Annotated in this window: 45 protein-coding genes and 3 pseudogenes (2 of these 48 only partly in view); 18 read left to right on the top strand and 30 right to left on the bottom strand. The window is 67.9% G+C overall.

Features of this window, described 5'->3' with window-relative positions; genetic code table 11:
• Both AB8808_RS01990 and AB8808_RS01985 read right to left on the bottom strand, forming a co-directional pair.
• Positions 1–1,039: the 5' portion of a peptidase MATCAP family protein gene (locus AB8808_RS01990; protein WP_369926306.1), read on the bottom strand. 242 nt of this gene lie to the left of the window's left edge; the window shows 1,039 of its 1,281 coding nt (coding positions 1–1,039); its start codon is at positions 1,037–1,039; its stop codon lies off the left edge, out of view.
• Between the two features lie 11 nt (positions 1,040–1,050).
• Positions 1,051–1,797, bottom strand: a complete 747-nt coding sequence (locus AB8808_RS01985; RefSeq protein WP_369926304.1) for an FAD-binding oxidoreductase — start codon at positions 1,795–1,797, stop codon at positions 1,051–1,053.
• Positions 1,798–1,879: 82 nt separating this feature from the next.
• Here AB8808_RS01985 and AB8808_RS01980 point away from each other — a divergent pair, with 82 nt between their 5' ends.
• The 8 genes from AB8808_RS01980 (at position 1,880) to dbpA (ending at position 10,205) form a co-directional block, all read left to right on the top strand.
• On the top strand, positions 1,880–2,812 hold the full coding sequence (locus tag AB8808_RS01980; RefSeq protein WP_369926302.1) for an ABC transporter ATP-binding protein: 933 nt from the start codon (positions 1,880–1,882) through the stop codon (positions 2,810–2,812).
• Entirely contained in the window at positions 2,809–3,582 is a 774-nt protein-coding gene (locus AB8808_RS01975; RefSeq protein ID WP_369926300.1) for an ABC transporter permease, read from the top strand. The genes AB8808_RS01980 and AB8808_RS01975 overlap by 4 nt, the downstream gene beginning before the upstream one ends.
• Positions 3,583–3,585: 3 nt before the next feature.
• On the top strand, positions 3,586–4,305 hold the full coding sequence (locus AB8808_RS01970) for a pseudouridine synthase (protein ID WP_369926298.1): 720 nt from the start codon (positions 3,586–3,588) through the stop codon (positions 4,303–4,305).
• 134 nt (positions 4,306–4,439) lie between these two features.
• Positions 4,440–5,573: a hypothetical protein gene (locus AB8808_RS01965; protein WP_369926296.1), complete on the top strand. Its 1,134-nt coding sequence runs from the start codon at positions 4,440–4,442 to the stop codon at positions 5,571–5,573.
• Entirely contained in the window at positions 5,570–6,586 is a 1,017-nt protein-coding gene (locus AB8808_RS01960) for a hypothetical protein (protein ID WP_369926295.1), read from the top strand. Before AB8808_RS01965 ends, AB8808_RS01960 begins: the two co-directional genes overlap by 4 nt.
• A gap of 10 nt (positions 6,587–6,596) precedes the next feature.
• Entirely contained in the window at positions 6,597–7,703 is a 1,107-nt protein-coding gene (locus tag AB8808_RS01955) for a hypothetical protein (protein ID WP_369926294.1), read from the top strand.
• A gap of 10 nt (positions 7,704–7,713) precedes the next feature.
• Complete coding sequence (locus AB8808_RS01950; protein ID WP_369926292.1) at positions 7,714–8,787, top strand: hypothetical protein; 1,074 nt, start codon at positions 7,714–7,716, stop codon at positions 8,785–8,787.
• Between the two features lie 41 nt (positions 8,788–8,828).
• On the top strand, positions 8,829–10,205 hold the full coding sequence (gene dbpA / locus AB8808_RS01945) for an ATP-dependent RNA helicase DbpA (protein ID WP_369926290.1): 1,377 nt from the start codon (positions 8,829–8,831) through the stop codon (positions 10,203–10,205).
• Between the two features lie 15 nt (positions 10,206–10,220).
• On the opposite strand, the gene AB8808_RS01940 is transcribed toward dbpA, so the two are convergent.
• The 20 genes and pseudogenes from AB8808_RS01940 to AB8808_RS01845 form a co-directional block, all read right to left on the bottom strand.
• Positions 10,221–11,066, bottom strand: coding sequence for a hypothetical protein (locus tag AB8808_RS01940; protein ID WP_369926289.1), 846 nt, complete (start codon positions 11,064–11,066; stop codon positions 10,221–10,223).
• A complete protein-coding gene (locus AB8808_RS01935; protein WP_369926288.1) occupies positions 11,063–12,262 on the bottom strand; it encodes a hypothetical protein in 1,200 nt (399 codons plus the stop codon). Before AB8808_RS01935 ends, AB8808_RS01940 begins: the two co-directional genes overlap by 4 nt.
• 106 nt (positions 12,263–12,368) lie before the next feature.
• Positions 12,369–14,879, bottom strand: coding sequence for an ATP-dependent helicase HrpB (gene hrpB / locus AB8808_RS01930; RefSeq protein ID WP_369926286.1), 2,511 nt, complete (start codon positions 14,877–14,879; stop codon positions 12,369–12,371).
• Between the two features lie 43 nt (positions 14,880–14,922).
• Positions 14,923–17,106 carry a type II secretion system secretin GspD gene (gene gspD / locus AB8808_RS01925; RefSeq protein WP_369926285.1) on the bottom strand — a complete coding sequence of 728 codons (2,184 nt, stop codon included), beginning with the start codon at positions 17,104–17,106 and terminating at the stop codon, positions 14,923–14,925.
• Between the two features lie 39 nt (positions 17,107–17,145).
• Positions 17,146–17,928, bottom strand: a complete 783-nt coding sequence (locus AB8808_RS01920) for a type II secretion system protein, XpsN-like (protein ID WP_369926283.1) — start codon at positions 17,926–17,928, stop codon at positions 17,146–17,148.
• Positions 17,925–18,527, bottom strand: a complete 603-nt coding sequence (gspM, locus tag AB8808_RS01915; RefSeq protein WP_369926281.1) for a type II secretion system protein GspM — start codon at positions 18,525–18,527, stop codon at positions 17,925–17,927. Before gspM ends, AB8808_RS01920 begins: the two co-directional genes overlap by 4 nt.
• Positions 18,517–19,764 (bottom strand): PilN domain-containing protein, encoded by a 1,248-nt coding sequence (locus AB8808_RS01910; RefSeq protein ID WP_369926279.1) that lies wholly within the window; start codon positions 19,762–19,764, stop codon positions 18,517–18,519. The genes gspM and AB8808_RS01910 overlap by 11 nt, the downstream gene beginning before the upstream one ends.
• Positions 19,761–20,612 (bottom strand): type II secretion system minor pseudopilin, encoded by an 852-nt coding sequence (locus AB8808_RS01905; RefSeq protein WP_369926277.1) that lies wholly within the window; start codon positions 20,610–20,612, stop codon positions 19,761–19,763. The genes AB8808_RS01910 and AB8808_RS01905 overlap by 4 nt, the downstream gene beginning before the upstream one ends.
• Positions 20,612–21,277: a prepilin-type N-terminal cleavage/methylation domain-containing protein gene (locus tag AB8808_RS01900; RefSeq protein ID WP_369926275.1), complete on the bottom strand. Its 666-nt coding sequence runs from the start codon at positions 21,275–21,277 to the stop codon at positions 20,612–20,614. Before AB8808_RS01900 ends, AB8808_RS01905 begins: the two co-directional genes overlap by 1 nt.
• Complete coding sequence (locus AB8808_RS01895; protein WP_369926273.1) at positions 21,274–21,696, bottom strand: prepilin-type N-terminal cleavage/methylation domain-containing protein; 423 nt, start codon at positions 21,694–21,696, stop codon at positions 21,274–21,276. Before AB8808_RS01895 ends, AB8808_RS01900 begins: the two co-directional genes overlap by 4 nt.
• Positions 21,693–22,133 (bottom strand): GspH/FimT family pseudopilin, encoded by a 441-nt coding sequence (locus AB8808_RS01890; protein WP_369926271.1) that lies wholly within the window; start codon positions 22,131–22,133, stop codon positions 21,693–21,695. The genes AB8808_RS01895 and AB8808_RS01890 overlap by 4 nt, the downstream gene beginning before the upstream one ends.
• 24 nt (positions 22,134–22,157) lie before the next feature.
• On the bottom strand, positions 22,158–22,526 hold the full coding sequence (locus AB8808_RS01885) for a type II secretion system protein GspG (RefSeq protein ID WP_506193283.1): 369 nt from the start codon (positions 22,524–22,526) through the stop codon (positions 22,158–22,160).
• A gap of 84 nt (positions 22,527–22,610) precedes the next feature.
• Positions 22,611–23,828, bottom strand: a complete 1,218-nt coding sequence (gspF, locus tag AB8808_RS01880) for a type II secretion system inner membrane protein GspF (protein WP_369926267.1) — start codon at positions 23,826–23,828, stop codon at positions 22,611–22,613.
• A 10-nt stretch (positions 23,829–23,838) separates the two neighbouring features.
• Entirely contained in the window at positions 23,839–25,536 is a 1,698-nt protein-coding gene (gspE, locus tag AB8808_RS01875; protein WP_369931314.1) for a type II secretion system ATPase GspE, read from the bottom strand.
• 227 nt (positions 25,537–25,763) lie between these two features.
• Positions 25,764–26,987 (bottom strand): annotated as a pseudogene (locus AB8808_RS01870) (YadA-like family protein); the annotation flags it as partial.
• 75 nt (positions 26,988–27,062) lie between these two features.
• Positions 27,063–28,502 (bottom strand): annotated as a pseudogene (locus AB8808_RS01865) (YadA family autotransporter adhesin); the annotation flags it as partial.
• Positions 28,503–28,697: 195 nt separating this feature from the next.
• Positions 28,698–31,058: pseudogene (locus AB8808_RS01860) on the bottom strand (ESPR-type extended signal peptide-containing protein); the annotation flags it as partial.
• A 267-nt stretch (positions 31,059–31,325) separates the two neighbouring features.
• Positions 31,326–33,308 (bottom strand): PA domain-containing protein, encoded by a 1,983-nt coding sequence (locus AB8808_RS01855; protein WP_369926263.1) that lies wholly within the window; start codon positions 33,306–33,308, stop codon positions 31,326–31,328.
• On the bottom strand, positions 33,305–33,748 hold the full coding sequence (locus AB8808_RS01850; RefSeq protein WP_369926261.1) for a post-PEP-CTERM-1 domain-containing protein: 444 nt from the start codon (positions 33,746–33,748) through the stop codon (positions 33,305–33,307). Before AB8808_RS01850 ends, AB8808_RS01855 begins: the two co-directional genes overlap by 4 nt.
• A 123-nt stretch (positions 33,749–33,871) precedes the next feature.
• On the bottom strand, positions 33,872–35,830 hold the full coding sequence (locus AB8808_RS01845) for a S8 family serine peptidase (RefSeq protein WP_369926259.1): 1,959 nt from the start codon (positions 35,828–35,830) through the stop codon (positions 33,872–33,874).
• A gap of 337 nt (positions 35,831–36,167) precedes the next feature.
• Between AB8808_RS01845 and AB8808_RS01840 the strand changes: the two genes are divergently transcribed.
• Positions 36,168–36,953, top strand: a complete 786-nt coding sequence (locus AB8808_RS01840) for a TatD family hydrolase (RefSeq protein WP_369926257.1) — start codon at positions 36,168–36,170, stop codon at positions 36,951–36,953.
• A 6-nt stretch (positions 36,954–36,959) separates the two neighbouring features.
• Here AB8808_RS01840 and AB8808_RS01835 read toward each other — a convergent pair whose 3' ends face one another.
• Entirely contained in the window at positions 36,960–38,618 is a 1,659-nt protein-coding gene (locus tag AB8808_RS01835; RefSeq protein ID WP_369926254.1) for a Na+/H+ antiporter, read from the bottom strand.
• Between the two features lie 27 nt (positions 38,619–38,645).
• Positions 38,646–38,882: a hypothetical protein gene (locus tag AB8808_RS01830; protein ID WP_369926252.1), complete on the bottom strand. Its 237-nt coding sequence runs from the start codon at positions 38,880–38,882 to the stop codon at positions 38,646–38,648.
• 212 nt (positions 38,883–39,094) lie between these two features.
• Between AB8808_RS01830 and AB8808_RS01825 the strand changes: the two genes are divergently transcribed.
• On the top strand, positions 39,095–42,217 hold the full coding sequence (locus AB8808_RS01825; protein WP_369926250.1) for a TonB-dependent receptor: 3,123 nt from the start codon (positions 39,095–39,097) through the stop codon (positions 42,215–42,217).
• A 143-nt stretch (positions 42,218–42,360) separates the two neighbouring features.
• On the opposite strand, the gene AB8808_RS01820 is transcribed toward AB8808_RS01825, so the two are convergent.
• The 3 genes from AB8808_RS01820 to AB8808_RS01810 form a co-directional block, all read right to left on the bottom strand.
• Positions 42,361–43,230 carry an EamA family transporter gene (locus AB8808_RS01820; RefSeq protein ID WP_369926247.1) on the bottom strand — a complete coding sequence of 290 codons (870 nt, stop codon included), beginning with the start codon at positions 43,228–43,230 and terminating at the stop codon, positions 42,361–42,363.
• An 18-nt stretch (positions 43,231–43,248) separates the two neighbouring features.
• Complete coding sequence (locus AB8808_RS01815; RefSeq protein ID WP_369926245.1) at positions 43,249–43,926, bottom strand: hypothetical protein; 678 nt, start codon at positions 43,924–43,926, stop codon at positions 43,249–43,251.
• A 170-nt stretch (positions 43,927–44,096) separates the two neighbouring features.
• A complete protein-coding gene (locus AB8808_RS01810) occupies positions 44,097–44,882 on the bottom strand; it encodes an AMP nucleosidase (RefSeq protein WP_369926243.1) in 786 nt (261 codons plus the stop codon).
• 193 nt (positions 44,883–45,075) lie between these two features.
• Between AB8808_RS01810 and AB8808_RS01805 the strand changes: the two genes are divergently transcribed.
• Together AB8808_RS01805 and AB8808_RS01800 are read left to right on the top strand one after the other, a co-directional pair.
• A complete protein-coding gene (locus tag AB8808_RS01805; RefSeq protein WP_369926241.1) occupies positions 45,076–46,020 on the top strand; it encodes a DegV family protein in 945 nt (314 codons plus the stop codon).
• Between the two features lie 2 nt (positions 46,021–46,022).
• Positions 46,023–46,676 (top strand): DUF4124 domain-containing protein, encoded by a 654-nt coding sequence (locus tag AB8808_RS01800; RefSeq protein WP_369926239.1) that lies wholly within the window; start codon positions 46,023–46,025, stop codon positions 46,674–46,676.
• Between the two features lie 12 nt (positions 46,677–46,688).
• Here the strand turns inward: AB8808_RS01800 and AB8808_RS01795 are convergent, their stop codons facing one another.
• Positions 46,689–47,471 carry an SDR family oxidoreductase gene (locus tag AB8808_RS01795; RefSeq protein ID WP_285404153.1) on the bottom strand — a complete coding sequence of 261 codons (783 nt, stop codon included), beginning with the start codon at positions 47,469–47,471 and terminating at the stop codon, positions 46,689–46,691.
• A gap of 46 nt (positions 47,472–47,517) precedes the next feature.
• Here AB8808_RS01795 and AB8808_RS01790 point away from each other — a divergent pair, with 46 nt between their 5' ends.
• Positions 47,518–48,318 (top strand): ABC transporter ATP-binding protein, encoded by an 801-nt coding sequence (locus AB8808_RS01790; protein ID WP_369926237.1) that lies wholly within the window; start codon positions 47,518–47,520, stop codon positions 48,316–48,318.
• A 49-nt stretch (positions 48,319–48,367) separates the two neighbouring features.
• Positions 48,368–48,583 (top strand): hypothetical protein, encoded by a 216-nt coding sequence (locus AB8808_RS01785; protein WP_369926236.1) that lies wholly within the window; start codon positions 48,368–48,370, stop codon positions 48,581–48,583.
• A 3-nt stretch (positions 48,584–48,586) separates the two neighbouring features.
• Here the strand turns inward: AB8808_RS01785 and sppA are convergent, their stop codons facing one another.
• Together sppA and AB8808_RS01775 are read right to left on the bottom strand one after the other, a co-directional pair.
• Positions 48,587–50,521, bottom strand: coding sequence for a signal peptide peptidase SppA (gene sppA, locus AB8808_RS01780; RefSeq protein ID WP_369926234.1), 1,935 nt, complete (start codon positions 50,519–50,521; stop codon positions 48,587–48,589).
• A 53-nt stretch (positions 50,522–50,574) separates the two neighbouring features.
• On the bottom strand, positions 50,575–51,963 hold the full coding sequence (locus AB8808_RS01775; protein WP_369926231.1) for an MATE family efflux transporter: 1,389 nt from the start codon (positions 51,961–51,963) through the stop codon (positions 50,575–50,577).
• 85 nt (positions 51,964–52,048) lie between these two features.
• On the opposite strand from AB8808_RS01775, the gene AB8808_RS01770 reads away from it, so the two are divergent.
• The 4 genes from AB8808_RS01770 to AB8808_RS01755 all read left to right on the top strand — a co-directional run.
• A complete protein-coding gene (locus tag AB8808_RS01770; protein ID WP_369926229.1) occupies positions 52,049–53,221 on the top strand; it encodes a DUF3667 domain-containing protein in 1,173 nt (390 codons plus the stop codon).
• Positions 53,222–53,591: 370 nt separating this feature from the next.
• Entirely contained in the window at positions 53,592–55,766 is a 2,175-nt protein-coding gene (locus AB8808_RS01765) for a primosomal protein N' (RefSeq protein ID WP_369926227.1), read from the top strand.
• 88 nt (positions 55,767–55,854) lie between these two features.
• The gene (tal, locus tag AB8808_RS01760; protein ID WP_036138153.1) at positions 55,855–56,808 is read left to right on the top strand and encodes a transaldolase; all 954 of its coding nucleotides are present in this window, start codon (positions 55,855–55,857) and stop codon (positions 56,806–56,808) included.
• Between the two features lie 378 nt (positions 56,809–57,186).
• Positions 57,187–57,671 carry the 5' end (the start) of a hypothetical protein gene (locus AB8808_RS01755; protein WP_369926225.1) on the top strand. It continues 4,822 nt past the right edge of the window, so the window shows 485 of its 5,307 coding nt (coding positions 1–485); the start codon lies at positions 57,187–57,189; its stop codon lies off the right edge, out of view.

Genomic DNA, 57,671 nt, shown 5'->3' with positions numbered 1-57,671 from the left:
GGAAGAACGTATGCACCGCCAGCAGGCCCGTCAGGTAGACGTTGTCCTTGGCGAAGGCCGAGCCGCCGCCCAGCGGCACGCCACGGAACACACGCTGCGCGGAGTGGAAACTGTCGGCGACGGTCTGTCCGCACGCCCGGAAGTAGCGGAACACCTCGACGAAGTCGGCCCCGTTCAGGGCCATGTCGATGGCCAGGATGCGCAGGCTGATCCGCTTGAGCCGGGAGATATCGATGGCGCCGGACATCAGCTCGGCGAACACCGCCAGGCCCTCCTGCGTGGCCGTGACACGCGGCGAGGTGCGCGCCAGCGACGCCAGCACGGGCTGCTCGCGGCCGTTGAGCGCCGTGAGTGAATGGACGAAAGCCTCATGGGCCAGCAGCTGGTGGCGGTCGTACTCGGTAAAGCGCACCCCGCCACGCAGGCGGATGCGGGTCGCACCGGCCGCCGCCTTGGCGGTCAGCTCCGGATCGACCTCCACCGAGATCACCCCGGGCGAGAAGAAGGCATCCAGCTGCGCCGCCATGTCGCGGCGAAGCTCGTCGGCGGGGATGCTGCCGGAGGCGTCCTCGGTTTCCAGGTCGGCACCCAGCTCGTCGGCCAGGTCGACGAAGTAGCGGGCCGCGTCCAGGTTGCTGCGGTTGCTGCCGGGGATCGCGTCGCCGGGGCGGCCATACAACGCCACTGACGCGCGGGTGACGCCGTCCGTGCCGGCCGATTCGAGCATCTGCGCGGCGATCCGCCATGATTCGGCGGTGCGGCGCAGGTAATCGGCGATCGGATGGTCCTCGCCGGCTTCCGCCTCGATCGCCTCCAGCTCCGCCCGCGTCTCAACCAACTGCGGCGGGTGGTAGTGAATGTCGGGAATCGAGAGGCGACCCGCGCCGAACTCCGCGATCAGGCGCTCCTCGACCGAGGCCGACCACGACACCGTCGGGAGGATACGGATCGCCCGCACCGCACCCAGGAGGCGCTGGTCGAGCGTCGCGTAGCGTAGCATCTCGGCAGAGAGGTGAGGCGGGACGACGTAGGCATGCATGGTTGACGAGTCTAGCGCGAGGAAATGTATTTCTCGCGGCGGATATGCTGCACCGCCAGGCCGTGGTCCTTCAGCGCGGCGAAGGCGGCGTCCACCATGTTGGGATTGCCGCACAGGTAGGCGATGTCGTCCCCGGCGCTGGGCTCCAGCTCGGCCAGCATGTCCTGGACGTAGCCGGCGCGGTCGTGCGGGCGCGGGTTGGGCCGGGCGCCGCGGGACAGGCACGGGTGGAAGGTGAACCCCTCGTGCGTCCGCGCGAAGGCCTCGAACTCCTCGCCGTAGAGCAGCTCGCCCTCGTTGCGGGCGCCGTAGAGCAGCACGAAACGGCAGCCGCGCGAGGCGATCAGGGCCGCGATCTGCGGCAGCATGGCCCGGTAGGGGGTGACGCCCGTGCCCGTGGCGATGAGAATGTAGCGGGCGTTGGTGTCGCCCTCCATCAGGCAGAATCGGCCATAAGGGCCGCTGGCGTCCACGATCTGGCCGTGCTCCAGCCCGCCCAGCAGCTTGGTGGCCGCGCCGCCCTCGACATAGCTCACCGCGATCTCGATGCGCCCGACCGGGCTGCCGCCGTCACCCACGGTGGCCACGGAATAGCTGCGCTTGGTCGGCTTGCCGTCGTCGTACTGGAAATGGACCTGCAGGAACTGGCCCGGGACGAAAGCCAGGGGCTGGCCGTCCGTCCGCTCGAAGGACAGGTGCCGCACCGCGGGGGCGAGCATGAAGCTGTCGGTCAGACGAAGCTGGAAGGGGTCGGCCATGGAAACTCCCTGTTGACGCCAGGCGACAGAGGGGCCCGGCAAAGCCCGCTATAATAAGCGGCTTGTCATCCCGGCGCAGCCCATGACCACTCCCGCTCTACACGTCCACGACCTCCGCAAGACCTACGCCAACGGTGTGGAAGCCCTCAAGGGCATCTCGCTCACGGTGCAGCCCGGGGATTTCTTCGCCCTGCTGGGGCCGAACGGCGCCGGCAAGTCCACGCTGATCGGCATCCTTTCCTCGCTGGTGAACTCCACCTCGGGCGATGCCGAGGTCTTCGGGGTGTCCATCCACCGGCAGCGCAGCGAGGCCATGCGCCTGATCGGCCTGGTGCCCCAGGAAATCAACTTCAACCAGTTCGAGAAGCCGTTCGATATCTGCGTGAACCAGGCCGGCTTCTACGGCATCGGCCGCGCGGAAGCCGCGGTCCGCGCCGAGAAGTACCTGAAGGAACTGCGCCTGTGGGACAAGGCGCACGAGCAGGCACGCACCCTGTCGGGCGGCATGAAGCGCCGGCTGATGATCGCCCGCGCGATGATGAACGAGCCGAAGCTGCTGATCCTGGACGAGCCCACCGCGGGTGTGGACATCGAGATCCGCCGGTCCATGTGGCAGTTCGTCTCGGCCATCAACGAAGCCGGCACCACCGTAATCCTCACCACGCACTACCTGGAGGAAGCGGAGCAGCTGTGCCGCAACATCGCGATCATCGACCGCGGTCGCATCGTGCAGAACACCTCGATGAAAAGCCTGCTGGCCACCCTCGACGTGGAGACCTTCATGCTCGACGTGGCCAGCATGCCCGCCTCCCTGCCCACGCCACAGGGCGTGGTGCTCCGCGCGCTGGACGCCCACACCATCGAAGCCGAAATGTCCCGCTCCCACGACCTCAACTCGCTGTTCGCCACGCTGTCCGCCCACGGCATCACCGTGACGTCGCTGCGCAACAAGTCCAACCGGCTGGAGGAACTCTTCGTCCGCCTGGTGGAGCATGGCCGGGAGAACGCGGCATGAGCGCCGCCCACAACCTCGTTGCGCTGGGCACCCTGGTTCGTCGTGAAATCATGCGCATCGCGCGCATCTGGACGCAGACGCTGATCCCGCCGGCCATCACGATGACGCTGTACTTCGTCATCTTCGGCAAGCTGATCGGCAGCCGCATCGGCGAGATGCATGGCTTCACCTACATGCAGTACATCGTGCCCGGCCTGGTCATGATGAGCATCATCACCAACAGCTACGGCAACATCTCGTCGTCGTTCTTCGGCGCCAAGTTCGGTCGCTACGTGGAAGAAATGCTGGTGTCGCCGATGCCCAACTGGGTGATCCTGCTCGGCTACGTGATCGGCGCGGTGGTGCGCGGCGTCACCGTGGGTGCGCTGGTGCTTGTGATCGCGCTGTTCTTCACCGACCTGCACGTGTCGCACCCCCTGATCACCTTCCTCTCGGTGGTGCTGGGCGCCACGGTGTTCTCGCTCGCCGGTTTCGTAAACGCCGTGTTCGCCAAGAAGTTCGACGACATTGCCCTGGTGCCGACCTTCATCCTCACGCCGCTGACCTACCTGGGCGGTGTGTTCTATTCGGTCGACCTGCTGTCCGAGCCCTGGCGCTCCCTGTCGATGATCAATCCGATCCTGTACATGGTGAACGCGTTCCGGTTCGGCGTGCTGGGCGTCAGCGACGTGCCGGTGGGCACGGCGTTCGCGGTCATGGCAGTGTTCGTCGCCGGCCTGTCCGCCGTGGCGCTGCGCCTGCTCGGCCGCGGCGTGGGTATGCGTTCGTAAGCCATGCGCGTCAACAAGTACATCAGCGAATCCGGGCGGTGCTCGCGTCGCGAGGCCGACGAAATGCTGGTCGCCGGGCGCGTCACCATCAACGATGCGGTCGTCGGCATGGGAGCCAAGGCCCTCGACGGCGACGTGGTGAAGGTGGACGGCGAGGTAGTGGTCGCACGCACGCTGATCGCCAGCCCGGCGAAAAACCGCGGTGTGTACATCGCGTTGAACAAGCCGGTCGGCATCACCTGCACCACCGACCAGACCGTCGACGGCAACATCGTGGACTTCGTCGACCACCCGCAGCGCATCTTTCCCATCGGCCGCCTCGACAAGGATTCCGAAGGCCTGATCCTGATGACGAACAATGGCGACATCGTCAACGAGATCCTCCGCGCGGAAAACCACCACGAGAAGGAATACCTCGTGGCCGTGAACAAGGCCGTGACCGACGAGTTCGTTCGGGGGATGGCCCGGGGGGTGCGAATCCATGGGCAGATGACCCAGCCATGCAAGGTACGCAAGATCGCGAAGTTCGGCTTCGCCATCGTGCTCACCCAGGGCCTCAACCGGCAGATCCGCCTGATGGCCGCGGAGTTCGGCTACCGCGTCACCCAGTTGCGCCGCGTGCGCATCGTGAACGTCAAGCTCGGCCACCTGAAGCCCGGGCAGTGGCGCAACCTGACCGAGCAGGAGCTGGCGGGCCTGCTGCCCCGGCGCACGCATTTCTAGCAGGCCAGCAGCGGCAATCGGCACGGACCCACATCTGATCGCGGCATCGTCCGACAGGTGAAGATTCGTCCTTGAACGACAATGCCCTAGCCGTAGGACACGGCCAGTAGCATTCCTCAAGGACTCCTCCCGACATGAAGTCACTCATCGGGTCGGCGCTCGTCGCCGCCCTGTACAGCACCGCCGCTGGAGCGGCCTCGCCACCCGCCACCATCGATGCCTACCAGGTGTTCCTGGGTGCCGAGATACGGCACAAGGGCGTGGATCAGGCCCTGGCGGCCGACACGGCCACCTTTGCCGCGCGCTTCCTGGAGAACCCCTCCTCGCCCTACAGCGACCTCGTCGAGTCGCCCCGGTTCACCAATGCGATCTGGTGGCCCGACTACGTCCACCGGGTGAGCGCGGACGGTAACGACGACGCCGTCGGGGCGCTTGCCGCGCTGCAACTCCAGTCCGGCTTCACCAAGGGCCGGCCGGGAAGGGAGGTACACGTCACCCCGGAGGCGCAGCGCGCCTACCGAAGCCGCGAAGCGGCTGCCAATGCGATCAAGGCGGGTATCGACCCCGACATCTTCTGGCAGGCGTTCGACATGAACGGCGCGTCGATCACCGCCGCTGCGGGCTATGCGCTCGCGCTGCAACTGCTGCGCGAGCAAGCCGCCGCCCACGATCCCTCCGACTACGGCCGCAGGGCCATCAAGCCGGACGTGCTCTCGCGCTACCTGCGCCAGACCCATCCGGAACGCCTTCCCGAGTCCGACCTTCGCTACCTCTCAGATCTTCTGCGCGGCGCGATCCAGCGACGTGACGCACCGCTGGAGGGCACCCTGGCCCAACGGTTGCCCGCCGCCTATCGCCTCGCTCGCGCGGCGGCGGCTTATGCCGACAGCAAGGGCTACTACAGCAGTCGGGCGTATTGCGCGGGCGACGCCCCCGCCCCGGGACAACCGACCGGACCGGAGGCGCTGGGATTCAATCGGCCGCTCTGCTTCGTCGCCGCCACCGACCGCGGCGTGCAAGCGTGGTTCCGCCGGCAGCTGCGCATCGAAGCACTGAAGCTGCGCATCCACGAGAACACCCACCACGGCTTCGAGCGCTTCGTCCATCTGCTCAGCACCGTCCTCGTCCTGATGGACATGGTCTCGTTCGTCGAAATCGCCGACGCCCTCGTCGGCGATGAACTGGCGGCCGAAGGGACCATCGACGAGGACACCGCCGAACGGCTCAGCGACCGAGCCAACCGACTCAGCTGCAGGATCACCCGATGACACGCCACTTTCCACACGCTCGCCACTTCATCCTCGCGGCCTGCCTCGCAATCACGCCCTGGCTGGCCTTCGCCGGCACCATCGAAATAGAGAAGGCCGAGGGGTCTACGGTGGTCGACTTGCTCGACACGGAGGGCCGACTGCATGTCGATGCGATGCAGGCCATGCTGACCAGCCAGCGCAGCCAACTTCTCGGCAATGGGCCCACCTCGTTCTTCAAGAGCGTCAGAGGCAGCATGCATGGCGCGACCATCGCACGCGTCGAGTACAGCTACGAAAAAGACGGTGTGCCGTATATCCGTACATATCACGCACGCAGCGGACGCTCCATGGCCGTGATTGCCAACCTTGCCAAAAGGAAGATCAAGGCGGGCGGGTCGTCGGCCACCGAGTCGGGTGGAACGGACACGGCCGGCACCGACCAGGGATTGAGCGATGTCGCGCAAGACTTGCGGGATGTCGCCAGCGATGTCCAGCGAGATGTGAACGAGCACGTGTTCTATCCGCCCGATACACCAACGGACGTGCGGGTCGCCGCAGTGCCTGACGGAAAAACCGATATCGAGGCCGTCGATATCGGCGATGGCAAGTCGCACGCCACGGACGCCGAGGTGAAGATCGTGCGTCGCATCGATGCCGATATCGAAGATGGCATCGTTCCACGCGGCGGCAGGATCACCGGCTACGTCAGCAAGACGGTCTGCGAATCCTGCCGGAACGCCTTCGATATCCTCGGCACCAGCCGCGACATCGACGGTACGGTCTATCAGCTCACCGAGCCCACCCTGAACCCGCCCGGCTCGAGGCAGCGATATGCGACACCCGACGAAACCACGGCCAAGGGGCGCAGCCAAAGTGCATCGATGGAGCTGAAGTCCAGGCGCTCGGCGTACGCCAATACGACCCTCGTCAAGGGCAAGCGCATCGACCCGCGTGCGCAATGGAGCGATGTAAGCGTGATCGAGCGTGCCGAAGCCGCCTCGACAGGCGAACTCGCCGAAGCCTGCGACTGAGGACGCCGACGTGCGAACGTATTGCCTTATTGCCGCCTTGGCCGCGATCTCTCTCACGACGCAGGCCACCGCAGTCGCATCCGTCACCGGAACGGACATCCTGGCGCAGTGGCAACGGATTCGGATCGAGCGCCTTGGGAGCGGCCAGGCGTCGCTTTCACGTAAGGACATCGCCGCGCATCTGCAGGCGGACCCTGGCTCCGCCTACAGCGCGCCGGCCGACCAACCAGCGTTCACGAACGACATCGACTGGCCGGCCGTGCTCGACGCCGTTGCCGATGGCCATATGGATACTACGCAGGCACTCGACGTCCTGCGGCGGGATCTGGGCACGACGCGTGCGCGCCCGCGTATCGACATCACGCCGAATGCGGGTTATCGCGACGACTTCGTTTCCGCCAGCGCCAGCAAGGCCGAGGTCGATCCGGATATCTTCTGGCACATGCTGGACCTCACCGGCTATCACCATTCGACCAAGGCGGCGATCTACGCGGTGGGCATGCAAATCCTGCGTGCGCAGGTGGTTGCCACGCCACCGGAGGCATGGACCGCAAGCGGTGTCGATCCCGGCGTCTTCACCCGTGTGATGCGTGCCCAGCATAGCGGTCAACTGAGCGACTACGACCTGGACTACCTTTCCACGATCGTCCAGTACCGGCTGATCCACCCGCGTGTCAGCGACGCCGCCGGTGCCGAATCACGCGGTTTGCCGGTCGCCTATCGCGTGGCCCGCACCGCCGCCGCCTACCGCGATGCGCAGGGCTACATCGGCCGGGCGCCGTGCCTGCGCGATGCCTCGCCCGATCCGCGTTCCGCCGGCACAGGGGGCGCCGACGACCGCCCCCTGTGCTTCGTCGCCGCCACCGACCGGGCGGTGCATGCCTGGTACGTGGACGAATACCGCAGGCAGACAAGGCAAGTGCCGGAGCCTCGTGAAAGTGGCCTGCAGCGGCTGGCCAGGGTGGCCGGCCTCGTCCTCGCCCTGATCGACCTGGCCGGGGCGATGGAGTTCGTCGAAGCCACGGTGGCGGATGAACTCGCCACGGCAGACGTCATCGGCTCCGCCGACGCCGACGCCATGTCCGAATCCGCGAACCTGCTTGCCTGCCCGCTCTAGGAGGAAACCAATGCCATGCCGCCTTCCCTGTTCGCTCGTGGGTGCCCTCGCGGCCCTCATGGCGAGCCATGCCCACGCCGCGCCCGGGGTGACCGTCGTCGCAATGGGCCTCGACCAGGGCAACATCACCGCACAGCTCGAACACAGCAGCCAATATTTCGTCAACGCGATGCGCAGACTCATCGTGGAAGGCTACCCGGACCAGTACCGTGCCATCCGTTGGGAGAACCTCGAAGAAGCCATGCTGAAAGCAAGGGTCGCCCGCTTCGAGTACCGTTACACCGTGCGAGGCATGGAGCATGTGCGCGTTTACCACGCGATGGACGGCCGACCGCTGAGCATGGTCGCGGAAGACATCTTCTCCGGCGACACGCCTCGCGGATCACCCACGCCGCCCCGCTCGCCCGCCTCGCCGAACAGCCCCCTGGACCGTGACTTCGATGACGACATCGAGGCGGATGCGCCGGGCGAGACCCGGAGCATGGTCGATGCCGATATCGGCGACGATGTGCTCTATGCCGATTTCGACACACTGAACGTACGCTCCCGCATCCTTCCCGTCGCGGGGTCGGCACTCGAAAGCTATGCCGTGCCCGGCATGCAGGGCCCACTGGATGCCGAATTCAAGGCACTTCGCGCCATCGAGCACGACATCCAGGCCCATGTGGTGCCTCGCGGGGGCAGCGTACGTGGCGCGATCGGCGGCGCCACCTGCGGATCGTGCCGCGATGCCATGCGCGACTTTGCACGTACCTATGGCGTCAAGGTCGACGTCACGCAGATGTACGGTTCCATACCCGGCAGCGAGCAAAGGGCATTGATTGCCTCCGGTCGCGCCCGCCTGCAGGGGCGCCTGCTGGTGGATGCGAACAGCGGCGCGCCCCTGCTGGCGCGCGATGTCCTAGGCGGTGCCCGTGCGGCCCAGGTCAGACGCGACCTGGGGGCCGGCTCGATGGGCCGCACCTTCAAGGGCGTGTCCTGGCGGCAGCGGTCCTTCCGTCTCGGCACCCCCCGCCTGCCACGGGTGTCCGAAGGCTCGACCGGGGACGACACGGCGACCGGCCCGGCCGCACCGGACTGCTGAGGCGCAGCGGGCGTTCGGGGGCGATGTGCGATCATGCATGCATGGATACCTTCGCTTCCCTGCCCCTCAAGCCCTCCCTCCTCACCGCCGTGGATGGCCTGGGTTATGCGTCCATGACGCCCATCCAGCGCGACAGCCTGCCGCCGATCCTCGAAGGCCGCGACGTCATCGCCCAGGCACGCACCGGCAGCGGCAAGACCGCCGCTTTCGGCCTGGGCGTGCTGGAGCGACTGGACCCCGACGAGATACGACTCCAGGCGCTGGTGCTTTGCCCCACACGCGAACTGGCCGACCAGGTCAGCAAGGCGCTGCGGCGGCTGGCGGTCAACATTCCCAACGTGAAGCTGCTGACGCTGTGCGGCGGCATGCCGCTCGGACCCCAACTGGCCTCGCTCGAGCACGATCCGCACATCGTCGTCGGCACGCCGGGCCGCGTGCAGGAGCACCTCAAGCGAGGCAGCCTGCACGGCGGCGGTATCCAGTTGCTGGTGCTGGACGAAGCCGACCGCATGCTCGACATGGGCTTCGAGGAAGCGATCGACGACATCGTCAAGCGCATCTCGAAGCACCATCAGACCCTGCTCTTTTCCGCCACGTATCCCGACGACATCCGCACGATGAGCGGTCGCGTGCAACGCAATCCCGTCACCGTCACCGCGGACGAACCGAACGCCGTGCCGACCATCGAGCAGCGCGTGGTCGAGGTCGAGCCCGCGCAGAAGGCCGACGTGCTGGCACGCATCCTCACGCACGAGAAACCCGAAGCCACGCTGGTGTTCTGCAACATGCGCAAGGACACCGAAGGCCTGGCCGCGGAGCTCGATCGTCGCGGGTTCTCCGCCCTGGCGCTGCACGGCGATCTGGAACAGCGCGACCGCGACGAAGTGCTGGTGCGCTTCGCCAACCACAGCTGCTCCATCCTGGTCGCCACGGATGTCGCCGCGCGCGGCCTGGACATCGCGGCCCTGCCGCTGGTGGTGAGTTTCGACGTCGCACACGACGTGGACACGCACACGCATCGCATCGGGCGCACCGGCCGTGCCGGCGCGAACGGCATGGCCATTTCGCTGGCCGGCTCGCGCGAGCTGCCCAAGATCAAGGCCATCGAGGAGCGCCTGGGCACCACGCTACCCCGCCACCCCGCGCGCGCGCAGCCCGAGGGAAAGAAGGTGCTCAACCTGGCGCCCATGAAGACGCTGGTCATCGACGGGGGCCGCAAGGACAAGATGCGCCCCGGGGATATCCTGGGTGCGCTGACGGGCGACGCAGGCCTGAACGCGAAGGACATCGGCAAGATCGACGTGTTCGCGACGCGGGCCTACGTGGCGATAAGTCGCGACCTGGCCAACCGGGCGATGGAGCGCCTTCGCGCCGGCAAGATCAAGGGCCGCACGTTTCGCGTGCGCCCCCTGGGCTGAGCCGCGCCGGGAGGCTCAGCCATCGTCCACTTCGCCGTCGCCCGGCGCGTCGAGACAATCCACGGGCACCCGGTCCGACGGTGAGTCGGCCGCCTGGTTAAGCAGGTTCAGCTGTCCGCCGTGGACAGCCACCTCGATCGAGGTCAGGTACTGGTGCCGCTGGCGGTCGAAGCGCGTGTAGGCCGGACTGCCATGGGCCAGGTAGGACACATGCACGGCAATGCCCTGCCGGTCGGATAGCGCCTGCAACGCTGCCTCGCACGACGGGCACGGTACCTGGCTGCTGTAACCGTTCAACCGCCCGCCGGCCGCCACGAGGCCATCGCGGATGTCGCGCTCGATGCGCCGTGCCACTTTCAGCTCCGCATCGCGCTTACGCGCGTCCTCGTACGTATCGCCGCGCACCGGCGACGACGTGACCTCGCTGCCGCGAGGCGGCGGAGCCGCCCAAGCGATGACATCGGTGCTGTCCAGGAAATAGTTGGCATACGGCCGGGTTGCCGTTGCGCCGGGCAGGCCGGTCTGGGGTTCGTTGTGACCGGAGCGGGCATGGTAGACACGCCGATGCGTGACGCCGTCGACGGCGTATTCGTAGGTGAAGCTGACGAAGGTCGCCGTCTGCCACGGGCGCGAGAAGCCGGCGAACTGGGCGATATCCGGACGACGACCGTCCAGGACGTCCACGTACCACGATCGCGCCGGCTCCGCGTGTGCCACGAACGAGGCAAGCACGCGTGCGCCGACGCTGTGTCGCGGGTCGTCGTGGATGAGGCGTTTGACGATCGGCGCCGCCACCGCCGCGTGGGTGGCAAGCAGGAGGCCGAGGGCAAGGACGTTGAAACGAACGAGACGATGGATCACGGCGTGGATTTCCGGCAGATGAGGAGATTGGCGCGTTCGACGAGTCGATAAAAGGCGATGTCGACATCGCCTGGTACCTCGCTGTCGAGTGCGATCTGGGCTTCGACCACTTCGGCATGGTTGGACCAGTCCAGTGCCTGCTCGGTGTAGGCACCGGCCCAGGCGGGTCGAATGCTCGCAAACTGATCGATCAGCCGCACGGCAGAGGCTGCCGCGTCCCCATACACCTCGGGCAACTGCGCCAGCTGGTGACGGCGCGTGGCGCGGTACCAGCGATACACCGCCCGGTCGGTAGCATCGGAGAAGCAGATGGGACGATCCAGGCGTTCCGGCGTGTCACCCGCCCGGTCGTTTCTCGATCCGTCACGGTTGCAGGCGGCATAACCCGCGTTGGACGCGCGATAGGCCGCGGCGACACGGGCGATGCGCAGCGGCGTCGGCAGTTCACGCTGGCCGCGTGCGGTCTTGCCACCGGCACCGCGAACCGAAAGCTCCGCGCGGAGGATATCGGCAAGATAGGTGAGATCCTCGTCGCGCACGGCATCCAGGGACTGCGCGGAGGTGAAGCGTCGCAGCACCTCTTCGTCCACGCCCAGGGCTTCACGATCCGCCCATGGGGTCGCCTCCACCCAGTCGTGCAGCGTCTGCAAGGCGACGGCCACTTCCGCATTCAGCGCGAACACGTTGTTGCCGCCCAGCACATAGGCCTTCTGGAACCAGGCGATATCCACGCCGGCCTTGTCCAGGTTGGCCGCGATGTCCAGGGTGAGATGGCCCGGCGTCGGCCCGGGATAGTCGGGCAGGACCTGAAACCCGGGCAGTGCCTTGTCGAGCCCGAGATCCCAGGCAATGATCCGGGCGATCCGCCGACTGGCCGGAAAGGCGATCGCCACCGGTGCCCCCGCGTTGTCCGAGGAAAACAGGCGGGGATGCAGGTCGCTGTAGATGGACGCCGGGTCGTGCAGGTATTCGTGGGTCCACTCCGCATCGCTGTGGAACGGAGAGAAATCGCCCAGGTCATACGCGTACATCTGCGACAGGGAACGCTTGGTCCATGCGAGGTACTCGTCGCCGAGCGGGGGTGGCCGATGGAAGCGGGCACCGGTCGGCGTCGCAGCAACGTTGGGGGATACGGCGAGCAAGGCCAGGCCAAGGTACGTCAGCGTACCCAGGGCCGCTGGTCGAATGAGGCGCATCGTGCGGTCTCCGCAGAGGGTGCGTCATTGAGCCCGATCGCGCTACGCATCGGCAGCGGGCGGGCCCAGTCGATCGTGTAGGAAAATCGCACGGCACCTTGCCGTGCTAGGTCCCGCGAGGCTTGGCGCGATGGGTGGCCGTCGCCGTCCACGGATCGTCCGGCCAGGGATGGCGTGGATAGCGGCCTTTCAGTTCCTTCTTCACTTCCGGGTAGGTGCGATCCCAGAAACCGGCCAGGTCCTGGGTCACCTGGATCGGTCGTCCGGCAGGCGACAGCAGGTGGAGCATGACGGCGATGCGTCCGTCCCCGACGCGTGGCGTGTCGGCCAGGCCGAACAGTTCCTGCAGCTTTACCGCCAGCACAGGCGGCGCACCGGGATCGTCGTCGCGTTCACCGTAGTCGAGGCGGCGGGTCATGCCGCTGGGCACTTTGAGGTCTTCGGGCGCATGCGCATCCAGCGCGCGCCGTTGCTCGTAGTCGAGCATCGCGCCGAGCGCTTCCGACAGCTCGGTGGCCTGCAGGGCGTCGAGGCGTCGCTTGCCGGAGAGGTAGGGCGCCAGCCACTGATCGAGCGTGGCCAGCAAGGCGGTGTCGCCGACATCCGGCAGGCCGAATTCCGGACGCCACCGACGCAAGGCGCCGATCCGCGCGCGGAGGCGACGTGCGCCGTCGCTCCAGGGCAATGCCGCCACGCCGCGCGAGCGGATCGCGGCGAGCAAGGCGGGAATGGCATCGTCGCCGCGCATCGGCAACGCCTTGCGTGAGATCGGCAATGCGTCGAAGCGCCGCTCTTCGAAAGCCTCGGCGATCTGCCGCTCGTCATCCCAGCGCAGGATGCGTTCGGTCACGAAGCGGTCGGGGTAGTCACGCTCCAGCAGGTCCGGATCGAACGGTGCCGCCGCAAAGATCAGGCTGTCACGGGCTTCCAGGCGCAGGTCTAGCACGACGATCCACGGTTCCCCGTGCAGTGCACTGTTGTCGTGCAGGCGCGCGCCGCGTCCATTCGCAAGGAGGTAACGCGACGCCTGCACGTCGTCGCGGCGCGCCACGCGATCCGGGAACGCATGCACCAGCAGATCGCCCACCGCATGGGCATCGGGAACACCGCTGGCTGCGGTACGGACATCGAGACGTCGACGCCAACCCGACGCGGCCTTCTCGATCGCGGCGAGCGCGCCGATATCGGCGGACGCGGCACGCGCGCCACGGGCGCCGCCGTCGCGCCACAGATGCAAGGCCGCCACGCGCTGGCGGAAATCGTCGCTACGGCCGTGCTCGCCGCGCAGGGGCGAACGGGCCTCCACGAGCGCCAGCAGATCGGCCGCCAACGCACGGCGCACGACGGGTGCACGCCGTGCCGCCGCGGCCAGCCGCGGCGTGGTACCCAGCGCCAGCATGTCGCGGCCGAGCGGCGTGATGGCCCCGGCGCCATCGAGGGCACCGAGGCGCCGCAGCAGCTCGCGGGCCTGGCTCATCGCACCGGCGGGGGGCGCATCCAGCCAGGGCAGCGCGTCGCTACCCCAACCGGCGAGTTCCAGGGCCAGCCCGGACAGTTCCGTCTGTTCGATCTCCGCCGTGCGCGAAGCCTCGAGACGCCGGCCCTGCGACCACAGGCGATACGCCGTTCCCGCGGCCACGCGCCCGGCACGCCCCGCGCGCTGGTCGGCCGACGCCTGGGAAATGTGCACCGTTTCCAGGCGGGCGAACCCGGATGGCGGATCGAAACGGGGCTCACGGGCCAGGCCGGCATCCACCACCGCGCGTATGCCCGGCAACGTCACGCTGGATTCGGCCACGTTGGTGGCGAGCACCACGCGACGGACGCCCGGCTCCGACGGTGCCAGGGCGAGCTGCTGCTCGGCAAGCGACAGTTCGCCGTGCAGGGCGACCACGTCGAGGGCATCGTCGCGACGCGCGATCAACCCACGCGCCCGTTCGATCTCGCGGCGTCCGGGCAGGAAGGCGAGGACATCGCCGTCGTTCTCGGCAAGCGCCTGCGTGACGACGCGGGCCAGGTGCTGTTCCAGGCTCTCCTGCGCACGGGCGGCCACATGCTCGATCCGCACGGGGAAACTTCGCCCCGGGCTGCTCAGCCGCGGAGCATCGAGCCACTGGGCGATGCGCTCGCCGTCGAGCGTGGCCGACATCACCAGCAACCGGAGATCTGGACGCAGGCTGGACTGGACGTCCAGCGCCAGCGCGGCACCCAGGTCGCCGGCCAGGTGCCGCTCGTGGAACTCGTCGAAAAGGATGCAACCCACGCCCTCCAGCGTGGGATCGTCCTGGATCATCCGACCGAGGATGCCTTCGGTGACCACCTCGATGCGCGTGCGCGGCCCGACGCGTGTTTCGAAGCGGATGCGATAGCCGATGGTGCCACCCACGTCTTCGCCGAGTTGCGCCGCCATGAACGCGGCGGCCGCGCGCGCGGCGATGCGGCGCGGCTCCAGCATCACGATACGCTGGCCGCCGAGCCAGGGCGCGTGCAACAGCGCAAGCGGCACCTGGGTCGTCTTGCCGGCACCGGGTGGCGCTTCGAGCACGAGTCGGTTGCACGTCTGCAGTGAAGCGACGATGTCGGGCAGCCATGGGGTGATGGGGAAGGTGGGCGTCATGCGCCGGCTATGGTACGCAAGCCGGCCCCTCGCTGCCGCTTTCTCAGCCCTCGCCGGCCGCGGCGGCGGCGGTACCCCCTGCGGCCACGCGATCCAGCGGACGCAACGAGCGAAACGACCGGCGATAGTCGTCCAGCACCCGCTTGGCCTCCGTGCTGTTGGCGATGACCCGCGGCGTGATGAGCACCACCAGTTCCGTACGCATGCCGCTCTTGTCCTGGTTGCGGAAGAGCGCACCCAGCAGGGGCACGCGCGACAGACCCGGCACGCCGGTGCGGCTGGCCGTGTCCAGCTCGCGTATCAGGCCGCCCAGCAGCACCGTCTGACCGTTCTGGACGGCCACCTGGGTGGTCAGCTTGCGCTTCATGATCGGCAGGTTGGTCGCCGTGGTATCGGTGCCCGCCCGGCTGACTTCCTGGGCCACGTCGAGATAGACCAGGCCACCCGGGTTGACCCGGGGCCGTACGTCGAGGATCACGCCGGTGTCCTTGTACTCCACCTTGCCGACGGGATTGCCGCTACCGGCGTTCGTCGTCACGTACGTCTGCGTGACCGGGATCTGGTCGCCGACCTGGATACGTGCCTTCTGGTTGTTGACCACGACCAGCGAGGGCGCGGAGAGGATCTTCGTATGTCCGCTGTGCTCCATCGCGCGCAACGCGACCTGCAACTCGCTGCTGACGAACGAGTAGAACAGCGTGTCCGGCCGCCCCGTGGGCAACGCGCCGACACCGCCACCCAGCGCCCATTGCTGCTGGTTGCCCGGCTGCGCCACCGCCCCGCTGCCGCCGGCGAGACCCTCGAGGTACCACTGCACTCCGAAACGGAAGGCGTCGCGCAACTGCACTTCGAGGATGCGTGTTTCGATCTGCACCTGGAGCGGCACCGCATCCAGGCGCTGGATCGCCTTGCGCACCTCGGCCCACTCCGAGGGCCGAGCACGGATCATCAGCTGGTTGTTCGCATCGATCGCGGTGACGCGGATGGCGCTGGCACGGCCTCGCGACGAGGAGGGGCCCGTGGTCGGCCCCTGGAAGAAAGCGGAATCTTCACCGGTATCGATATCGTCGAATTCGCTTCCCGCCTCGCCCGATCCGGAGAGCATCCGCCCGTCGTCGATGCCGCCCAGGCCGTGCGCCGTCACGCCCCCCTGGTCGCCGTTGACTGTCGCGTCGAAGACGTTGCCGATGTAGCGGGCGACGTCGGTCGCCGGCAGGTTGCGCAGGTCGTAGACGAACAGCCTCGGCTCGTTGCCACCACCCCCGTCGATCCGCGCGATCCATTCACCCACCTGGCTCACATGCGCTTCGCGCGCACCGATCACGACGATGCTGCCGGTCCGTTCCACGGGGATGAAACGAAGCAGCCCGGCAACCGGGTTGCCGCTGTCCTTGCCGAACATGGACTCCAGCGCGGGCAGGAGCTCGGTGACGGCGGCGTTCTTCAGGCTGAACACGCCCACGGACATGCCGCCGATCCAGTCGATGTCGAAGGTATCGATGGTGGACTGGTAGTTGGCCAGTTCGTCCGGCGTTCCCGCCAGCACCAGGACATGACGCGCCGGATCGGCGAGCAGGATGGCTTCGGGCAGGACAAACGGCGCGAGCAGTTTGGCCATTTCCGGTGCCGCGACGTGGCGCAGGGGATACATTCGCGCGGCGAGGCCCGCCGCCGGCGCGGCAGCCCCAAGACGGGGGACCAGATGACCGGCGACGGCCTGGGCCGACGGCAGGATGCTGTAGCGGCCGTGCTCACGGACCAGCGCGTTGCCCGTCCACGACAACAGGGTTTCAAGGATCGGCAGGGCCTGGTCGCGAGGAACGGGCTGCGCCGTGGAAAAGGACACCGTGCCGCGCACACCCGGAAGCACGGCGTAGTTGGCCTCCAGCAGATCGCCGAGGATGGCCTTCACCACGGCTTCGACCGGCTGGTCCTCGAAGTTGAACGTGACGGCGCCGCTGCCGCTCGCCGACGGCGACGGCGCCGCGCGTGCCTGGGGTCGGATGAAGCGGCCGCTTCCCGCGTGGATATCGGGCAAGGCTGCTGCGCCGCCAGCGCTGTCCGCGTCGACCGAATCGTTGAGGGGCGATGGCTCGGGCGCTGCCCTCTCGGTGCCCGCCATGGCTTCGCGTTCGAGCTCGGTGGATGCCGGTCGCGACGCATGCGAGGCGCAGCCGGCCATCAGCAGGGCCGACAAGGCGGCCGCGCCGAGTGTGCATGGTTTCATATGTTGCTCCTCCTTCCTTGGGGGCGCGGGACGCGCCCGCTATTGCGAGTCCTGCGCCTGCGGGTGTTGTTGCTGCTGTTCCATGCGGCGCTTCTGTACCGCCTGCTTGAGCGCATCGATGCGGGCCCGTTGCAGGGCTTCGTCGTCCTGGCGCGGCGGGGCCTGCCGCGCACCGGCGTCGACCGGCCGCGGCAGTGCCGGACCCGTCATGCCCGATGCCTGCGGTTGCTCGATGCGCATGGCGCCCGGTGGCAGTGACGGCGAGGGCTGGCCAGGCTGGCCCGGCTGACCTGGCTGACCCGACGGCACGCCGGAACGCTTTCCATCCTTGGCGAGGGCATCGGGCGCGCTGACCTTGAGCGTGAGTTCGCGGTGCTCGCCGCCGTTGTCGAACACGGCGCTGCGCGGCGTGAGCGACGCGAGCGTCCAGTGGCCCTCGGCAAGGGGCGAGCCTTCCTTCACGCGCACGGTGACGTCCTTGCCCTTGTCGCGCAGCAAGGCCATGCGCAGGCCGGGCGTCATGATGATGCCGGTGAGTTCGAGATCGCCGATGTTGCTGGCACTGTTGTCGTCACCCGCCGACGCGACCGGCTTGCGGTCGGCCATGAACAGCGGCCGTTGCCATACCTCGACAAAGCGCGCGAGCGGCACCGGCGTGGGCATCGCGACCGGGCGGGTGGCAGGCAGTGCCTGCGGATCGCCCGGTTCGTCCCAGCGGACGCCCCGCCCCACGCCCAGCGCAAAGACGCTCAGGGTGGCGGCAAGCACCAGGGCCGCACCGGCCAGCAGGGGCGTCAGTCGCCGTTGTCCGGCCGCGTTCATGTGGCCGCCTTCGCCGCGGTGGCGGCATGGATGTAACCCGACACGGTGAACTGGACTTCCATCGGCGCAGCGCCGCCGGCACGCGCCGCCACCGGGTTGCGATAGATGCTGAAATCTTCGATGAAAAGATAGGGCGTGGCGTTCTCGATGTCGTGGATCACGGCCGTCATCGGCTGCATCTGGCAACGCAGGCTGATGTTCACCGTGACCTTGCGGTAGGGGTCGCCGGTTTTTTCCTGGCTGGGCACGGGCATCTTCTGCACCACGTCGCAAGCGCCGTCTTCCTTGTGCGCGGCGGCGACGTCGACGATGCGCTGCATGAGACCCGCCGCCGCAGCGTTGGTGTCGTCGCCCGGCAGGAAGGCATCGCTACGCGTCTGCCCCTGTTCGAGCGAGGCCAGCCGTTTTTCCAGCTGCGGACGCTCGGCGATGGCGGCGGCGTAGCGCCGTTGCGTGTCGCGCAGATCGTCCATCTCATCCGCGATGGCGGCCTGCGGTGCCACGAACCACCAGTGGATGAAAATGAAATAGGCGAGCACGAGCACGACCAGCGCGAGCAGGATGGCGGCGATGCGCGACTCGGCGGGCTTAAGGCGCATGAGGTGCCTCCCTGGCGGTGGACGCGGCGGCGGCGCCACGTGCGCCCCGCTGCGTGGATGTGCCCGTGGTGCCGGTGCGGGCGGGACCCGCGGACGCAGCGGTGCCCGTGGGTGCCACCGCCTTGGGGATGATCGCCTTGGCCTGCATGTAGAAACGCTCCTTGCCCGAGGTGGGATCGGACTGGATCGTGCCCTGGAAGCTGGGGTCGCCGATGGTGCGTGCACCCTTCAGCGCATCGATGAGGCGCGCCGCCTGGGGGCTTTGCCCCTGGAAGCCGAGCTGGCCCGTGGTGTTGAGGGTGAAGCGCTCCAGCCAGGTGTCGTCCGGGAGTCGGCGCGTGAGTTCGTCGAGGACGGGGAGGACGGCCGGCGTTTCGGTTTTTCGACGGGCGAGGAAACCGGACGCACCGGCGCTGTCGGTGAGCTTCTGGCGAAGAGCCTTGACCCGCTGGGCATCGCCCTGCATGGACTCGACTTCGGCGCGCATCGTCTCCAGCGCGAGCGTGCGGTTGTGCAGCCACATCGCCATGGTGGCGATCGCCAGCAGGACGATGGTTGCCAGCAGTATGAGATTGAGGCGCCGGCGGCGATCGACATGGCGCGGTGCCCGTGCGGGCGGCAGCAGGTCCACCCCCGCGAGGTCGTACCCCTCGGCCACATCGACCCGATCGGGCATGACGCCCAGGCCGGCGAGTTCGTCGAGCAGGGGATCGAGCGCGATGCGCGGCGTGGCCGCCAGCTCCGCGATGAAACGGCCCTCGGTACCGGCCGCGCCGATCTCGCGCACGCCGTAGTGGATATCCTCCGCACGGAACGGTGTTTGCCTGTCCAGGTCGAACCCGACCACCTGACGCAGGTTGTCGCGCGCCGCGAGAGGCAGCACGAGCCGGCGGCGCATCACCTGGGCCGCGGGCAGCACCAGGGCCACGCGCCGGTCGGCGGGATCGGCCTCGGCGAGCGCCCCGGCCAGCACGGCGGCGCGGTGCTCCGGCGTGTCGGCGTCGGCGGCCTCGGCCACGGGCGTGGACTCGCCCGCACGGCGCATCTGCCAGCCGTTGCCGTGGCGCTCCACCGCGTACCAGCGCTCGCCACCGGCGAAGGCCTCGCGCCAGCGGACGGGCATGAGGGCGGCCAGTTCGCCACCCCACCAGCGCAGCAGCCCAGGCAGCGCACTGCCCCGCCACGCGCGGCGGAAGCGCTCGAGCTGCAACTGGGAGGCGTCCTGCAAAGCGCTCATTCCTCGTCTCCTTCGCGCCAACGCAATACCGCGTAGGGCTGGTTTCCGGATCTTATCCCACGCAGTCGGATCGTCGATGTAAGGGAACTCCGAGTCCCGTCGTCAAGGATCGCCTGCGCACGTATCGTGTGCGTGACACCGTTGCCGCCCGCGGCCACGGCGCCCGTGGTTTGCCCGCGCGCGGCCAGGGCCGCCGCGGCACCGGCGGTGCCCATGCCCGGTATGGCGGCGAGGGCCAGTGGCGGCGCGTGCTCGGTGTTCGGCCGTTCGCGGCCCGACCAGATCGTCAGCACGGGAGCCACCCGGGCCCACAGCGCCGCATCCATGCCGAGCACCATGCGCCCCTCTTCCACCGTCGCGAAGGGACCGTTGCGTGGGCCGTAGTCGAGTCCCGCCGACTGGTACTGCGGCAGCTTGGCGCCGTTGGGCAGGGCTTCGTCGCCCGCCCGCCGCCAGTCCTGGATGACCGCGGACAGCCGGCTCGCCTTGTCGTCGGGGGCGCCCGCCGCCTTGAACAGGCCGGTCAGCACGTCGTCGGAAGCGGCGTTGAGATCGACCTTGCCGTCTTCGTCGATGATGGTGAGGGTGACCTTGGCATCGTCGAACGTAAACAGATAAGGCCGCCCGTCCGCGACCCACCGCGAATCGATGTCCGGGGACTGCAAGGCCTGGATGGCGCGCACCAGGCCCGCCTCGGCCGCGTAGTGCGCCCGGGTCTGGGCGAACTGGTAGCGCGCCTGCAAGCCCTCGGTGCGGGCGAGCGCGGCGAAGCCGCCCAGCATGATCGCCAGCAGCGTGCAGCCCCATAGCACGATCAGCAGGGCGACGCCGCGTTGCCTGCGCCGCATCACCGGAGCACCGGCCCGCGCCCGCCGCGCGTCAGCGAAAACCCGTTGCGCGACGCCGTGGGGTCGAGACGGATGGGCGCGACCAGGGTCGGGAAGACCACGTTGCCACCCACGTCGAGCGACAACCTGACCAGCAACGGCGTGCGCCGACCGTCGTCCCAGGTGTCCTGCCAGTCGCCCGGCTGGTTCTTGTCGTCCATGCCGCGATAGGAGAAGGTGCCGCGTCGGATGCCGCGCAGCAGCACCTCGGGCTCGCCGAGAGGTTTCGGATCGCCCCCGTTGGGCGGGAGCATGGCCAGCGCCACTTCCAGCCGGTAGCCCTGGGTGCCGTCGCGCACCAGCGCCACCGTTTGCAGCTGCGGCCCCAGGCGCGACAGGTAACCGGGCATCGGCGCAACGAAGCGGAGCGTGCTGGCGTCACCGGAGAACACGATGGGATCGCCGTCGTCGGTTTCGCCGAACGGCACGATCAGCGCCTGGGCGATCTCGCTGCGCAGGTAGCCCTGCGCCGAACGGATCTCGTCCATCCGCTGGATCGCCTGGCCACCGCTGCGCACGATGCGCGACGCGGTGCTGATGCCGGAATACACGCCCAGCAGCACGATGGTGAGCAGCGCGAGCGCGGCCAGCACCTCCATCAGGCTGAAACCCTGCTGCCGCCTCATGGCGGGGTATCCTGGTTGGGGCTGCCCATACGCAGCGTGGCGAAGCGCGCGTGCCGCTCGTTGCCCTGCGGGCCCCACATCACGTCCAGGTCGAGTCGATAAAGCAGGGCCGCCGGGCTGACACCGTCCGCGGCGGGTCGATCGCCCGGTGACTGGTAACGACTGACGTTCATGCGCCAGCGGTAGACATCGTCGATCCGCCCCTCGCTGCTGCCTTCGTGCAGGGGCTCCATGACGAAGGCGCCGTCGAGCAGGCTGCGCGCACGCAACGCCGCCTGCGTTCGCTCGTTCGCGCGCGCGGTCAGGCTCATGGAACTGCCCGCCACCTGCATCAACGCGGCAAACGCGATCGCCAGCACGGCGATCGCGGCGATCACTTCGAGCAGGCTGAAACCGCCCTGGCGGCGCATGCGTGTCATCGGCTGTCCACCACCTGGATGGCGCCGGTGAGCCAGGCCACGTTGACGTGCCACTGGCGATCGCCACGCGTGAGCGTGATACGCCCGCCGGTGGAACTGCCGTCGGGGAAAAAACGAATGCGCCCGGTGGTGGCGTTGGCCTGGTCTTCGCGCGCGCTGGTGATCGCCACGCGCATGTCCCTGGGCAGGTGTACCACGGGCTTGTCCGGGGCATGGTAAGTCGCCGCGGACGTATCGATCTCGAGCGCCAGGCTTTCGCCTTTCACGATCGACTGCGCGCGTGTCCAGCGCAAGGCGGCCGCGAGTTCACCGCTGGCGGCGTTCACCCGTGCGCTGGCCAGGCCTTGCGTGACCGGGATCGACACGGCGGCCGCCGCGATCCCGATCAACAGGATGACGGCCAGCATCTCGAAAAGCGTGAATCCGCGCGCGCGCATGGCCGGTCCGGGAATCGCGCCGGCTTACTGCCAGTTGCCGACATCGGCCGAATAGCCGTCGCCGCCCGCCTTGCCGTCCTGTCCGTAGAAGACCAGGTCGAAGCTGCCGTGCTCACCGGGGTAGCGGTAGCCGAACGGATGGCCCCACGGATCCTTCAGGTCGGACGCCTTGGCATAGGGACCTTGCCAGTTTTGCGCATCGGCCGGTTTGGTGGTGAGGTCGTCCAGCGAGTGCGGCGGGCTGCCGTTGTCCAGCGCGTAGTTCTCGACCTTCTGGCCCAGCGTGGTCAGCTGCGCCTTGCCCGCGCCGTACTTGCCCTTGTCGACGTTCTTGCCGACCTGGGTCACGACGATGGCGCCGATGATGCCGATCAGGACGATCACGGCGAGCATTTCCAGCAGCGTGAAGCCGCGGGCGTGGCTGTGACGAAGGGTACGGTTGACACGCATGGGTCGGGCTCCTTGAAACGGGTCGGATCAGTTGATGTTGCTGGTGAGGCTGAGCAGCGGCAGGAGGATAGCCGCCATGATGAAGGCGACCATGACGGTCATGACGATGGTGAGCGCCGGCACCAGTGCCGCCAGCAGGCGATCGATGGCGCGTTTGGCTTCCACGTCGAAGGTGTCGGCCACCTTGAGCAGCATGGTGTCGAGCGCGCCGGCTTCTTCGCCCACCTGGATCATCTGCAGGGCGAGGCGGGGAAAGCGTTCGGTCTGGGCCAGCGAACTGCCGAGGCCCGACCCGCCCTTGACCCGCTCGGCCGCCTGCTCCAGCGCCTGGTCGAGCGCGCGGTTGCCGGTGACCTGGCGGGCGATGGCCAGCGACGACAACAGCGGCACGCCGTTCTTCAGCAGCGTGCCCAGGGTGCGTGCGATGCGCGCCGTTTCCACCTTCAGCAGCAAGGGGCCGGCCACACGCATCGTCAGCAGCCGGCCGTGGAAGGCCAGCCGGGTATCCGGATCGCGCAGTCGCAGGCGAAGGAACAGTCCGAGAACCACCATCACCAGGACGATCGCCCACCACCAGTTGCTGATGACCGTGCCCATGGCGAGCACCACCTGGGTGATGAGCGGAATGGGTACCTGCATGTCGGCGAAGATCGGCACGAACTGCGGCACGACGTAGGCGAGCAGCAGCACCAGCGAGCCGAGCACGCCGACCATGAGGAAGGCCGGGTAGATCAATGCGTTGACGATGCTGCCGCGCAGCGCCTGCGCACGTTCGAGGTAATCGGCCAGACGCCGCAGGGTTTCGTCCAGCGAGCCGCCTGCTTCGCCGGCCCGCACCAGGCTGACGTATAGCCGCGGGAAGACGCCATTTTCCTCGTCCAGTGCGGTGGACAGGGTGGTGCCGCCACGCACGCGGTCGCGAACGCGCTCGACCAGGTTTTTCGCCCGCTCGCCCTCGGGAAGATCGAGCAGGATGCCGAGGGCGCGATCCAGCGGCTGGCCGGCGCTGAGCAGCGTGGCCAGCTGGTGGGTGAACTGGGCCAGCTGGTCGCCGGTGAAGGTGCCTTTGCGGAACATGCCCGCGAGACCCCCACCGGAAGCCGCGCCCTCGGCGGGCGCGGCTTCGAGCGGCGTGTGGCCCTGGTCTTGCAGGCGTGCCACCACATCGGCCACGGACGCGGCTTCCATGCGACCGGTAAGGGCCTCACCGGCGGCGCTGATGGCGCGATAGCGGAACATGCTCATGCGTGGGGGCCTAGGATTCCTGCGTGACGCGCAGGACTTCCTCGATCGTGGTGATGCCGGCCACGGCCTTGGCCAGGCCGTCTTCGTACATCGTGCGCATGCCCTCGGCGCGGGCCTGGCGTTCGATCTCGCCCGCGTCGGCACGCTTCATCACCAGGCGGCGCAGCGGATCGCTCATGACCAGGAATTCCATGATGGCCCGACGGCCCCGATAACCCGTGGGGTTGACCGCGCTGGTGCCGGGTTTCCACAAGCGGATGGGACGCTCGTCGGTGTACTTGTGCAACTCGAACTGCTCGATCACTTCGGGCAGGGCTTCGTAGGGCAACGCCGTTTCCGGGTCGAGGCGGCGGACCAGACGCTGCGCCAGGATGCCGTTGACGGTGGAACCGAGCAGGTAATCCTCCACGCCCATGTCGAGCATGCGGGTGATGCCGCCCGACGCGCTGTTGGTATGCAGCGTGGAAAGCACCAGGTGTCCGGTGAGCGCCGACTGGATGGCGATGCGGCAGGTTTCCAGGTCGCGCATTTCGCCGATCATGATGACGTCCGGATCCTGGCGCACGATGGAGCGCAGGGCACCGGTGAAGTCGAGCCCGATCTGCGGCTTGACCTGGATCTGGTTGATGCCTTCGATCTGGTATTCGACCGGGTCTTCGACGGTGATGATCTTCACATCGGTGGTGTTGATCTGCGACAACGCCGTGTACAGCGTGGTCGTCTTGCCCGAGCCGGTAGGGCCGGTGACCAGCAGGATGCCGTGGGGGCGATCCAGCACCTCGACGAAACGATCGCGGAACGCGTCGGTGAAGCCCAGCGACGCGAAATCGAAGATGACCGACTCGCGATCGAGGATACGCATGACCACCGACTCGCCAAAGGCAGTGGGTACCGTGGACACGCGCAGGTCGAGTTCCTTGCCCTGCACGCGCAGCTGGATACGGCCGTCCTGCGGCAGGCGGCGCTCGGCGATGTTCAGCCGCGCCATGATCTTCACGCGCGAGATCACCGCTGCGGTGGAACTGGACGGCGGCGCTTCCACCTCATGCAGCACGCCGTCGATGCGGTAGCGCACCTTGAGGCGGTTTTCGAACGGTTCGATGTGCACGTCGGACGCGCGCTGCTCGACGGCGCGCTGCAGGATCAGGTTGACCAGGCGGATGACCGGCGCCTCGGAGGCGAGGTCGCGCAGGTGCTCCACGTCGTCTTCTTCCGCCGCATTGCCGTCCAGGCTTTCGACGATGCTGCCCATGGCCGAGCGGCCCTGGCCGTAATAGCGTTCGATGAGGTCGTCGATTTCCGAGCGCAGCCCCACACGAAGCTGCACGTCGCGGCCGGTGGCAAGGCGCACGGCCTGCAGCGGGTAGGGATCGGCCGGATCGGCGACGAGCAGGCCCAGGCCGTCGTCGCCCTCGCGCACGGGCACCACGTGGTACTGCTTGAGGAACCGCACCGACAGCTCGACATCGGCCGGGGGCAGTTCCGGGGCATCCTTGGCGGCCAGCAGGTCCAGGCGCAGCAGGTCGGCCCAGGCATCGGCGAGGTCGCGTTCGGAGACGAGGCCGAGCCTGGCCATCAGCGAGGTGAGCGTGCCGTCGGGGGTTTCGTCGTGCAGGCGGCGCGCCCGCGCGAGATCGGTGTCCTTGAGGCGACCGTGCGCGACCAGGTGCGCACAAACCTGCGCTTCCCCGGGTGCGCCCGTCAGCATGTCCTCGTGTTCGGTCGTCGCAGACATGCCAACTCCATACGGTCTACAGGTTTACGTCTTGCCGCGCGTTCGTTCCTGACCGCCCGGGCCGCTATTGGTAGCACAGACCCCATGTCTATCGCGACCCGGCCGCGTCCGATTCGCGACACGGCGCAACAAGAGAAAGCCGGCGTTGCCGCCGGCTTTCAAGGACTTGGCCGTGCCGTGTAGGCACTTACCGGCATTAATTACCAGCCAACGCCCACACCCACGCCACCCGAGGACTCACCACCGCTGACGGCGGCACCGAAGGTCAGACTGGCGCGCGGCGAGAGGCTACGCGAGTAGCCGACCGACAGGGCTCCCTGCCCCTTGTACCCGCCGACGCCGACGCCAAGCCGGTTGTCGCCGCTGACCCCCTGCGTACTGAAGGCCATCTGCGACATCGCCGCACCCATGGCGCCCACCCGGTTGAGGCGGTCGTTGAGGTTGTTGAAGCGATGATCGACCTGGCGCTTGTAGTCGTCGAACGCGCCGCCACTGACCACATCGCCGAACTTCTGATCGGTATAGGCCTTGGCGCTGGTCAGCGTCGTGGCGTCTCCCTGGTCGGCGTACGACTTTGCGGTAGCGACCGCCTGGTCCACCTGGCCGACATTGGCGGCATCGGTGGTGGCGGTGCCGGCGGCGACGTTGGTGACGCGACGTTGCGCGGCCGCACTGCCGACCGACACCGTGTTGGCCTGGTCGGCCACCGAGTTGGCGCCCAGCGCGACGCTGTTGGTGGCGGCCGCCGTCACCGTGGCCCCCGTGCCCACCGCCGTACCGTTGTCGGCACCCACCGTGGCGTTGGTGCCCACGGCCAGGTCGGTCGGGTCCTTGGCGAAGCTGCCGGTGCCGATCGCCGTGCCGCCGCCCGTGCCTTCCGCCACGGCGGCGGCAGTCACGGGTGCAGATGCCACGACCGGCGCCGCGGCCGCCGTCACCGGCGCGGAAGCGGCCGCGTCGGCTACCGTGGTCTCCGTCGTGCTGGCCACGCTGTTCGAGACCACCGCGTTGCGCCGTACCGGCGTCGCACCGGGGATCGTGCTGCCGCCCGTGGCGGACTCCAGCTTGTTCACCCGCGTACCGATCGACGAAAGCGCGCCGTCCAGGGCACCCACCGCGTCACCCACCGTGCTGTAGGCGCCGCCCTGCACCTTGTATACGGGACCGACGAAGCCGTTGGCGCCCATCGTAGCGCCGCCGCCGAGCGCCATAGCCATGGTGTTCCCGGCAAGGCTGGACGTGCCGGAGAAGGCCCCCGACATCGCCGTGTTCAACTGACCGAGGTTCACCGCGTCCGTGGTCTGCGTACCCGCCGCCACGTTGGTGATCTGGCGGTTACCACCGGCCGCTCCCACCGAGACCGTGTTGGCGCGCGTGGCGACCGAGCCGGCACCGAGGGCCACGGAATTCACGCCGAGGGCGCGGGCGCTGTCGCCGATCGCCGTGGCGCTGTTGGCGCCAGCGTTGGCCGAGGTGCCGATCGCGGTGGCGGACGTCCTGCTGGCCGTCGCGAACGCGCCCTGCGCCGTCGACAGGTCACCGCTGGCGCGGCTGCCCGCACCGATAGCGGTGGCGAAGGCGCCGGTGGCGCTGGCATCGTCGCTGCCGTCACCGGCACCCGTCGCGGACACATAGTGGGCCGCCGAACTGACGCTGCCGGCCAGGTCCGTCAGCTGCTGGACATTGGCGGCATCCGTGCCCTGCGAACCGGCCGCCACGTTGGTGAGCTGACGTTCGCTGCCCCGTGCACCGACCGATACCGTGCCCTCACGATCGGCATTGGCGCCGGCACCCAGCGCCACACTGTTCGCCGCGGTGGCCGTCGCGCCGCTGCCGATCGCCACCGCGCCGGTGGCCGGGGTCGTGACCAGGCTGTTCGCGCCCAGTGCGACGCTGGCGGCACCGCGTGCGGTGGAGAAGTCGCCCACGGCCGCGCTGCTGGCCCCGGATGCCCAGCTGTTGATGCCGAGGGCGGTGGCGTTGTCACCCGGCGCATAGGCGAAATAGCCCAGCGCCGTGCTGCCCACGCCTTCGGCGGCCGCGATGCCGCCCAGGGCGGTCGCGTAATCGGCGGTCGCCTGCGCACCGGCACCGAAGGCCGCGGCGCTGTCACCGGTGGCGCCCGTATAGACGAGGCCCAGGCCCGGCAGGTTGCCGGGGCCACCCACCGCCACCGAACCCGCGCCCGAGGCGGTGGTCGAGGTGCCGACCGCGGTCGAGTAATCGCCCGTGGCATTCGCCACCGCACCCAGCGCCGTGGACTGCGCACCCGCCGCATAAGCACCGACGCCGGCCGACGTGGACGCGAAACCGCTGGCCTGCGAGCTTGCGCCGATGGCCGTGCCGCCCACGCCCGCACTCGTGGCCCCGGTATCGACCGGGTTGCCGTTCGTGTCGGAGATCAACGGATTGCCGTCCGCGTCGATGGCGTTGCCGCCCACCGCGACGCTACCCGCGCCCGTGGCCTGCGCACCGGCACCGAAGGCCGCCGCGTTCTTCCCGCTGGCCACGCTGCCGTAGCCGTTCGCCGTGGCGAAATCGCTGGTGGCGACCGCGCCCGCACCCGTGGCCGTCGCGCCGGTACCCGCCGCGAACGCACCCGAGCCGGAGGCCGTGGCGTAATCGCCGACCGCCTGCGCATCGTCGCTGCCGTCGCCCGCGCCGTTGGCCCGGAAATAATGACCGGCATCGCTGGTGGCGGTGGACACCGCGTCCAGCTGTCCCTTGTTCACCGCATCGGTGGCTTCCGTGCCCGCGGCGACGTTCGTGATCTGCCGCTCGCTGCCCACGTCGCCGACCGACACCGTGTTGTCGCGTTCCGCCTGCGAGCCGGCGCCCAGGGCCACCGAGTTCTCGCCCAGCGCCCAGGCGTTCGCACCCAGCGCCGTGGCGTTGTTGCCCAGCGCCCAGCTGTTGCTGCCCAGCGCCACCGCGTTTTCCGCCTCCAGCCCGAACAGGCCGAAGCCGGTTTCCGCCGCGTTACCGATCGCCACGCTGCCCGCACCCGACGCGCTGGCGCTGCCACCCACCGCCACCGCACCGGCGCTATACGCCGAGGAACCGTAACCGTTCGCCACCGACAGTTCGCCATCGGCGAACGCCTGCGAACCGGTCGCCGTCGCGCCGGTGCCCGAGGCCTGAGCCAGGAAACCACTGGCCGTGGACTGTTCGCCCTGGGCGAACGCCGCCGTGCCCAGTGCGGTCGCATACGCACCTTCCGCCTGCGCGCTGGCGCCGATCGCCGTGGCGGCCAGGCCGGAGGCCGTCGCCGGTCCCACCGCTTCACCAGTGGAGGTGTACGTGATCAGCGGATTGCCATCCGCGTCCAGCGCCTGCGCACCGATCGCCGTCGTGCCGTTGGCCGAGGCCTGTGCGCCCGAGCCGTAAGCCGCACTGTTCTGGCCCGAGGCCGACGCACCGTAACCGCCGGCCGTGGCGAACGACGCATTGGTGCTGGCACCGCTGCCGATCGCCGACGAGCCGGTGCCCTGGGCGATCGCGCCCTGGCCGACCGCCGTGGCGTAGTCGCCGCTGGCAAGGCTGCCCGCGCCGTAGCCCGACGCACCGGCACCATCGGCGATCGCGCCGTGGCCGTGCGCGCTGGATTCGTCACCGAACGCAGCACTGCCCTCGCCGGTCGCGGTGGAGCCCGCACCGGACGCCTCGGCGTTGGCACCGTAGGCCGCGCTGCCCGCACCCGTGGCAAGGCTGCCGTAACCGCTGGCGGTGGCATTCGCGCCGGTCGCGACGGCACCGCTGCCGAACGCCGTAGCGCCATCGGCCCCGGCAAATGCACCGGAGCCCGCCGCGGTGGCGTAGTTGCCCGAGGCCAGCGCATCGTCCGAGCCGTCGCCGTTGCCGTTCGCTTTGAAGTAATGGCCCGCATCCGCCGTGGCGGTGGACACCGCGTCCAGCTGCCCCTTGTTCACCGCATCGGTGGCTTCCGTGCCCGCGGCGACGTTCGTGATCTGCCGCTCGCTGCCCACGTCGCCGACCGACACCGTGTTGTCGCGTTCCGCCTGCGAGCCGGCGCCCAGGGCCACCGAGTTCTCGCCCAGCGCCCAGGCGTTCGCACCCAGCGCCGTGGCGTTGTTGCCCAGCGCCCAGCTGTTGCTGCCCAGCGCCACCGCGTTTTCCGCCTCCAGCCCGAACAGGCCGAAGCCGGTTTCCGCCGCGTTACCGATCGCCACGCTGCCCGCACCCGACGCGCTGGCGCTGCCACCCACCGCCACCGCACCGGCGCTATACGCCGAGGAACCGTAACCGTTCGCCACCGACAGTTCGCCATCGGCGAACGCCTGCGAACCGGTCGCCGTCGCGCCGGTGCCCGAGGCCTGAGCCAGGAAACCACTGGCCGTGGACTGTTCGCCCTGGGCGAACGCCGCCGTGCCCAGTGCGGTCGCATACGCACCTTCCGCCTGCGCGCTGGCGCCGATCGCCGTGGCGGCCAGGCCGGAGGCCGTCGCCGGTCCCACCGCTTCACCAGTGGAGGTATACGTGATCAACGGCTTCCCGTCGGCATCCAGCGCCTGCGCGCCGATCGCCGTCGTGCCGTTGGCCGAGGCCTGTGCGCCCGAACCGTAAGCCGCGCTGTTCTGGCCCGAGGCGACCGCGCCGTAGCCGGTGGCCGTGGCGAACGCGCCGGTCGAGACTGCACCGGCACCGAACGCGCTGGTACCCGTGCCGTTCGCGAACGCGCCGGAGCCCGAGGCCGTGGCGTAATCGCCGACCGCCTGCGCATCGTCGCTACCGTCACCCGCACCGTTCGCCTTGTAGTAATGGGTGGCGTCGCTGACGCTGTCGGCCAGCGCGGTGACATCGCCCGACACGCCATCGACGCGCTTCGACAGCGTGTCCACGCTGCGGGAGACGCCGGTCACGGTCGTGGACACCTTGTCGAGCTGGCCCTTGTTCACCGCGTCGGTGGCCTGGGTACCGGCGGCGACATTGGTCACCTGCCGCTCCGCACCCGCGCGGCCCACGGACACACTGTTGGCGCGGTTGGCAATGCTGTCGCTGCCGATCGCCACCGCGTTGTTCGAGATGGCGCGGGCGCCACGCCCGATCGCCGTGCTGCCCACCGAGGCGGCGTTGGCGCCCTGCCCCACCGCCGTGCTGTCCACACCCGACGCACGCGTGCCCTGACCGATCGCGGACGAGAAATCACCGGTAGCCTGGGCATCCTGGCCCACGGCGGAACTGGCGGCGCCGCTGGCCTTCGCATCCGTACCGAGCGCAATGCTGAAATCGCCGATCGCCTTCGCGGCCTGGCCGCAGGCGAAAGCGTCGTTGCCCTTGGCGGCCGGTGCCTTGCCCTGCAGGCCCAGCAGGAAGCCGCCGCACACGGTGCCGTTGTCCCTGGCCTGCACGGGCCCGCTGCCCAGCGCCAGCATCACGCCGGCCACCAGCGGCAGCGCCGCCATGGTGGCGCGCAGACGTCGGGAGGCGCCGCCCTTGCCCCTGGCACGGGCCAGTTCCGATGCCACGACCAACATGCCGAGCGATGCGTTCCAAACCTTGCTGTAAATGGTGTTCACGTCACTTTCCTCCCAGATATCCGCCATGCGCGATCGGTGCGCGGGCGCGCTGCGCGCGGCCCGTCGTCCGTCCGTCGTCACATGCCGGACGAGAATGTCCATACGGCCCGACGACAAGCATCGTTCGGCCGTCCATACGTCTTTTTTCGAAGCCCCTTGCCCCGCGTCGCGGGCCCCCTCGTGGAGCGCGACCCCGGCGAACCGGAGCCGCGTTCCGTCACGTCCTCAGAGCGTGTACGCACCCAGGACGGTGACGCCCGAGTACGCCGCTTCGCCCTTCACCGTCAGCGTCCACACGCCAGCGGCCGGCTTGCTCGCCGTGAACGGCTCGCTGTTGCCCGGACGGTTCGGCTGCGCCTTGACCACACCCTTGGGATCGGCCACCGAGATCGACACGTCGCCCGACCCGCCGTAGGTGCGCAGGGTCAGCGTCTTCGCGTTGTCCGGCACCGTGAGCTGGTAGGCCACCGAGGCACCGAGCGCGCCCTTCTGGTTACCCAGCGCGGCGTTGTTGCTCAGCACGATGGCCGAGGGTGCGGTGGCCGGACCCCACGCCGTGTACTGCGCCTGCGTCTGCGCATCGGACAGGCAGGCATTCAGGCTGGACGCCTGCGCCGCCGTGACCAGGCCGTCGCTGGCGAGCTGCGTGGCATAGCCACGTACCGCGGCGCGGTAGTCGCCCACGGTGGCGGCCGCACCGGCGAGGATCTTCGCGTTGGAGATCACGTTGGCACCGATGATCACGCCACCCGGAACGAGTGTCGGGATACCGGTGTCGCAGGTGAGCAGCTTCTGCGAGGTGCGATTGAGGCCCCAGCCGATGTCCTGGAACAGGGCCGGCGTCAGGTCCACGTCGATCTGGCCGACCAGGTCCTGGTTGATCGCGTACTCCATGATCGCGTTCGGCGTGAGGCGGGTGTCGTAGTGCGAGAACGACGAGCCCTGCGCCAGCGTGGTCGGGGCGTAGAGCAACACGTTGCCCTGCGCATCCGCGCCGGCCAGGCCAGTGCCCTGCCCCACGGTACCGGTGAGGCCCGACAGGTTGGCCTTGAGCTTGTTGCCGTCCACCTGGCTGACTGCAATCACCGGAATGGTCACCGGCGAGGCGGGAGTGCCTCCCGGCGTGATCGCGCCGGCCTGGTTGTTGGCGATGAGCACGGCGGTGGCGCCGGCGCCCTGCGCGTTCAGCGTCTTGACGGTGAAGTCGCAGGTGCCGCGATCGATGATGGCGATCTTGCCCGCCAGCGCCGAGGCGTTGGTGATCGCCGTGCAACCGTCGGCCGGTGCGGCCTGCACCAGGCTGCCGGTGAAGTTGGTCGAGGTGGCGGCCGGACCGAAGGCCGCCTGCGAATAGCCGTACTCACCGGCGGCCGCGGCGGGTGCGGTCACCTTGAACACGTTGGGCAGGCCGAGGGCCAGCGGCGCTTCGGCTTTCACCGTCGCTCCGGTGAACACCAGCTTGCCGTCGTCCAGTGCCGCCGTGACGCGCTGCGCGGGCGTCAGGTCGTACCACTTCTTCATCTGCGTATCGTTGTAGACGAAGGACGAATAGATGTCCGGACGGGCCACGCCGTCGTCGCCCACGTAACCGGAACCGGTGGTCAGGCTGTTGAAGCCGGAGAAGCCCAGGCCGTGGGCCATCTCGTGCAGCACGACGTTGAGGAAGTTGATCGAGCCCGCCGGCGTCTTGCCGTCCAGGCCGAAGTACCACTTGGAACCTTCGAGGCATCCGGTCGTGCCGAGCGCACCGTTGAACTGGCTCTGGATATCCGCCTCGCCCGGCGAACCGTCCTCGTGGGTCAGCGCGTCGAACAGCGCGGCGTGGTACCAGGTGTTGCGCACCGCACCCGCCGGCAGCGTGCTGGTGTCGTCGAAGTAATAGATGTTGGTGGTGCCGGACGAACCCAGCACGCCGGAGGTCGCGTCGCACGACAGCGGCTTGAACGTGGCGTTGTTGACGATGGTCACGTCACTTTGCAACACGGCGCCCCAGATGTCCGCGGCGAACAGGTAGACGTTGAGGGCCTGCTTGCCGTACGTGGTACCCGGGTTGCCGCCGACCGGCGAGACGGGCGTCGGATCGTCCAGGCCCTTGCCAGTGCCCGTGTCCTGGTTGACGATCTTGATTTCCGCGGCCTGGGCGACGCCGATGCTGCCGAACAGGCTGGCGGCGGCCAGTGCGGTGAACAGGAGGTTGCGGCGGATCATCGTGTCACCTCCGGTGCGTTCGTCGCGGGTTGCACGCCGTGGTCGTCGTGGTGCACGGCGACGCTGCCGTCGGGCATGCGTTCGGCGACCACGCTATTCATGAGTTCCTGCGGCACGCGCACGGATTTGGCGTGCACGCCGTTGCCGAGGCTGAGCGTGCGGAAGGTGGAACGCGCCTCCGCGGCGGTGCGCGGCTGCGCGCTCAACGAAGTGGCGTTGCCGCCGTTGGCCTGGAAGGCCTTGGCCAGCGAGGCGCGCTCGGCGGCGGTGGGCTCACGCAGTCGACCGGTCGAAGGGTCGATGGCGACCTGTACGCCCTGGACCACGACGGTCTGCGGTGCGGCGGCCGGTGACGTTTCGGCGGCGCTTGCCGCGCCCGCCACGGTGAAGATGCCCGTCAGCACCAGGCCGAGGGCCTGTGCCAGTGTTGGTGAATGCATTGCCGATACCTCCCTAAGACGGCGCCGGGACCCCTCCCTGCACGCCCACCGGCGAAGACCCCCTCGCCAGCGTAAAAAAATCCCCGCAGGGCCGCCGACGCATGACGCGTCGGCGGCCCTGGTTCATGGCGCCGTGAAGCTCGCCTGCACCGTGACGTTGGCGAAATCCTTCACGCCTGCCACCGTGACGTACCAGCTGCCCGCCGCGGGACGGGCGACCGTCACCGCTTCGTTGTTGGTCGACGGCTTGATCGACCGGTAGTCGTAGACACTCGACGACGCGGCCTCACCACCCTTCACGTAGAGCGACACGTCGCCGCTGCCGCCGAAGCTGCGCAAGGCGAGCGAGCGCGCACCCGTGGGCACGTCGATGCGGTAGACCAGCACGCCGTCGGCGCGACCGGCCTGGCCCGGCAGTGCGACGCCGTTGGCCAGCGTCGTGGCGTCACCGCCTGGCTCGCCCGGGTTGTTACCGAGGGCCTCGTTCACTGCGGCGTACGCATCGAGGATGCCGGCGCCGATCGGCTTGTCCGGCGTGGCCGGAAACGCCTGCGCCGTGGCGGTGAGCAACGTGCGGATGGCGGCCGGTGTCGGCGTGGCCAGGCCGGCCGCCTTCGTGGCGGAGAGGATCAGGGCCACGGAACCGGACACGTGCGGCGTGGCCTGCGAGGTCCCCGCCATGCCGCCGTAGCTGGCGGTGGTGGGCTCGTGCGTGCCGTCATTGATCGCCGACCAGATGAAACCCGCCTGCACGGTCGAGCCCGTGGAGCCGTCGTTTGCGTAGATGCCGCCACCGGGTGCGGACAGCGCCACGGTGCTGCCGTAGTTGGAATAGAACGCACGCTTGCCCGAGATGCCGTTGGCGGCCACGGTAAGTGCGCCGGGGCAACTAGCCGGCGAGTAGTTCGCCGCGTCGTCGCCCGAGTTGCCTGCGGCGACGACCACCGTCGTGCCGCGCGACATCGCGGAGGCGATGGCGTCGGAGGTCACCGCATCGGATGCGCAGGAGCCGCCGCCGCCCAGGCTCATGTTGATGACCTGCGCGGGATGGGCATTGTCGGGGACGCCGTCGACATGTCCACCCGAGGCCCAGACGATCGCGTCCGCGATGTCGGAGGTGTAGCCGCCGCAATGACCGAGCACGCGCACCGGCAGCACCTTCGCCTTATAGGCGATGCCGGCCATACCGGTGGCGTTGTTGCTCAGCTCCGCGATCGTTCCGGACACGTGCGTGCCGTGCCAGCTCGAGTCTTCCTGCTGGTCGCCGGCGGAGGGATCGATGCAGCCGCCATTGGCGAGCAGGTACTTGTCCTCGGTGGTCCAGTCGCCGGTGTCCCAGCCGCCGGGTGCGCGCGCATCCGTCGAGCGACCCGACACGAAGCCGTCGGAAATGAAGTCATAGCCCGCATCGGCCAGCGACAGGTCGATGTCGGGATGTTGCGTGATGCCGGTATCCAGCACGGCCACGGTAACGCCCGAACCGTCGGCGAGGTTCCATGCGTTGGCGACGTTGCTGCCGCCGCGGTTGGCGAAGCTGGTGGTGTCGCTGCCGATCTTCTCGGCCGCGCCCGAGGCCGGACGGAAATGCCACTGGTAACGCGCGTAGTACGTATCGTCGACCACCACCGGCGTGACCGCCGTGGCGCGAATGTCGTCGATCTTCTGCATCATCGCGTCGGGCTCGACATGCCGGACCGCGGGATCGGCGGCGATCTGCCGGATCAACGCGTCGGCTTCGCTGCGCGACAGCTTGCGCGAGGTGCGCACGAGATCGGAACCCGTGGCGAGCCTGCGTCCGTAGACGGCCTGCGTAGTGGCAACCTTGCCGGCACGCAGCTGGCTGGTGGTGGTGGCGGTGCGCGAGAGCGCCGCGCCGATCGCCTGCGTGGCGGCGGAGGCGCTGATGCGCTGCGTGGTGCCGTCACGCCAGGTGACGATGAAACGGTCGTAGCCGGTCGGCGCCCGCAGGCTGCTGACATCGAACGTGGCCTGGGGCGCGTTCGTCCCCGCGGCGAAAAGACCGGGCGTAACGCCCAGGAGAAGCGAGGCGACGAGCGTCCCCGCGACGATGCGATTTACCATCTGCACTACCCTCTGCCCGTGGTACTGCTGCAGGCGACCGGTGACCGGCCCCCTTCCCTTTTTCGACGTGTGTGACGACGTCCCCTTGAGACACCTGTTTTGAGATCCTTCTGACGTCCCCTGATGCCCGTCTCCCTGACGGCGTTCGTTGAACCTAACAGTAGGAAAATACGAACGTCAATATTTTGACGACACCTCGATCGGCGCCGGACAGCCGTTGACGGGAAATCCCGCAATTGCCGTGATCGGACGTCCATACATGTTTTAATTCATGGTGTTGCGCGGCAATAACACGCGCACACCGCATTCAAACCCTTGTCCCAAAGCGAACCAATTCATGGACTTGATCGACATCGGCGCCAACCTCACCCACGAATCGTTCCGTCAAGATTTTGACGACGTGCTGGCGCGCGCGACGGCGCACGGGGTGGGTCGGATGGTGGTAACGGGGGCGTCGCGAGAGGGCAGCGAGCACGCACTGGCCCTGGCGAAGGCCAGCGGCGGCCGGCTTTTTGCGACGGCGGGCGTCCATCCGCACCACGCGATCGACTACGACGACGCCACCGACGCGCTGTTGCGCGCCTGGGGCCGGGAGCCGGAAGTTCGTGCGATCGGCGAGACCGGGCTGGACTACAACCGCAATTACTCGCCGCGCGAAGTGCAACGGGAGGTGTTCGAGCGCCAACTTGCGATCGCCGCCGACCTGGGCAAGCCCGTCTTCCTGCACCAGCGGGACGCGCATCACGACTTCCTCGCCACCCTCACGCGCTACCGCGACCGCCTGCCGGCCGCGGTCGTGCATTGCTTCACCGACACGGGCGAGGCACTACGCGACTACCTGGCCCTGGACTGCCACATCGGCATCACCGGCTGGATCTGCGACGAGCGCCGTGGCGCCCACCTGCGTGAGCTGGTCGGGTCGATACCCGCCGACCGCCTCATGCTGGAAACCGATGCCCCCTACCTGCTGCCACGCACGGTGCGCCCGCTGCCGAAGGACCGGCGCAACGAACCGATGTACCTCGCGCACATCCGTGACGAGGTGGCCCGGGACCGTGGCGAGACGCCCGCGGCGCTCACCGCGTCCACTGTGCGTACCAGCGAGCTTTTCTTCGGCCTGTGAACCGGATCAGCCGGCATGCAGGCCGGTCAACGAGGCCTCGGCCAGGTCCACCTCGCGCATCAGGGTACGCAGCGTCTCGTCGTTGATGGCGTGCTTGCGCCGCAGCTCGTAGAGCTCGCGGCGCTCCGCGCGCAACGCGGCCACGCGCATCGCGCGTTCGGTGCCCGCCTCGGCGCGGGCCTTGTGCGGCACATCGCCTTCCTCGCCCGCCGCTTCCAGGCGTTGCTGGTAGTCGCCCATCACGCGCGCGCCGACCCGGGAGGCCAGCGCAATGGCATGCTCGTCACCCTCCTCCGCCACGCGCCGCTGCTCCTGCTCGATGCTGCGCAGCGCCGCTTCGGCGACCAGCGCCCGCGCCTTGCGCTCCTCGCGCACGCGTGGGTCTTCGCCGGGAATCTTCAGCCCCTTCACCAGCCACGGCAGGCCGATGGCGCCGAGCACCAGCGTGCTGAGGATGACCCCCGAGGCGAGGAAGACCATCAGGTCGCGTGTGGGAAACGCCACACCCACGTCTTTCATCAGCGGCAGCGACAGCACGCCCGCCAGGGTGATCGCCCCGCGCACGCCGGCCAGCGCGGTGGTCCAGATCAGGCGCGTGCCGACCTTCGGCCGCTTCTCGCCACGGTGCAGTGCCCGCATGAACACGAAGCGCAGCGACACCCACACCCAGAGGAAGCGCAGCACCACCAGGGCTAGCGTGATGGCCAGCACATAGGTAATCAGGTACCAGAGGGGGCCGCCACCCGCCTGCGCGATGTCGACCTTGGCACCGCCGACGATGGCCGGCAGCTGCAGGCCGAGCAGCAGGAAGATCATGCCGTTGAAGACGAACTCCACCATCGACCACACGGCAAAGTTCTGCATGCGCGTCGCCACATAGCCGCCCTTGAGCACGTCGGTGTAGTTCATGGTCATGCCCGCCGCCACGGCCGCGAGGATGCCCGACGCACCGAAATGCTCCGCCAGCAGGTAGGCGGCGAACGGCAGCAGGAGCAGCAAGGCCACCTGGGCGGCCGGGTCCACCTCGCCGCTCCAGCGCACCAGCCGGCGGCGGAACAGACCGAAGCCGACACCGACGAGCAGACCCGCGGCGATACCCCCCAGCGCCATGACGACGAAGTCGCCCGCGGCGGACACCAGCGAGAACCTGCCGGTGAGCTCCGCGGCCACGGCAAACTGCAGGGCGACCAGCCCCGAGGCGTCGTTGAGCAGCGCCTCGCCCGACAGGATGTGCATCAGCCGCGAGGGCATGGGCGACTGGCCGCTGATCGAGGTGACCGCCACGGCATCGGTCGGCGAGAGCACGGCGGCGAGAGCGAACGCCACGGCGAGGGGCACGGTGGGAATCATCCAGTGGACGAAGTAGCCCACCCCGACGATGGTGAAGAACACCAGCCCGATGGCCAGGGCGAGGATCGGCCCGCGCAGCAGGAACAACTCCCGCTTGGGGATGCGCCAGCCGTCCGCGAACAGCAGAGGCGGAATGAACAGCAGGAAGAACAGCTCGTGGTCGAACTCCACGTGCATGCCGAACGGGCGGGCCAGCAAGGCACCCAGCGCGATCTGAATGAGCGGCAGCGGTAGCCGGACGGGCAGGATGCGCACGATCGCCCCGGACAGCGCGATGACCAGGAGCAGTACGAGGATGGTGATGACGAGTGACATCCGGGGAAACTAGCGATGGGACACACATCAGGCAAGGCCGTCGTCGCCGGCTTGAAAGCCTTCTGAAAGGTAGGGAAGCCCCGCAAGCCATGCGCAGGAACCTTCTTCCATGAAATTTTCTTTATCGCCGAGCGCTCGCGCATCGCGTGTTCTTGCGGCTGGAACCGGGATACGGGGCCACGTAACGCCAATCGGCCCATCCGACGGCAGCGACTGATCCATGCGATCGGGGCGCAGGCAAGTGGCGCAAGGAAATCCGTTCATGCAAATCGCCTTGAGTGCATACGTCGCCGCGACTTAGCTTCGGCCTGCTTGTTGCGGTTTCGTTAACCACGCACGCGGCGCTTCGACGCGGAGGATGTCGACGCCAACAAGGGGGCCCGGACGGCCATACGTTTTCGTCACGACACCGCGACCGCCTTCTGCCGACGGCGGCGCGACTTTGAACCAATGGGCCTGTGGCCGGGGAGATCTACATGCAGTTGCGTCATTCATCGGACCGCGCACGGCGGCGTTCGCTTTCGTTGTCCATTGCCGTCGGGCTCGGAATCGTCAGTGCCGCGTCGTTCGCGCAAAGCACTGTGGGCGGTGTGTACGGTACGGCCGATGCCGGCGCCCAGATCACCGCTACCAACAAGGGCAACGGCCTCAGCCGCAGCGCCACCGCCGGAAGCGACGGCCGCTTCAATATTTCGTCGCTGCCGCCGGGCGACTACAAGATCACGTCCGTCAAGGGTGGCCAGAACACGACCCAGACCGTCACCGTCGTGGCGGGCCAGGGCTTCAACCTGAACCTTGTCGCGCCCGCATCGAACGCAGCCGCCGGCGGCCCGCAAGATCTGACCACGGTGTCGGTGACCGCCAACGCGCTGCCGCCGATCGACATCACGTCCAGCCAGACGAACACGGTGATGACGGCCGAGCAGATCAAGCAGCTGCCGCTGGCACGCAACCAGACCGCCGTGGCGCTGCTGGCCCCGGGTGCGACCAAGGGTGACAGCGCGTTCGGCAACCTGGCGTCGTTTGGCGGTGCCTCCGTGGCCGAGAACAGCTACTACGTCAACGGTTTCAACGTCACCAATTTCTTCCAGAGCCTGACCTACGCGCAGGTGCCGTTCGAGGCCATCGACCAGGAGGAGATCCAGGACGGCGGCTACGGCGCCGAATACGGCAACTCCACCGGCGGCGTGATCTCGGTCAACACCAAGCGCGGCACCAACGAGTGGAAGGGCGGCGTCGACTACACCTGGAATCCGTACCAGCTGCAGGCCAACCAGCCCAACATCTACCTGCAGAATGGATCGCTGCTGCAGAACAACCGCCACAACAGCAACTATGTGGTGGGCAACAACGGCAGTGGCAACGCCACCGATTTCGGCCAGCGCTGGAACGCCTGGCTGGGCGGCCCGTTGATCAAGGATAAGCTGTTCATGTTCGCCCTGGTGGGCGGCACGCGCACGGCGGACGAGCACTACGGCGACTCCACCGGTGGTGGCAGCTTCAACAAGACGACCCTCAAGGACCCGCGCTACCTGGTCAAGCTGGACTGGAACATCAACGAGAACAACATCCTCGAGTACACCGGCTTCAGCGACACCAGCACGGAACAGCAAAGCATCTACGGCTACAACTACGACGACAACGGCCAGCCCCATCGCGGCGACTACCTCGGTCAGCAGTACGACAAGACCGGCGGCATGAACAACATCCTGAAGTACACCAGCTACATCACGGACGACTTCACGGTGTCGGCGCAGTACGGCAAGAGCACCAACCGTCGCGTCGAACGCGCGACCACGGCGGACGGCACGCTCGAGCAGTACGACGGCAACATCTTCGACGCCGTGAACTCCCCGGGTTGCCCGGTGATCGTGGACCAGCGCAATCCGGTGGTCGCCGGCTCCGCCTCTGCGGCACCGCACTGCTCGTTCACATCGGCAGGCGAGCTGACCACGCCCAACGGCGAGGACAAGCGCAACGCCGGTCGCATCGATTTCGAATACCACCTCGGCGATCACGACCTGAAGGCCGGCTGGGCACGCGATCACTTCACGACCGACACGGGTACGGCTTACGAGGGTGGCTCGACCTATACCTACCAGCCGATTCCCGCTTCGATCCTGGGCTACGATGCGACGCTCAACCCGTCGGACAACGTCGTCAAGCAGGCCGTGTTCGCGACGGGTGCCAAGGTCGGCATCACGCAGAAGTCGTACTACCTGCAGGACAACTGGCACGTCACCGACAATTTCGTCGCCCGCATCGGCGTGCGCAACGATGGTTTCAACAACACCAACAGCCTCGGGCAGACCTACGTCAGCCAGATCCACAGCTGGCAGCCGCGCCTGGGCTTCTCGTGGGATGTCCACGGCGACTCCTCGCTGAAGGTTTACGGCAGCGCGGGCGACTACTCGCTGCCGCTGGACGGCAACGTGGCGTTGCGTGGTGCGGCAGCCTCGCTCTACCAGATCAACTATTTCAGCTACACGGGCATCGATCCGACCACCGGGGCGCCGACCGGGCTGGGCCCGGTGCCGGCCGCCTACGCGGCAGCCAATCCGGCGCGCGCCGTGACGCAGTACTCCAACGGTGAAGCCGGCGTCGTGCCCAACCCGGGCGCCGTGGCCACCAAGGACCTGAAGCCGTTCAAGCAGCGCGAGTTCATCCTCGGTGCGCAGCAGCAGGTAGCCGACTGGACGTTCGGCGCGAAGGCGATCTACCGGAAGATCCTGACCGGCATCGACGACTCGTGCGACTTCCGCCCGATCGCCGCGGCGGCCAATGCGCAGTACGGCCTCAACCTCGACACCACCAACCTGTCGCCCTCCGCGACCAATGTGCCGGGTTGCTACATCTTCAATCCTGGCAGTTCCGTCACCCTGCGCACGCCCGTGGATGCCACCGGCACGCTGTACGACATCCATCTGCCCGGCGCCGTCGTGGGTGAGCCGAAGTACAAGCGCTCGTACATGGCGATGCAGCTGACCGCCGAGCGCAACTTCGACAACACCTGGTACATGAAGGCGTCGTACGTCTGGTCGCACACCCGCGGCAATTCGGAAGGCGGCGTGGACTCGGCGAATGGCCAGGCGGACACCGGCACGACCGAGCTGTTCGACTACCCGGAGATCATGGCCGGCACCAACGGCTACCTGCCCAACGACCGCAAGCACACGTTCAAGATCTACGGCGCATGGCAGATCTCGCCGCAGTTCCTGGTCGGTGCAAACGCGCTGCTGCAGACCGGTCGCCCGGAAAACTGCTACGGCCTGAACCCGATCGACGGCACCATCGGCGGTTATGGCGGCGGTGCGTACCTCTACTGCAACGGCTTCGTAGTGCAGCGCGGCTCGGTGGGGCGCACGCCGACCTACTGGAACATCGACCTGAATGCGGCCTACAAGCCCGACTGGGCCAAGGGCCTGACCATTTCGGCCAACGTGTTCAATATCTTCAACAAGCAGCACACGGCGACGATCAACGAAGTAGGCGAAGACAACAACGGCAACTCGTTGTCCGGCACCACGTACAAGATCCCGACCAGCTTCCAGCAGCCGCGCTACGTGCAGCTGTCGGCCGAGTACGACTTCTCGCTCTAAGCACCACGACAAGAAGACAAGGCGCGCGCCACCCTACATGGCGCGCCACCTTGCAAACCTCCCCGAATCGCCGTCCGCTCCCACGGGCGGCTTTTTTTCGCCCCGGCCTCACCGCTGCCTGTAGGAGCGGACGATGTCCGCGATCACCGCACCCGACGCCCCCACCTAGGCGCAAGCACAAACACGATCACCCCACAAAGCATCACCCCCACACCACCCCACACACCCGGCGCAAAATGCTCGTCAAACACCAGCCACGACGTGGCGATACCCGACACGGGAACCAGCAACGACAGTGGCGCCACCGTGGCCGCCGGATAGATCTTCATCAACGTATTCCAGACGAAATAGCCGAAGATTGTCGTGACATAGGCCTGGAAAAGGATCGATCCGACCGCGGCCAGCGTGACGCCATGGCTCAGCGCGACGAAGGGCGCGGCACCCCGCACCCAGGCGGTCAGCAGCAACAGCGCCGGCGCGGCGAAGGCACTCGACCAGACGATGAAGGCCAGCATGTCCGCCGGCTTGTACCGCTTCACCAGCAGATTGCAGACACTCCAGCTGAGTGCGGCGAGTAGCACCAGCAGTGCGCCGCGCACGGTGGCAGCACCCTGCGTGTAGCCGATGACCAGCAGCAGGCCACCCACGGCGAGGACCATCCCGACGACCTGCGGCCGACGGATCCGCTCGTCGAAAACCAACGCACTCAACAGCAAAGTGAAGAACGCGGCGAACTGCAGCACCAGTGACGATAGCCCCGGCGACATCCCTTGAGACATGGCAAGGTTCACAACAAACCATAGCCCCACACCGAACAGTACGCCGTAGCCAGCCACCGCAGCCAGCGGCACGTTCGCCGGCCGGCGAAGGAAGAAGATCAGCGGCAGGGCGGTCATGAGGAACCGCAGCGCCGTGAGCAGGAAGGGATCGAGATCGCGAAGACCGACTTCGATCACGGAGAAGTTGCTGCCCCAGATCATGGTAACCAGCACCCCGAGCAGCAGATCGCGCATGCGCATCGTCAAAGTCCTTCAGGCAGGTGCCACACCGTCGTAGACGAAATCGTCAAAAGATGCGTGACGCCATGTATCGCCACGCACGTAATAATTGAGGACCACGGAGATTTTCTGTTCGCTCACCGTCGGCTCGCAATCATGAAGCACCTCCCTGCCTTTCATCACCAGGAGGGTACCGGCGCGGGCATGGATGGTCCGTCGCTCCACCCACGCGCCCCGCGAAGGATGCGCGCGCGGTATCTGCATGCGCAGCGGCGCCTCGCGGTTGTCCGTCAGGAAGAGCAGTACCGTGATGCCGTTGGTGTCGTAGTGTTCGCCCAACGTGCCGCCGCCCGGCGGGTAGACCTTGATATTGACGTCCGACCGGGGATAAGGAGAGAGAACTGCCTCCTGGCTGCTCACTGCAGCAACCAGGGGCAGAATCGCCCTATAGACGGTCATCAATTCCGGCAAGTGGCGGCGTACGTCGTCGCCCTCGAAGATGTGATGAAGATAGCGACCCCCTGTATCCGAGACGGCATCGGTGCCCCGCCCTTCGTGATCCACGAGCTTCACTTGGCCTGCGTCGATGAGTGTATTGATCCGCTCGACCAGCAGTGCGCACTGGGCCGCGTCCATGATCCCGTCCAGTGTCGTGGCGTAGTCGTAATGATACTCACGCACGTGATCGTCCAGCCGAAATGCCTGACTCATTGCATTGCCCCCATGAAAGGAAGCGGGAACGCTAGGACCCGGCCGAGGCGAGCGATATAGAAGAATTCTGAGTTCGAGGGGTACCCGCGTGAAACGTGACGCGCGCCACATTCTCGGCGGAACGCCGGCATTTCGATGGCCGGCGCCGCGCCCCTGGGCCTTACCTCACGTCAGTCCGCTTCATCCTCGAAGCGCAGGTGCTTCACGCTGCGCCCGTGCCGACGCACGAGTTTCAGGGCCTCGATGCCCACCTTGATATGCCGGTCGACGAAGTTGGCCGTGACCGCCGCGTCGCTGGATTCGGTCTTCACGCCTTCCGGAATCATGGGCTGGTCGGAGACGAGCAGCAGTGCGCCGCAGGGAATGTGGTTGGCGAAGCCGGCGGCGAAGATGGTGGCCGTCTCCATGTCGATGGCCATGCTGCGCGTGCGCCGCAGGTAATCCTTGAAGGCTTCGTCGTGTTCCCATACGCGGCGGTTGGTGGTGAACACGGTGCCGGTCCAGTAGTCGTGCCCCAGGTCGCGGATCATCGTCGATACCGCGCGTTGCAGCTGGAACGCCGGCAGGGCCGGCACCTCGGGCAAGAGGTAATCGTTGGAGGTGCCTTCGCCGCGGATGGCCGCAATGGGCAGGATCAGGTCGCCGATGGCATTCTTGCGCTTCAGTCCACCGCACTTGCCCAGGAACAGCACGGCCTCCGGCTCGATCACGCTGAGCAGGTCCATGATGGTCGCGGCATTGGGGCTGCCCATGCCGAAGTTGATCAGGGTGATGCCGTCGGCCGTGGCGTTGGGCATGGCGCGGTCGCGACCGCGCACTTCCACGCCGTGATCGGTGGCGAAGCGCTCCACGTAGTGGCCGAAGTTGGTCAGCAGGATGTGCCTGCCGAAGGCCTCCAGGGGGGTGCCCGTGTAGCGGGGCAGCCAGTTGGAGACGATCTCGTTCTTGGTTTTCATGCGGAATCCGGTTGCGCGTGCGCCGGCGGCGAAGGCCACCTTCACGTTCCGACGGCGCGGTTACCGGCGACGCCACGCCGGCGGAGTGCCAAATTCAATCGGCGGAGTGTAGCATCCGGCCCAGCGGAGGACATGGGACGCAGCGGGCGTTTCGGGCACCGCGAGGCTTTGCGGCCGTGGATGGAGGGTGCCGATGCGAATCGGAGTGGCGATCGATGCGGCCTGCGACGTGCCGCGTGAATTCATCGAGCACAACGGCATCGCGGTCATGCCCGTTACGGTGAAGGTGGACGGCCAGCGATTCAAGGACGACCGCGACCCCGACGAGATCCGGCGCTTCCTCGACCAGAAGCTGGGCAGTCGCAGCCATTCGGCGGAAACCGAGGCCAGCTCGGTCGAGGACGTGCAAAACCTGGTGCTCGACCACATGGTGGCCCAGTTCGACTGCGTGGTCTGTCTGACCATCATGGCCACGCGCAGCCCGATCCACGACAACGTGATCAAGGCCAGCTTCGCCATCCTCAAGAACTACCGGCCCATTCGCGAGGCCGCGGGGCAGACGGGGCCGTTCCTGATGCGCGTCGTGGACACGCGCAACATCTTCGCCGGTTCCGGCCCGGCCATCGCCGAGACCCTGCGCATGATCCGCGCCGGCAAATCGCCCGCCGAGGTACGCGAGCGCGCTGCGCACATCTCCGACTGCTCGTACGGCTACATGCTGCCGCGCGATCTCAACTACCTGCGCTCGCGTGCGCGCAGCAAGGGCGATCGCAGCGTCAGCTTCCTGACCTCGATGCTCGGCACCGCCCTGGATATCAAGCCCATCCTGCGCGCGCACCGTGGCGAGACCGGCCCGGTGGGCAAGGTGCGGGGATTCGAACACGGTGCGCAGTCGCTGTTCGAGTACGCGTCACGCCGCGTGCAGGCCGGACTCCTGGTGCCGTCGTTATCGCTGAGTTACGGCGGCGACCTGGACGACATGCGCAACCTGCCCGGCTACCACCCGCTCACCCGTGTCTGCGGCGACGCCGGTGTCGAGATCCTCGAAAGCCCGATGAGCATCACCGGCATGGTCAACGTCGGCGAAGGCGCGATGACGCTCGGCCTGGCCGGCGAAGACCACGTCGCCGAGTTCTGACCGTGCACGGCAGGCACATCGTCCTCGTCGCCCTGGCCATGCTGGCCAGCGGCGCCACGCGCACGGAGACGGTCTACAAGTGCATGGCATCCGGCCAGGTCATCTACCAGCAGACCCCGTGTCCGAAGTCCCAGCAGCAACAGACGATCCGGCTGGCCGATCCCGCACCGGCGGCCACGCGTAGCGTAGCCGCGCCGGTAGACATGCCCCCGGACGGTGAGACGGCACAGGCACCGGATGCCGCGGCGCCCACGATGCCCGGCGCGCCGCCGCCCCGCCTCTACGGCTGCATCCGCGCCACGGACGGCACGCCGTACACGCGGCCGGATGGCAACACCGAGCCCTACCTCGCGCCGTCGGGTGTGGTGGGCGACTTCGGCGGCACCCTCGGCGAGGCTTACAGCGGCCGCAATGCCGCCATCGCCTCGGCGCCGGAGCTCAATCGTGGCAGGGGCAGCGTCGGCGTGCTCACCAATACCAACTACATCTGGGTGCAGGACACCTGCCGTCGCCTGAGCGTGGACGAGACCTGCCGTGTGCTGCACGACGAGGCGGATGCCAACCGCAAGGCGTTGCGCAACGCCTTCAAGAGCGACCGCCCGCCGCTGGAAGCGAAAGATGCCGCGCTGAGCCGGCAACTGGCGGGCTGCGGCTGATCGCCCGCGCGATCAGAAACCGTAACGCAGGAACCCGCCGTCCACCGCGACGATCTCGCCGGTGACGTAGCTGGAGGCCGGCAGGCAGAGGAAGGCCACCGCACCGGCGACCTCTTCGGGTTCACCGATCCGGCCCATGGGCGTGCGATCGAGCACCTCCTCGAGGTATTCCGTGTCGGCCAGTGCGGGCTCGCTGCGCTGCGTGCGGATGTACCACGGCGCCACGGCGTTCACCCGGATACCGTCCTCGGCCCATTCGACGGCCAGGTTGCGGGTCATCTGGTGCAGCGCGGCCTTGGTCATGCCATAGGGGGAACCCGTACGCACGTGTGTCATGCCGGACACCGAGCCGACGTTGACGATGGCCGCATTGGCATGCTGGATCAGGTGCGGGTAAGCGGCCCGGCTCATCTCGAAGGCGGAGAAGACATTCAGTTCGAACAAAGCGCGGTATTCGTCGGCTTCGTAGTCGAGCGTGGCACGTGGCGTGTTGCCGCCGACATTGTTGACCAGGATGGAAAGATCCACGTCGAGGTCCACCACCCAGTCGAACACGGCGAGGCGGTCTTCCTGCTCGGCAAGGTCGGCCGCCATGCCCAGGATCTCGACATCGGGACACTCGTCGGCCAGTTCGTCGCGTACTTCCTGCAGGACCAGTTCGTCACGGGCGACCAGCAACACGTCGGCGCCGAGTGCGGCCAGTTCGCGCGCGCAGGCATAACCGATGCCCTTGCTCGCGCCGGTGACGAGTGCGGTGCGCCCGTCGAGGCGCCAGCTGGAAAGTCGTGGATGCATGAAAGGTCTCCGTCGTTGAGCGCATCCTACAAGGTATGCTCCAGGGATGGACGTCCAGACTCCCCTGCTCTCGATCGACCGGGCCACCGTCGTGCGCGACGGTCGGACACTGCTCGATGCGCTGTCGCTGGTCATCGCCGAAGGGCAGCACACGGCCATCCTCGGGCCCAACGGCTCGGGCAAGTCCACCCTGGTGAAGCTGATCGAGCGCCGTCTCTATCCGCTGGTGCATGCGGATCGTTCGCCCGTCGTGCAGGTCTTCGGTCGCGACCGCTGGAACGTGGCCGAGCTGCGCCGCCTGGTCGGCGTAGTATCCGCGGACCTGCGCCGCGAGTTCGAGGCATCCAGCGACACGGCGATGGATGCCGTGCTTTCCGGCTTCTTCGCCGCGACGACGCTGGGCCTCGACCACGAGGTGAGCCACACGATGCGCGAAGGCGCCACCGAGGCCTTGCGGCGCGTCGGCGCGACTCATCTCGCCGACCGTGACGTCGGCACTCTCTCCACCGGCGAGGCCCGCCGTGTGCTGATCGCGCGGGCACTCGTGCACCGCCCCCGCGCCTTGCTGCTGGACGAGCCCAGCGCCGGACTGGACCCCGGCACACGGCGGCGCTTCGTCGAACTGTTGCGCCAACTGGCCCGCGAGGGCACCACCCTGGTGCTGGTCACCCACCACGTCGAGGAAATCGTGCCGGAGATCGAGCAGATAGTGATGCTGCGAGACGGCGCACTGTTCGCCCGGGGCCCGAAAGCGGCGCTGCTGACGGACACACAGCTTTCGGCGTTGTTCGACTGGCCCATCGAAGTGCAGTGCACCGGTGGATTCTACGGCGCGCGATTGCGCTGATGCGCCCTGCGCGCGAGACTCGGAGGCATTCCTCGAGGAGGTGCCCACCATGATCCGTGCAGCGTTACCCGTATCGATCGCGCTTGCCTGCGCAGCATGCTCCAAGCCGCCTACGCCCGCGCAGGAACCGCCGGCGCCCCAGGCACGCGTGCAGACGCCATGGGACTCACTCGAGGCGCAGAAGAAAAAAGCCCAGGACGTGCAGAACACGGTGGACGCCCAGGCCAAGGCCCAGGACGCCGCACTCCGCGCACAAGAGCAATAAGCCTTACCGCGGCGAGCAGAAGCAGTAGGCGTAGACGTTGGGCTTACCCGCCTGCGCCGTGCGGAACAAGGCGAACTCCGGCGCCAGCTTCGGCAGCATCGCTACCCACGACGGCAGGCGTACGCCCCACGACATCGCCACGCGCGCCTCGGTGCTGTCGCCCACGTTGGTCAGGAAACGCTCGAACGCGCCCATCGGTTTCTCGGCGTAACGCACGTGGACATCCTTGCCCAGGTGGGCTTCCTGCGCCGCATCGCGGATCGCATCGTCGAGGTTGCCCAGCTTGTCGACCAGGCCGCGTTCCAGCGCCTGCTGGCCGGTCCAGACGCGGCCCTGCGCAATGGCGTCGATGGACGCGAAGTCCTTGCCGCGCGCCTTCGCCACGTTGCCGACGAAATCGCGGTAGCCCTTGTCGATGATGCTCTGGATCAGCACGCCGACGTTCGGGTCCAGCGGACGGGTGACGTCGAACGCGCCGGCCAGCGGACCGGTCGCCACGCCGTCGCTCTTCACGCCCAGCTTGGCCAGGGTGTCGGGCACGGAGAAGAACATGCCGAAGATGCCGATGGAGCCGGTGATGGTGTTGGGCTCGGCATAGATGCGGTTGGCATTCATGGAGATCCAGTAGCCGCCGCTGGCGGCCACGTCGCCCATGGACACCACCACGGGAATGCCCGCGGCGCGGGTGAGTTCGACCTCACGGCGGATCTGCTCGGCGGCATACACCTCACCACCGGGCGAGTTCACGCGCAGCACCAGTGCCTTCGTGCGGCCGTCGTTACGCACGCTGCGGATGAGCGCGGCCGTGGAGTCGCCACCGATTGAACCCTGCGCCTGCTTGCCGCCGGTGATCTCGCCTTCGGCGACCACCACCGTGACGCCGTCGCCCGTCGCCAGCATGTCCGCGTTGGACAGGCCGCGATCGGCCAGGTAGCCACTCAGGTCCACCTGGCGGAAACCCTGTTCCTTCTTGCCGGCCGGCACGCCCTGCTTGCGCAGCATCTGCACGAACTGCTGCTCGGTGGCGATGCCGTCGACGAGTTTTTCCTCGACGGCCAGGTCGGCCAGGCTGCCCTTGGCATCGCGCACGCGATCGGCCAGGTTGTCCACGTCGGCGCGCAGCGCGGCGGGATCGAGGTGACGGCGGGCCGCCACCTCGTCGATCCACGTGGACCAGAGGCCGCCGAGCCAGAAGGCGTCGGCTTCCTTCGATTCCGGCGAGGCGTGATCGAGGATGAAAGGCTCCGCCGCGCTCTTGAACTGGCCGACGCGGAACAGGTGCACCTGCACCCCCAGGCGGTCGAGGAGGTCCTTGTAGAACAGGCGGTAATTGGCTAGGCCCGTGGCCATGACGCCACCCTGCGGGTCGATGTAGACCTTGTCCGCATGCGAGGCGAGGTAGTACTGGCTCTGGTCCAGGCTGACACCCCACGCGAGCACCGGCTTGCCGGTGGCGCGGAAGCGATCCAGCGCGGCGCCCACCTCGCGCAGCGAGGCGAAGCCGCCGGCCTGCAGGCGGTCCGCACGCAGCACGATGCGGGTCACGTGCGCGTCCTTCGCGGCGGCGTCGATGGCGCGCACCATGTCGCGCACCTGCACCTGCTTCACCGCGTCGCCCGACATGCGGCCCAGCGCGCGCGACAGCGGATCGGCGCTGTACTGCTCGACCAGGGCGCCCTCGGGCGCCAGCACCAGCACCGTCTGGTCGGTGACCCGGGCACCGCGGCTGCCGACGAACAGGCCCAGCAGCACCAGTGCCAGCAGGCCGAAGAAGAACACGTTGATGACGATCAGCCGGGTGAGGTTGATACCCCGGCCCAGCTTGCGCATGAAGCGGCCGAAACCGCCGCCGCGACGCGGCGCCGCCGGCGGTACCGGTGGGACCGTCTGGGGGCGATCGGGCAGGGGCGGGGGCACGGCGTCGTAGCGATCCGACATCTAAGTGGCTTCCTTGATGATGGTGTGCAGCGTAGCGCGTCGGGTCGTCGGCATCACGTGTGGAAAGACACGGGCGCCACGTTGTCGGGATCGTCGCGCCAGCGGGCCCGGGCGCTGCTGCGCCAGAACCGCGCGAACAGCAACACGGCGGCCATGCTCAGCCCGGCGATCAGGCCCATCCACATGCCGCGGGCGCCCAGCTGGTGGGGAAACGCCAGCCACCAGCCGATGGGCATGCCCACCCCCCAATAGGCGAACAGGGTGATGACCATCGGCACCCGGGTGTCCTTGAGGCCGCGCAGTGCGCCGTTGGAGGCGACCTGGATGCCGTCGGAAAACTGGAACAGACCCGCCAGGACGAGCAGCTGCGAGGCCATGGCGATCACCGCGGGATCGCCCGTGTAGAGGCGCGCGATGGGGCCGGGCAGGAGCAGCATGATGCCGGACGATACGCATTGCGTGACCAGCACCAGCACGATGCCGGACATGCCCGCGTAGCGCACCCCGACGGCATCCCCCCGACCGGCGGCGTTGCCGACCCGCACCGTGATCGCCATGGACAGGCCCAGCGGGATCATGAAGGCCACCGAGGCCACGTTGAGGGCCACATGGTGGCCGGCCGTGACCGTTTCGCCCAGCCGTCCGATCAGCAGGGCCACGGCGACGAACAACCCCGCCTCCATCAGCAGGGTGACGGCCATGGGCACGCCGATGTGCAGCAGCTGGGCGATCTGCCGACGGTCCGGCGGGGCCATCCGCTGGCGGAGGTTGAGGTCGCGGTAGTTGCGGTGGCGGAACACGTAGATGCCGAAGCCGATGGTTTCCAGCCAGAGCACGATCGCCGTGGCGATACCGCTGCCGCGGGCGCCCATCGGCGGGATGCCGAGCTTGCCGTACATCAGCACGTAACCCAGCGGCGCCAGCACCAGCAGGCCGCCGAAGCTGAAGTACATGGAGGGACGGGGCATGGAAAGCCCCTCGGACAGCCCGCGCAGGGCGAAATAGGTGGTGAGCGCCGGCGCCGCGAAGCAGATCGCGTGCAGGAAGGCACGCACGTCCGCCCGCATGGACTCGACCACGCCGAACACGTCCATCAGCGGCGAGGCGTGCCACACCGCCACGGCCAGCAGCAGGCCGAGCGCCCAGGCGATGTACAGCGCCTGATGGAACACCGCGCCCACCTCGCCGCGACGCCCTGCCCCGTCGAGCTGGGCGACCGTGGGTGGCACGGCCATCATGGTGCCGATGCCGGTGACGATCGCCAGCACCCAGATATTGGCGCCCGTGACCACGGACGCCTGCGTATGCGCACCCTGGTGCCCGGCAAGCACGGCGTCGACGACGTTGGTGCCGATGGCGGAAAGCTGCGCGGCGATCATCGGCAGGGCCAACCGGACGGTGGCGCCGATCTCGCGACGGGCGCGGGCACGGTCGAGGGACATGGGAGGGCAATGACGTGTGGGCCGTCCATTGTAGCGTTCCCCGTGCGATCATCCGACCCCGCAGGGGACAAGGGGAACCCACGGAATGAACGATCTCGAGCCATCGGCCGGGCGGATGTGCGCGAACTGCGGCACGCCGCTGCAGGGCGAGTTCTGCCACGCGTGCGGCCAGTCCATCGGCAGCGTGCTGAAGCCCGTCTCGCACATGCTGGAAGACGCAGGCGATATCTTCTTCCACATGGACGAACGCATCGTCCATACGCTGCCGCCGCTGTTCAGCCGGCCGGGCTACCTCACCCTGGAATATTTCTCGGGCCGCCGCGTGCGCTATATCGCGCCGTTCCGCCTGATGTTCGTGTTCTGCCTGCTGGCGTTCTTCCTGCTGCACCTGGCCATCGGTGATACGAAGTTCGGCAGCAACGACGGCAAGCCCGCCCCGGCAGGCGCGCTGGAAGCCTTTGCGTCGGCCAGGACCGCTGACGAGGTGCACACCCTCTACGACGACCAGATCCGCGAAGTGCATGACTTTCGCGACGACCCGGTCATGCCCGCCGCGGCCAAGGCCAGCCTGGGCATGGCGGCCGGCGTCATCCGCCAGGCCGCCAACGCGCGCCTGACCCAGCTGAACGCGGCGCCCCTGCCCGACCAGGCCGACGAGCCCGTACCGGAGGCGAGACGCACCGGCGAACAGAAGGTGGAAAGCTGGTTTGGCGATCGGACCAAGATGGACATCGCCTGGCTGCCCGCCCCGGTCAACCGGCGCATCGACACCGCGCTGGCCCACTTCAAGGCCAACCTGATCCCCGTGCTCAACGGCGGCGAGCAGCGCCAGGAAGCCATGCACCGGATCATCGAAGGCTTCTTCTCGGTGCTGCCCCAGGCCATGTTCGTGATGGTTCCGCTGTTTGCGCTGATCCTCAAGCTGTTCTATGTGTTCCGGCGCCGGCTGTACATGGAACACGTGATCGTGGCCCTGCACAGCCACGCGTTCCTGTTCCTGTCGCTGATGGCACTGACCCTGCTCGGCTTCGCACGGACCGCGATCCAGCCCCACCTCGCCGTGGGTGGCAGCCTGATCGGCCTGGTGCAGTTCGCCCTTTGGGTATGGATGCCGGTCTACCTGCTGCTGATGCAGAAACGCGTCTATCGGCAGGGCTGGGGCATCACCCTGCTGAAGTACTGGCTGATCGGAAGCCTGTATTTCTGGCTGCTGCTCGTCGTCGTCGCCGTGGCCTTCCTCATAGGCATGAGCCACTAGGATTTTTTCCCGCCCGGCGACGGTTGTACACAGGCGCGGCAAGCCCTTCGCTTTTGTCAAGGTTTTGCCGAAGCTTTGTGAACGCCTCGCATGACCGATTTGCAAGCCACTGAAACTAAAGTCTATTTCAGTCTGGTTAAAATGTACGCAAGCTAACCGGAAGGGCCTAGCCATGCGCCTTGGGCACCCTCCATCCGCGGCTCATCCACAGACTTATCCACAGCGCTTGTGGATAACATGGAAACCTCCCCGACGGCGGGCACTTACCTGCGTTTCCTCTCCGCCGTGGTGCCAATGGGGTCCAAGCCCATGGCCCGCTGGTCAAACCTTGACCAGCGGAATCGGCACACACCGGTAAACTAGGCCTGGCATGACACTCGTTCTCCGCGTCGCCCTACCGGTACCCCTGCTCACCCTGTTCGATTACCTGCCTCCCGCGGCAGGCGAGGCCAGGGCGGGTTCGCGCGTGCGCCTGCCGTTCGGCCGTGGCGAGATGGTGGGCATCGTCGTCGACCCCGCCGCCGAGGCGGCGGTGGGGGTGAAGCGGTTGAAACGGGTCACCGAGGTGCTGGACGACGCGCCCCTGCTCGACGCCGAGCTGATGGCGACCCTGGCCTGGGCGGCGGATTACTGGGCCGCCGCACCAGGCGAGGCCTTTGCCAACGCCTTGCCCCTGGCCCTGCGCGAGCCACGCGCCCTGCCCGCCACCGGACGCGAAACCTGGTCGCTGACGCCCGAGGGACACGTGGCCCTCGAGGCAAAGCGCCGCAAGGGCGGCTCCGCCGCGCTGCTGGACGCCCTGCGCGACGGCCCCCGGGCCGCCGACGAACTGGGCCTGGCCCTGCCGGACTGGCGGGCGGCAGCCAGGCGACTGGCCGAGGCGGCGCTGGTGGTCCGCCACGACGACGAGGACGCCGGCCCCGTACTCTCCCGCGCACCCGGGCCGGCCCTGAGCGACGAACAGGCCACTGCGGTGGCGGCCATCGCCGAGGGCTTCGGCGGGTTCCAGCCCTACCTGCTCGACGGCGTCACCGGCAGCGGCAAGACCGAGGTCTACCTCGCCCTCATCGAGCGAGCGCTGGCGGAAGGCAAGCAGACCCTGTTGCTGGTGCCGGAGATCGGCCTCGCACCGCAGACGGTGCGCCGCCTGCGCGAGCGACTGGGCGTGGCAATCGAGGTGCTGCACTCCAACCTGGCGGAGGGCGAGCGGGCCCGCGCCTGGCTGCGGGCCCGCAACGGCAGCGCCCGCGTCGTCCTCGGCACCCGTTCGGCTGTGTTCACCCCCCTGCCCGCTGCCGGCCTGATCATCGTCGACGAGGAACACGACGCCTCGTACAAGCAGCAGGAAGGCTTCCGCTACCACGCACGCGACCTGGCGCTGGTGCGTGCGCGGGCGCACGGCGTGCCGGTGGTGCTCGGTTCGGCCACGCCCTCGCTGGAAACACTGGGCAACGTCGCTGCCGGCCGCTACCGGCGGCTGGTGCTGAAGGGCCGACCGGGCGCCACGCAGTCCACGCGCGTGCAGATCGTCGACATGCGCGCCCAGCGGCTGGACCATGGCATGTCGCCCACCCTGATCAACGCCGTGGCCGCCTGCGTCGAGCGCGGCGAGCAGGCGCTGGTGTTCCGCAACCGGCGCGGCTATGCGCCGGTGCTGCTGTGTTACGACTGCGGCTGGCACGCGGACTGCCCACGCTGCGACCGGCCCATGACCCTGCACGCCGGCCGGCGCCGCCTGATCTGCCACCACTGCGACAACATCACCGCCGTGCCCACGGCCTGCCCCGCCTGCGGCTCGGCCAACATCAGTCCCCAGGGCCAGGGAACCGAGCGGCTGGAGGAAGCCCTCGTCGAACGCTTCCCCGAGGTACCGGTGGTGCGCATCGACCGGGAAACCACGCGGCGCAAGGATGCCTTCGGCCAGATCCTCGACGGCCTGCGTGAAGACAAGCCGGCCATCCTCGTCGGCACGCAGATGCTGGCCAAGGGCCATGACCTGCCCAACCTCACCCTGGTGGCCATCGTCGGCGTGGACGAAGGCCTGCACAGTGTCGATTTCCGCGCCAGCGAGCGCCTGGCCCAGCTGGTGGTCCAGGTGGCCGGCCGGGCTGGCCGCGCCAGCAAACCGGGCAGCGTGCTCCTGCAGACCCACCACCCCGACCACCCGATGCTGCATGCGCTGCTGCGCGGCGGCTATGGCGCGGTGGCGACGGAGCTGCTGGAGGAGCGTCGCCTGCTCGACCTGCCCCCGCTTTCGCACCAGGTGCTGCTGCGCGCGGATGCGCACGGTCGTGCCGAGGTGGACGAGTTCCTGGCCCAGGCTCATGGGGCCCTGGGCGATCCGGCCGACCTGCGCGTCGCCGGCCCCATGCCCGCGCCCATGCCACTGAGGGCCGGGCGCCACCGTGGGCAGCTGCTGGTCGAAGCCCGTACGCGCGCACGGCTGCACGGCTTCCTGCGGCCCTGGCAGCAGGCGCTGGTAGCCTTGCCCGCGGCACGCAAGGTGCGCTGGTCGCTCGACGTGGATCCCGTCGACCTGTATTGAACTTGCTGAACCGATACGTGCGGATGCCTGTCCCTTCACGCCGAACGGCGCGACAATAGGGGTCTTATCAGGTAACGGAACCCTCAACGTGACCACTCAGCTCGAGCAACTGCGCAAGATCACCACCGTCGTGGCCGATACCGGCGACATCACCGCCATCGCCAAGTACAAGCCGGAAGACGCGACCACCAACCCGTCCCTGCTGCTGGCCGCCGCCGGTATCCCCGCTTACTCGGGTTATATCGACGAGGCGATCGACTGGGCGAAGAGCCAGGGCAACAGCCGCGACCAGCAGCTGACCGACGCTGGCGATCGCCTCGCCGTGCTGGTCGGCCGTGAGATCCTCAAGATCGTACCGGGCCGCGTGTCCACCGAAGTCGACGCCCGCCTCTCCTTCGACACCAATGCATCCATCGAGAAAGCCAAGCGCCTGATCGGCTTCTACGAAGACATCGGCATCAAGAAAGAGCGCATCCTGATCAAGCTCGCCTCCACCTGGGAAGGCATCCGCGCTGCGGAACAGTTGCAGAAGGAAGGCATCAACTGCAACCTCACGCTGCTCTTCAGCTTCGAACAGGCCGTGGCCTGCGCCGAGGCCGGCGCGTTCCTCATCTCGCCCTTCGTCGGCCGCATCTTCGACTGGTACGTGGCCAACACCGACAAGAAGACCTACGAACCGGCGGAAGACCCCGGCGTGCAGTCCGTGCGTCGCATCTACGACTGGTACAAGCTGCACGGCTACGAGACGGTCGTGATGGGTGCCAGCTTCCGTAACATCGGCCAGATCCAGGCCCTCGCCGGCTGCGACCGCCTGACCATCTCGCCCAACCTGCTCAAGGAACTGGAAGAAAACACCAGCGACCTGCCGGTTGCACTGAAGGACAGCGGCCGTCGCGAAGACAAGCCGGGCCGCATCGACGAAGCCAAGTTCCGCTGGGGCCACAACGAAAACGCCATGGCCACCGACAAGCTCGCCGAAGGCATCCGCAAGTTCGCCGTCGACCAGCGCAAGCTCGAAGAACTGCTGGGCGCGAAGCTGTAAAACCCGCTCACCGCTGAACCCAAAAAGGGGCCGACTCACGTCGGCCCCTTTTTCATGCCCGCCCCACGCCAAACCGGCGCGCCACTGTAGGAGCGGACGATGTCCGCGAACCCTCAACACCCCTACCCCGAACGAAGCCGCACCGCCACACCATTGCCGGCGTCTCCGAGCGCAGAACGAAGCAGGCTCCTAGGCTAATCGGCCTAGATCGACTGACCTAGCGCCCGAGCTGACTTATTCATCGCGAAGGCTTGCGAACCGCTCACGTGAATCTTTACGATACGACACACGGTTGCCTGGGGAGGTAGCCGACGCTTCAAGGGGGCGCGACGGATTCACCGTCACGCAAAAAAAATCATCGTGTAGAGGCCGACGGTCATGACGACCCGTGTCGCGCGTTCCTTTGGGCTGGCGTTCGTGCTGGCGCTACTTCCTTTCGTCGGAGTGGCCCAGACAGCCACCACCAACCCCGAAGACGAGTACAAAAAGCTCGTCAAGGTGGATACGGAAATACAACCCTTGGGCGAAACGCCATTCGGCGAGTCGATCAACCCTTACGACGGCAGCCTGTCCTTACATGTCGTGGATGTCACCGTTCCCGGCAATGGTCCGACCATCGAGTTGGGTCGCACCTTCCATGCGGACGGCGATGCGGAGGTGCGCTGGAACGATGCCGCATTTGGCGACTGGGAACTGGATATCCCCCGCCTGACCACGATGACCTCCAACGCGTCGACGATCATCCAGGGACCCAACCAGATCGGCTGGCTGGTCAACTCCTCAACCCGAACCGACCGTTGCTCGACCTTCGTCGGACCACCTGCGCAACGGATAGGTAGACCTGGCAGTGATCCGCTGGCTTC

This window comes from Xanthomonas sp. NCPPB 2632 (assembly GCF_041228075.2).
Taxonomy (GTDB): Bacteria; Pseudomonadota; Gammaproteobacteria; order Xanthomonadales; family Rhodanobacteraceae; genus Luteibacter.
Note: the sequence above shows the minus strand (reverse complement) of the source record. Positions and strands in the feature narration are given on the sequence as shown.

Bases quoted from the DNA above. Each gene is read 5' to 3' on its own strand.
- AB8808_RS01920 (WP_369926283.1), bottom strand. From the start codon at position 17,928: ATGAACGCGGCCGGACAACGGCGACTGACGCCCCTGCTGGCCGGTGCG.
- AB8808_RS01890 (WP_369926271.1), bottom strand. From the start codon at position 22,133: ATGCGCGCGCGCGGATTCACGCTTTTCGAGATGCTGGCCGTCATCCTG.
- AB8808_RS01950 (WP_369926292.1), top strand. From the start codon at position 7,714: ATGCCATGCCGCCTTCCCTGTTCGCTCGTGGGTGCCCTCGCGGCCCTC.
- AB8808_RS01975 (WP_369926300.1), top strand. From the start codon at position 2,809: ATGAGCGCCGCCCACAACCTCGTTGCGCTGGGCACCCTGGTTCGTCGT.
- AB8808_RS01855 (WP_369926263.1), bottom strand. From the start codon at position 33,308: ATGATCCGCCGCAACCTCCTGTTCACCGCACTGGCCGCCGCCAGCCTG.
- AB8808_RS01900 (WP_369926275.1), bottom strand. From the start codon at position 21,277: ATGAGGCGGCAGCAGGGTTTCAGCCTGATGGAGGTGCTGGCCGCGCTC.
- AB8808_RS01985 (WP_369926304.1), bottom strand. From the start codon at position 1,797: ATGGCCGACCCCTTCCAGCTTCGTCTGACCGACAGCTTCATGCTCGCC.
- AB8808_RS01770 (WP_369926229.1), top strand. From the start codon at position 52,049: ATGAACGATCTCGAGCCATCGGCCGGGCGGATGTGCGCGAACTGCGGC.
- AB8808_RS01885 (WP_506193283.1), bottom strand. From the start codon at position 22,526: ATGCTCGCCGTGATCGTCCTGATCGGCATCATCGGCGCCATCGTCGTG.
- AB8808_RS01835 (WP_369926254.1), bottom strand. From the start codon at position 38,618: ATGTCACTCGTCATCACCATCCTCGTACTGCTCCTGGTCATCGCGCTG.
- AB8808_RS01810 (WP_369926243.1), bottom strand. From the start codon at position 44,882: ATGAAAACCAAGAACGAGATCGTCTCCAACTGGCTGCCCCGCTACACG.
- gspE (WP_369931314.1), bottom strand. From the start codon at position 25,536: ATGCTGACGGGCGCACCCGGGGAAGCGCAGGTTTGTGCGCACCTGGTC.
- AB8808_RS01965 (WP_369926296.1), top strand. From the start codon at position 4,440: ATGAAGTCACTCATCGGGTCGGCGCTCGTCGCCGCCCTGTACAGCACC.
- sppA (WP_369926234.1), bottom strand. From the start codon at position 50,521: ATGTCGGATCGCTACGACGCCGTGCCCCCGCCCCTGCCCGATCGCCCC.
- AB8808_RS01910 (WP_369926279.1), bottom strand. From the start codon at position 19,764: ATGAGCGCTTTGCAGGACGCCTCCCAGTTGCAGCTCGAGCGCTTCCGC.
- hrpB (WP_369926286.1), bottom strand. From the start codon at position 14,879: ATGACGCCCACCTTCCCCATCACCCCATGGCTGCCCGACATCGTCGCT.
- dbpA (WP_369926290.1), top strand. From the start codon at position 8,829: ATGGATACCTTCGCTTCCCTGCCCCTCAAGCCCTCCCTCCTCACCGCC.
- AB8808_RS01815 (WP_369926245.1), bottom strand. From the start codon at position 43,926: ATGAGTCAGGCATTTCGGCTGGACGATCACGTGCGTGAGTATCATTAC.
- AB8808_RS01830 (WP_369926252.1), bottom strand. From the start codon at position 38,882: ATGAACGGATTTCCTTGCGCCACTTGCCTGCGCCCCGATCGCATGGAT.
- AB8808_RS01970 (WP_369926298.1), top strand. From the start codon at position 3,586: ATGCGCGTCAACAAGTACATCAGCGAATCCGGGCGGTGCTCGCGTCGC.
- AB8808_RS01905 (WP_369926277.1), bottom strand. From the start codon at position 20,612: ATGCGGCGCAGGCAACGCGGCGTCGCCCTGCTGATCGTGCTATGGGGC.
- AB8808_RS01895 (WP_369926273.1), bottom strand. From the start codon at position 21,696: ATGACACGCATGCGCCGCCAGGGCGGTTTCAGCCTGCTCGAAGTGATC.
- gspD (WP_369926285.1), bottom strand. From the start codon at position 17,106: ATGAAACCATGCACACTCGGCGCGGCCGCCTTGTCGGCCCTGCTGATG.
- AB8808_RS01980 (WP_369926302.1), top strand. From the start codon at position 1,880: ATGACCACTCCCGCTCTACACGTCCACGACCTCCGCAAGACCTACGCC.
- AB8808_RS01775 (WP_369926231.1), bottom strand. From the start codon at position 51,963: ATGTCCCTCGACCGTGCCCGCGCCCGTCGCGAGATCGGCGCCACCGTC.
- AB8808_RS01840 (WP_369926257.1), top strand. From the start codon at position 36,168: ATGGACTTGATCGACATCGGCGCCAACCTCACCCACGAATCGTTCCGT.
- AB8808_RS01790 (WP_369926237.1), top strand. From the start codon at position 47,518: ATGGACGTCCAGACTCCCCTGCTCTCGATCGACCGGGCCACCGTCGTG.
- AB8808_RS01850 (WP_369926261.1), bottom strand. From the start codon at position 33,748: ATGCATTCACCAACACTGGCACAGGCCCTCGGCCTGGTGCTGACGGGC.
- AB8808_RS01795 (WP_285404153.1), bottom strand. From the start codon at position 47,471: ATGCATCCACGACTTTCCAGCTGGCGCCTCGACGGGCGCACCGCACTC.
- AB8808_RS01785 (WP_369926236.1), top strand. From the start codon at position 48,368: ATGATCCGTGCAGCGTTACCCGTATCGATCGCGCTTGCCTGCGCAGCA.
- gspM (WP_369926281.1), bottom strand. From the start codon at position 18,527: ATGCGCCTTAAGCCCGCCGAGTCGCGCATCGCCGCCATCCTGCTCGCG.
- AB8808_RS01765 (WP_369926227.1), top strand. From the start codon at position 53,592: ATGACACTCGTTCTCCGCGTCGCCCTACCGGTACCCCTGCTCACCCTG.
- AB8808_RS01960 (WP_369926295.1), top strand. From the start codon at position 5,570: ATGACACGCCACTTTCCACACGCTCGCCACTTCATCCTCGCGGCCTGC.
- AB8808_RS01805 (WP_369926241.1), top strand. From the start codon at position 45,076: ATGCGAATCGGAGTGGCGATCGATGCGGCCTGCGACGTGCCGCGTGAA.
- AB8808_RS01825 (WP_369926250.1), top strand. From the start codon at position 39,095: ATGCAGTTGCGTCATTCATCGGACCGCGCACGGCGGCGTTCGCTTTCG.
- AB8808_RS01935 (WP_369926288.1), bottom strand. From the start codon at position 12,262: ATGCGCCTCATTCGACCAGCGGCCCTGGGTACGCTGACGTACCTTGGC.
- AB8808_RS01845 (WP_369926259.1), bottom strand. From the start codon at position 35,830: ATGGTAAATCGCATCGTCGCGGGGACGCTCGTCGCCTCGCTTCTCCTG.
- AB8808_RS01820 (WP_369926247.1), bottom strand. From the start codon at position 43,230: ATGCGCGATCTGCTGCTCGGGGTGCTGGTTACCATGATCTGGGGCAGC.
- gspF (WP_369926267.1), bottom strand. From the start codon at position 23,828: ATGAGCATGTTCCGCTATCGCGCCATCAGCGCCGCCGGTGAGGCCCTT.